Source organism: Sphingobium sp. UBA5915 (genome assembly GCF_002431195.1).
Lineage (GTDB): Bacteria > Pseudomonadota > Alphaproteobacteria > Sphingomonadales > Sphingomonadaceae > Sphingobium > Sphingobium soli.
Genome location: NZ_DJDV01000123.1, coordinates 1 through 42886, shown reverse-complemented (window position 1 = coordinate 42886; position 42886 = coordinate 1). Strand labels below are relative to the sequence as shown.

The 42886-nt window shown below is 61.1% G+C and carries 36 protein-coding genes and 1 tRNA gene; 14 read left to right on the top strand and 23 right to left on the bottom strand.

Annotated elements, in window-relative coordinates; translation table 11 throughout:
- Positions 1–160: 160 nt before the first annotated feature.
- Together B2V90_RS22385 and B2V90_RS22380 are read right to left on the bottom strand one after the other, a co-directional pair.
- A complete protein-coding gene (locus B2V90_RS22385; RefSeq protein WP_017499963.1) occupies positions 161–487 on the bottom strand; it encodes a helix-turn-helix domain-containing protein in 327 nt (108 codons plus the stop codon).
- Between the two features lie 487 nt (positions 488–974).
- Positions 975–2120, bottom strand: coding sequence for a CaiB/BaiF CoA transferase family protein (locus B2V90_RS22380; protein WP_026108913.1), 1146 nt, complete (start codon positions 2118–2120; stop codon positions 975–977).
- 80 nt (positions 2121–2200) lie between these two features.
- Here B2V90_RS22380 and B2V90_RS22375 point away from each other — a divergent pair, with 80 nt between their 5' ends.
- Positions 2201–3202: a LysR family transcriptional regulator gene (locus B2V90_RS22375; RefSeq protein ID WP_017499965.1), complete on the top strand. Its 1002-nt coding sequence runs from the start codon at positions 2201–2203 to the stop codon at positions 3200–3202.
- Positions 3203–3366: 164 nt separating this feature from the next.
- Here B2V90_RS22375 and B2V90_RS22370 read toward each other — a convergent pair whose 3' ends face one another.
- From B2V90_RS22370 to B2V90_RS22300, 15 genes are all read right to left on the bottom strand, one after another.
- Complete coding sequence (locus tag B2V90_RS22370) at positions 3367–4554, bottom strand: TonB-dependent receptor (RefSeq protein WP_231679523.1); 1188 nt, start codon at positions 4552–4554, stop codon at positions 3367–3369.
- Positions 4449–5513 carry a TonB-dependent receptor plug domain-containing protein gene (locus B2V90_RS22365; RefSeq protein WP_231679520.1) on the bottom strand — a complete coding sequence of 355 codons (1065 nt, stop codon included), beginning with the start codon at positions 5511–5513 and terminating at the stop codon, positions 4449–4451. Before B2V90_RS22365 ends, B2V90_RS22370 begins: the two co-directional genes overlap by 106 nt.
- 197 nt (positions 5514–5710) lie before the next feature.
- Positions 5711–6613 carry an SDR family oxidoreductase gene (locus B2V90_RS22360; RefSeq protein WP_011415065.1) on the bottom strand — a complete coding sequence of 301 codons (903 nt, stop codon included), beginning with the start codon at positions 6611–6613 and terminating at the stop codon, positions 5711–5713.
- Between the two features lie 105 nt (positions 6614–6718).
- Positions 6719–7864 carry an acyl-CoA dehydrogenase family protein gene (locus tag B2V90_RS22355; RefSeq protein ID WP_017499968.1) on the bottom strand — a complete coding sequence of 382 codons (1146 nt, stop codon included), beginning with the start codon at positions 7862–7864 and terminating at the stop codon, positions 6719–6721.
- Between the two features lie 37 nt (positions 7865–7901).
- Positions 7902–9140, bottom strand: a complete 1239-nt coding sequence (locus B2V90_RS22350) for a thiolase family protein (RefSeq protein ID WP_011415063.1) — start codon at positions 9138–9140, stop codon at positions 7902–7904.
- 43 nt (positions 9141–9183) lie between these two features.
- Positions 9184–9978 (bottom strand): enoyl-CoA hydratase/isomerase family protein, encoded by a 795-nt coding sequence (locus B2V90_RS22345; protein ID WP_054525391.1) that lies wholly within the window; start codon positions 9976–9978, stop codon positions 9184–9186.
- A 66-nt stretch (positions 9979–10044) separates the two neighbouring features.
- A complete protein-coding gene (locus tag B2V90_RS22340; RefSeq protein ID WP_026108915.1) occupies positions 10045–11589 on the bottom strand; it encodes a class I adenylate-forming enzyme family protein in 1545 nt (514 codons plus the stop codon).
- A 129-nt stretch (positions 11590–11718) separates the two neighbouring features.
- Entirely contained in the window at positions 11719–13353 is a 1635-nt protein-coding gene (locus B2V90_RS22335; protein ID WP_237830186.1) for a GMC family oxidoreductase, read from the bottom strand.
- Between the two features lie 76 nt (positions 13354–13429).
- On the bottom strand, positions 13430–14854 hold the full coding sequence (locus B2V90_RS22330; protein ID WP_067678632.1) for an aldehyde dehydrogenase family protein: 1425 nt from the start codon (positions 14852–14854) through the stop codon (positions 13430–13432).
- Position 14855: 1 nt separating this feature from the next.
- On the bottom strand, positions 14856–14999 hold the full coding sequence (locus tag B2V90_RS22325) for a hypothetical protein (protein WP_011415058.1): 144 nt from the start codon (positions 14997–14999) through the stop codon (positions 14856–14858).
- Between the two features lie 85 nt (positions 15000–15084).
- A complete protein-coding gene (locus tag B2V90_RS22320) occupies positions 15085–17628 on the bottom strand; it encodes a TonB-dependent receptor (RefSeq protein ID WP_293923150.1) in 2544 nt (847 codons plus the stop codon).
- Between the two features lie 609 nt (positions 17629–18237).
- Entirely contained in the window at positions 18238–19167 is a 930-nt protein-coding gene (locus B2V90_RS22315; RefSeq protein WP_011415056.1) for a 3-keto-5-aminohexanoate cleavage protein, read from the bottom strand.
- A gap of 13 nt (positions 19168–19180) precedes the next feature.
- The gene (locus B2V90_RS22310; protein WP_011415055.1) at positions 19181–19972 is read right to left on the bottom strand and encodes a cyclase family protein; all 792 of its coding nucleotides are present in this window, start codon (positions 19970–19972) and stop codon (positions 19181–19183) included.
- A 16-nt stretch (positions 19973–19988) separates the two neighbouring features.
- Positions 19989–22313: a TonB-dependent receptor gene (locus tag B2V90_RS22305; RefSeq protein ID WP_058454904.1), complete on the bottom strand. Its 2325-nt coding sequence runs from the start codon at positions 22311–22313 to the stop codon at positions 19989–19991.
- Positions 22314–22377: 64 nt separating this feature from the next.
- Positions 22378–23796, bottom strand: a complete 1419-nt coding sequence (locus B2V90_RS22300) for an amidohydrolase family protein (RefSeq protein ID WP_058454905.1) — start codon at positions 23794–23796, stop codon at positions 22378–22380.
- A gap of 122 nt (positions 23797–23918) precedes the next feature.
- Here B2V90_RS22300 and B2V90_RS22295 point away from each other — a divergent pair, with 122 nt between their 5' ends.
- Positions 23919–24626: a TetR/AcrR family transcriptional regulator gene (locus B2V90_RS22295; RefSeq protein ID WP_058454906.1), complete on the top strand. Its 708-nt coding sequence runs from the start codon at positions 23919–23921 to the stop codon at positions 24624–24626.
- Between the two features lie 219 nt (positions 24627–24845).
- Here the strand turns inward: B2V90_RS22295 and B2V90_RS22290 are convergent, their stop codons facing one another.
- Both B2V90_RS22290 and B2V90_RS22285 read right to left on the bottom strand, forming a co-directional pair.
- Positions 24846–26171 carry a tyrosine-type recombinase/integrase gene (locus tag B2V90_RS22290; protein ID WP_082657688.1) on the bottom strand — a complete coding sequence of 442 codons (1326 nt, stop codon included), beginning with the start codon at positions 26169–26171 and terminating at the stop codon, positions 24846–24848.
- A gap of 190 nt (positions 26172–26361) precedes the next feature.
- Positions 26362–26438: transfer RNA gene (locus B2V90_RS22285), tRNA-Met, on the bottom strand.
- 273 nt (positions 26439–26711) lie between these two features.
- On the opposite strand from B2V90_RS22285, the gene B2V90_RS22280 reads away from it, so the two are divergent.
- From B2V90_RS22280 to B2V90_RS22265, 4 genes are all read left to right on the top strand, one after another.
- Entirely contained in the window at positions 26712–28121 is a 1410-nt protein-coding gene (locus B2V90_RS22280; protein WP_009822814.1) for a circularly permuted type 2 ATP-grasp protein, read from the top strand.
- Positions 28122–28155: 34 nt separating this feature from the next.
- Positions 28156–29088 carry an alpha-E domain-containing protein gene (locus tag B2V90_RS22275; RefSeq protein ID WP_009822815.1) on the top strand — a complete coding sequence of 311 codons (933 nt, stop codon included), beginning with the start codon at positions 28156–28158 and terminating at the stop codon, positions 29086–29088.
- Positions 29089–29107: 19 nt separating this feature from the next.
- The gene (locus B2V90_RS22270; protein ID WP_228220975.1) at positions 29108–29980 is read left to right on the top strand and encodes a transglutaminase family protein; all 873 of its coding nucleotides are present in this window, start codon (positions 29108–29110) and stop codon (positions 29978–29980) included.
- A 76-nt stretch (positions 29981–30056) separates the two neighbouring features.
- On the top strand, positions 30057–30794 hold the full coding sequence (locus tag B2V90_RS22265; RefSeq protein ID WP_009822817.1) for a peptidase: 738 nt from the start codon (positions 30057–30059) through the stop codon (positions 30792–30794).
- 290 nt (positions 30795–31084) lie between these two features.
- On the opposite strand, the gene fixJ is transcribed toward B2V90_RS22265, so the two are convergent.
- The 3 genes from fixJ to B2V90_RS22250 are packed head-to-tail and all read right to left on the bottom strand — an operon-like array spanning position 31085 to position 33698.
- Positions 31085–31714, bottom strand: coding sequence for a response regulator FixJ (gene fixJ / locus B2V90_RS22260; RefSeq protein ID WP_009822818.1), 630 nt, complete (start codon positions 31712–31714; stop codon positions 31085–31087).
- The gene (locus B2V90_RS22255; protein WP_228220976.1) at positions 31711–32862 is read right to left on the bottom strand and encodes a sensor histidine kinase; all 1152 of its coding nucleotides are present in this window, start codon (positions 32860–32862) and stop codon (positions 31711–31713) included. The genes fixJ and B2V90_RS22255 overlap by 4 nt, the downstream gene beginning before the upstream one ends.
- Before the next feature lie 20 nt (positions 32863–32882).
- Positions 32883–33698: a universal stress protein gene (locus B2V90_RS22250; RefSeq protein ID WP_228220979.1), complete on the bottom strand. Its 816-nt coding sequence runs from the start codon at positions 33696–33698 to the stop codon at positions 32883–32885.
- Between the two features lie 107 nt (positions 33699–33805).
- On the opposite strand from B2V90_RS22250, the gene B2V90_RS22245 reads away from it, so the two are divergent.
- Together B2V90_RS22245 and B2V90_RS22240 are read left to right on the top strand one after the other, a co-directional pair.
- A complete protein-coding gene (locus B2V90_RS22245) occupies positions 33806–34177 on the top strand; it encodes a hypothetical protein (protein WP_009822821.1) in 372 nt (123 codons plus the stop codon).
- A 20-nt stretch (positions 34178–34197) separates the two neighbouring features.
- Positions 34198–34695 carry a GNAT family N-acetyltransferase gene (locus B2V90_RS22240; protein WP_228220980.1) on the top strand — a complete coding sequence of 166 codons (498 nt, stop codon included), beginning with the start codon at positions 34198–34200 and terminating at the stop codon, positions 34693–34695.
- Between the two features lie 69 nt (positions 34696–34764).
- Here B2V90_RS22240 and B2V90_RS22235 read toward each other — a convergent pair whose 3' ends face one another.
- Complete coding sequence (locus tag B2V90_RS22235) at positions 34765–35430, bottom strand: OmpW/AlkL family protein (RefSeq protein WP_228220981.1); 666 nt, start codon at positions 35428–35430, stop codon at positions 34765–34767.
- A 140-nt stretch (positions 35431–35570) separates the two neighbouring features.
- Between B2V90_RS22235 and B2V90_RS22230 the strand changes: the two genes are divergently transcribed.
- From B2V90_RS22230 to B2V90_RS22205, 6 genes are all read left to right on the top strand, one after another.
- Positions 35571–36875, top strand: a complete 1305-nt coding sequence (locus tag B2V90_RS22230; RefSeq protein WP_228220982.1) for a radical SAM protein — start codon at positions 35571–35573, stop codon at positions 36873–36875.
- Positions 36847–37110: a hypothetical protein gene (locus B2V90_RS22225; protein WP_293923161.1), complete on the top strand. Its 264-nt coding sequence runs from the start codon at positions 36847–36849 to the stop codon at positions 37108–37110. Before B2V90_RS22230 ends, B2V90_RS22225 begins: the two co-directional genes overlap by 29 nt.
- A 74-nt stretch (positions 37111–37184) precedes the next feature.
- Complete coding sequence (locus B2V90_RS22220; protein ID WP_414711637.1) at positions 37185–37814, top strand: TetR/AcrR family transcriptional regulator; 630 nt, start codon at positions 37185–37187, stop codon at positions 37812–37814.
- Between the two features lie 374 nt (positions 37815–38188).
- Complete coding sequence (locus B2V90_RS22215; protein WP_009822826.1) at positions 38189–38581, top strand: hypothetical protein; 393 nt, start codon at positions 38189–38191, stop codon at positions 38579–38581.
- Positions 38578–39840, top strand: a complete 1263-nt coding sequence (locus B2V90_RS22210; protein WP_293923140.1) for an efflux RND transporter periplasmic adaptor subunit — start codon at positions 38578–38580, stop codon at positions 39838–39840. Before B2V90_RS22215 ends, B2V90_RS22210 begins: the two co-directional genes overlap by 4 nt.
- 87 nt (positions 39841–39927) lie before the next feature.
- A partial coding sequence (locus B2V90_RS22205; RefSeq protein ID WP_293923139.1) for an efflux RND transporter permease subunit occupies positions 39928–42886 on the top strand: 2959 nt, incomplete at its 3' end.

Sequence of the window (42886 nt, the reverse complement as noted above, 5' to 3'; positions counted from 1 at the left end):
GGGGCTGGGACAGCGCTTACACTGTTCGCGCGCCTGGCCTGCTTAATATAGGCATCGAGGTCGCGAAACGGCACCGAGGGGCACTCCTTTCGACGCGCGCGTTGCGGGCGCGTCTATCGGGCGCGTGGTTCCAGCCCACGCGCGTGCAGCCCCCGATGATTTACTTGGTCTTGCTCGGCCGCCCCGTCGGCTTGTGCGGATGGCGCCGGAGCGTCACCGCCGGGCGCGCCAGTATCGCGCCGATTTCCAGTTCGTCGTCCGAAACGATCGAGATCGATATCCGGCCGGACAAGAGATAGACGGCATTAACGCCGAGTGCCTTCGCGAGCCGCTCCATTGCTTTCAGCGTCGGGCTCGACCGGCCATTTTCGATCGCACTCAGATAAGAGCTGCTCGTGCCCGCATCATGGGCGAGCGCTTCTTGCGTGATGCGCATCGCAAGCCGCAATTTCCTGAGATTCAAACTGAAGGACTTCGACGCATCCATAAGGGCGTAAGTTCACGCCCTGCGACCATTACTCCACACTGGATACAGGTTGGAGTTATTATCTATATTATTACGTTTTTACAAATATTTAAATGAGATTCCCGAACAACGCGCACTCAACTCTGATGCGGATTCTCAGGCGCGCCAAAAGACCGCATTCGGACGGTCGAATCGGTCGATGACCGAAGCCCTCACGCCAGGACATTGGCCGTGGACGCCGCAGTGGAAATCCCATCGGCGTCGTCACATCCGGGGCGAGCATTGATTTCAAGCGCCGAGCGAATCACGATGCGAACAACGTCCCGTGGACACGTCCGCAATCGCCGTTCCGGCGTGGCGTACAGGAATCATCGGATAGTTTGACGTGCCTGTGTGTCGTTGTCTCCTTTGATTTGAATGCAGCGCAGCGAAGCGGAGCGTCGCATTGGTTCATAGTTATGAAATCACCGTTCGTGTCGGGCCGCTGGCCGCCCACCATGCCAACCGACTACTCGCAACAGTCGGTTCTGGCGGTAATCCCGCAGCGGTCCGGTTTGCTCCAGCCCCGCCGAATTGTACTCGGATCTTCATGATGCAGCGGGATCGGTCCGGGGATCGGTAGTGACGAGCCCGAAAAACGTGGCGCCGGCATTGCCTGGAGGATATTGTCGATCTCCCGATAGACGCCTCGCGCTGCCATATGAGGATGGCGCGCCGCTTCGTCCGGATCAAGCACGGGGGCAAAGCAGGCATCGCTGCCTTCCAGCAGTGTGCGCCATTCTTCCCGTGTCCGCATGGCGAATATCTCGCTAAAACGCTGCTTGAGCTCGGGCCAGGCATCACGATCATAGCCGTCGTCAAAACTGCTATCGCCGGCCAACCCCAGCTTTTTGCAAAGCAGCGCATAGAACTTGGGCTCGAGTGATCCGACTGAGATGAAATTCCCGTCGGCGCACCGATAGGTCGAGTACCAGTGAGGGCCGTCAAGGATGCTGCAGCCGCGTATGCTGGCAACCTGGCCGGCGGCCTTCAGGCTCAGGAGCAAGTTCATCATGTGAGCGCTCCCATCGACGATCGCGGCGTCAACCACTTGCCCATTCCCGGTATCCCGCGCGTGCATTGCCGCTGCGAGGACGCCGATGGCCAAATAGAGCGCTCCACCCCCAATATCGCCTACCAGGCTTGGCGGCGCCATTGGCGGTTCACCGGGATGCCCAGCATACCAAAGGGCTCCTGACAGCGCGATATAGTTGATGTCATGGCCGGCCGCTTGGGCGAGAGGTCCCTGCTGCCCCCAACCCGTCATGCGACCGAATACAAGGCGGGGGTTACGCGCTAGGCAAACCTCGGGACCAAGGCCGAGCCTCTCCATCACCCCAGGCCGCATGCCTTCGATCAGTACATCGCCCCTTTGGACGAGATCCAGGACATGCGCGACGCCTTCGGGGGACTTCAGATCCAAGGCAATTACACGTTTCCCGCGGTTCACAATGGCGCCGCTGCCAAGATCGATATTTTCGGAGTTAGGGCTTACGCGTTCAATGACGACGACATCGGCGCCAAGGTCGGCCAACAGCATTCCGCAAAACGGCGCCGGGCCGATGCCCGCAATTTCGAGTATTTTGAGGCCTGCAAGCGGACCAGTTTTCGTCATTCAGGCATACCTGCGTCTGAGACCTTGGCGCTTTGATCCAGGCCGTTTCGCCGCTCCAGATTTCGAGACGGGTTGCAGTCGTGCTGGGCGGCAGTGTCGAAAGTAAGATTGGCAAAATGACCTTGATTCGCCTAATTCATTCTCTGGAGCAATTATTCCTGTGGGGCATGTCCATGCTCGATTCTCGCCTCAAGCATGCCGTCGCGGTTGGTCAGCTTCGTTCCTTCTCCAGGGCAGCGGATGCGGTTGGTGTCACGCAGTCGGCGGTGACCAAGAGTGTCGCTGAACTCGAACGGCATCTTGGCTATTCCCTTTTCCATCGGACCTCACGGGGCGCGATGCCGACAGAGGAGGGACGCGAATTTATTGATCGCGCAGCGCGCTTGCTTGCCGACGCAGCTGAACTACTCGGAGATACAGCCCGCCGCGCCGACGCCTATGCGGGCCCGCTTCGAATCGGACTGTTCCCAGGGTCAATCGACTGGTTGCTCACCCAACCTCTGGTTTCTTTGCTGCGGCGCCATCCGGCAGTGCGCGTCGAAGTCGTTTCGGGCAACAGCGAAAGGGGCGTGCGACTCCTGTCGCGCGGCGATATCGATGTCGCCTTTGGACTTGAAGCGGCCTTTGCACGCTGGCCGGAATTCAAGTGCGAGCGGGTCGCCTCGATCGAAATACTGCCTTTTGTGCGGAACAATCATCCCATTCTGGGGATAAACCCGACCAGCAAGGAGCCGCTGGTCCAGTTCGAATTCGTAGTGCCCTCATCTTCCGAACCCTACACATCGATCATTCAGCAGATGTACGAAAAAAGCGGTAAGCGTCCCGCTGACTGGATCCACATGACAGACTATTTTCAATTGGTTCGACGGATCGTTGCCACATCCGATGCTATCGGGATGGTTGCAAAACAGTTCACCGAGAACTCATGGTTTCGCGCCAATTTCGTGGCCTTGGAGGGAATCGGTTTATTCGATCCATTGACGCTTTGTTATGCTGTGCGTAGCCGCTGGCAGGTAAAACCGGCTGGCCGTGCGCTCGTCAGCCTTGTTCGTCAGGCATGGCGCACCGCATCATCGGATTAACGGCAAGGGGGCGGGGTGCGATCGGAAATCCGCTGCATCCGTCGCGATCAGCTAGAGCATTTCGCGCAGAAGTGGGAACCGGCTTTCCGGCAGGAAATGCTCTAGCAAATTGATCTTGGGCATTTTCCGAGTTGGCGGGTGATTCCACTCGCCTCGAAAATGGCCTAGAAGCTAATCGCCACTTCTCCGCCGATGACGCGCCCCCTGTTTAGCGGTGAAAGGCTTGCACCCGTGCCCCCGAAGGCCGCCGGCAAAGGTGTATCGCCGCCAATCGTCACCTCATTCAGGAGGTTTCGGCCATAGATGGAGAAGCGCCAGTGCTTGTTGTCGGTCGCCAATGTGAGGCTCGCATCGAGCATATCGGCGCCCTGAAGGAAGCCGACGTTGTTGTCGGTGAATGCCGCCTTGTCGCGATGCGTGAAGCTGACACGCGCCGTTGCTGTCCCCAATTCGCCAAGCTGCTGATCATAAGTCAGCCCCACGCCATAGGTCCATGGCGACAGCCTTGGCAATTTGAGCGCACGATCCACATCGTTGATGACGCCATCACCGCTGAGGTCGAACTGGACGTTGCGATACTGGCCATTCACGTAGCCGAGCTGACCCGAAATCACGAGGTTGGACAAAAGAAAAAACTGCCCCTCGGCCTCGACGCCTTTGATTGTGGCGTCGGCGGTGTTCCGTATGACCTGGCTGACGCCAAGCGGTCCGGGCAGGTTGATCTCGCGCTGCAGGTCCTTCATGCGATTGTAGAAGGCCGCCAGGTTGATCCGGTGGCGCCCGAATTGCTTCTTGGCGCCGAGTTCGAAACTGTCCTGGGTCTCTTGATTGAATGGCCCCGGCGGCACAGCGGGATCGGTGTTGCGCAAATTATATCCGCCGCTGCGGAACCCGCGCGTGTAAAGGCCATAAATCTGCGTGTCGTCATCCGGCTTCCACTGAAGGCCGATTTTCGGCGTAAACCCTCGCCATTTTGCCGCGTCGGCGAAATTGGTTGCACAGATCAGCGTGTCTAGATTGCAACCATTTGCGCGTAAGGCCGAGACCCGAACGGCTTTGCGTTCCCAACTATACCGCGCGCCGAGATTCAAGGTCAGCGTATCGGTGAAATGCCAGTCGGTCGAAGCAAAAATGCCCCATGTTGTCTGGTCTTGCGTACCCCCACCGGAAACGATCCGAGCACCGCCCAAAAGATTCCGCAGCTCGGCGTAACGAAGATCCTGGGAAAAATAGTATAGACCGGTTGTCAATTCGACGTCACCGAACCTTCCGGCATAACGAAGTTCGTCGCTGAGTTGATCCTGGTCGATTTCGAAAAAGGCATGAAAGAAGGACTGTGGTGTTCCATCGATATCAGCGCCCGCGGAGGATCGGAATTTCCGATAGCCAGCGATGTTGGTGAAGACGCCTTCGCCCAGACCGACATCGATGTTGGTTTCCACGATCGCCTGGTCCCATTTGGCATCATAGAAACCTGGGAAATTGATCGAAAACCTGAAGCTGTCGCGGGAAACAGCGCGTGACTCTGGACAGGGGCTCCATCGCTTTCGACATCGCCATGCTCATAGCGGAGATCCATTCGGAAGCGGTCGCCACCCTTGAGCGAAAGTGCCGGGCGAATGATAAGGTCATGTGATTTACCGAAGCTGCGATTGTCGAAGCGGTTGCGAAACCAGCCATTGTCGTCGCTGTAGTAGACGGCCAATTTGGCAGCCAAAACGTCATCGACGATAGGTCCGGTAACCGTGCCGCTTACGGTCTTTTTCAGTCCCGTTTCAATGGATAGCTTGGCTTTGGCTCCAAAATCGAAGCTGGGCCGCGTGGTCCGCACAACCACGGCACCGCCGGTAACGTTGCGACCGAAAAGCAAGCCTTGCGGTCCACGCAGAACTTCGATCCCCTCAAGGTCGAAGTTGTCCAGCACGACACCAGCGTTGATGCCGAGGTAAATACCGTCAGTGAAAACGCCTACGGTGGGGTCGATCGATGGGATCGTGCTGTTGATGCCGAGGCCCCGGATAGTGAAATTGGCATAGCCCGGTGCCGTACCCACATCCTCGAGCTGGACGTTGGGAACGTCGTAGCTCAGACTTTGAAGATTCTGGACGAACTTGGCATCCAGCTGCGCTTCACCAAAAGCCGTGACCGCCATCGGTACTTTCTGCACGCTTTCGCCATAGCCCTTTTTGGTGGCGGTAACGACAATGTCCTCAGCCAGCGCTTCCGTGGCGCTCCCGGTTTGGTCGTTCGCCTGGGGCGTTGCTTCCTGGGCAAATGCTGTTCCCGAGCACAACAACGCGGCAGAAGCCAATAGACATCCTCTCATGGCTGATCCTCTCTTCCCAGGAGATATTGTGTAGTTCATGCCGTTTGGCGGCATTTGAGGGCCGTCGTCCAATTCAATTCGCTGCAGAACTATTCCTGCTGCTCATCGATATCTGGCGGCAGCACGACGCCATCGGCAGCCCGACGGCCGCTCAAAAATATCATGGTAATTCATCGGGTTGATTACGCTCTCAGCGCCCGTTCTACCGCCTCAAGGCTGTCATTCAGCCCGAGCGGGTGCTCGGCATCCGTGAAGTCGACAATTCTACCCCAGTGCCGGGCGACATCATCGAGCGTGAACGCCCTGTCCGCTCCGAAGGCGTGCCCAAGCGCGCGCTCCCACCTAAGCTTGGCGATATAGCCGGCTCCAACTTCAAAAAGCCCTTTGGTTTCGCTGCAATTCTCGTGCGCAAGCCAACCGACCAATGGACTGATCGCTTCCGCTCTGAGATTGGCGAGAAACTCTTGTGGAAAGGCAGTCGCGGTCATACGCGATGCGGCGATTGGGGCGATCGTATTAACCTGGATGTTTCTGGACCGCCCCTCCTCCGCCAGCGCGTTCGCAAGCCCCAATATTCCGAGCTTGGCTGCGGCATAGTTGGCCTGACCGAAGTTGCCGTAGATTGCGGCTGCAGACGTGGTCATGACGATGCGGCCATAGCCCTTGTCGCGCAGTATCGGCCATGCTGCCTGCGTCACTGCCCGCGTCCCATTCAGATGGACCCGCTGAAGCAGTGTCCAGTCTTCGTCGGTCATTTTGTGGAAGCTCACATCGCGCAGGATGCCGGCATTGTTGATGACGACGTCAACGGTTCCGAAGTTGTCAACCGCGGCTTGGATGATCAGCGCGCCCTCCTCGACCGACGCATAATTTGCCACCGCCTGACCGCCCGTGGCTCGAATTTCGTCGACCACATTGTCAGCGGCTGTGGAGCAGCTGCCGCTCCCTTTCTCGTCGCCACCCAGATCATTCACCACCACCTTGGCTCCGCGCCCGCCAAACATCAGCGCGTACTGGCGCCCAAGTCCGCCTCCGGCTCCGGTCACAACCACTACCCTGCCATCGAAACGAAGCTCTTCGTCCATCGCTTGTCTGCCTCTTTTACCTGAGCGACGCATCTGCGCATTTGATCCTGTGCGAGTCAGGCACGCGGCTCCATTTCCGTCGACGCTGTCGTTTTCGTCTGAGCCTTACCGAAAGGCTTGAATGCCGGTCAGGGCGCGCGAAACAACAAGCTTTTGAATCTCCGTCGTGCCATCGGGGATGGGGCAAATGATCGCCTCACGCACCAGCCGCTCAACGATGAATTCGCGGGTGACGCCGTTGCCGCCATGGATCTGAAGCGCATCGCGCGTCGCTTCGATCGCCATTTCGGTGGCGTACCACTTGGCCATCGAGCATTCCGTCTCTGCGCGCGTGCCCGCCTGGACGAGGGATATTGCCCGGTGCGTCAACAGACGGGCTGCGTCGATCTTGGTCGCCATGATGGCGATCTTGTCGGCGATCAGCTGATGGCCGGCGATCTTCTTGCCATGCTGCGCGCGATCGCGAGCGTACGCGATCGCCTCATCCATTGCTCGCCGTGCGATGCCGATACTCCACATCGCCATATGGCAGCGGGCAATCTCGAACACTTGCAACGTATTGCGCAATCCATCGCCGACCCGGCCGATCGTGTTTGCCACCGGTACGCGGCAATCGGACAGGAATATCTGTGCAGTCGATTGGCCGTTGAGCGCCATCTTCTGGATATCGCGCACCTCATACTCACTCTCGTCACGATCGACCAGGATGTGAGTGACTTCATTTTCGCCAGTCTTGCACGTACAGATGAAGATGTCCGAGTAGGCTCCGTTGGTGATCCAGGTCTTTTCGCCATTGATGACCCAGAAATCGCCGTCTCGTACGGCGCGTGTCTTGATGGCGGCGACGTCCGAGCCGACATCGGGCTCCGAGATGCCGAGCGAAACGAACTTCTCGGCCGCGACGAGGTCGGCAAGATAGCGTTGCTTGATCGTCTCCGGGGCGAAGCGGCGGATGAGTTCTGCGCCAACCGCGTTGATGAAGCCGGGTATGGCCACATCGAGCGAGGAATAGGCGATCTCCTCGAAAATGAGCAGATGAGTGAGCCATCCCATATCAAGCCCGCCCCATTGCTCCTGATGCGGTGCGGTAATATGGCCATAGCCGGTCAGTGCTTGAGTCCATTCCTTCATGAGCGGTTTGGGGATGAATCGCTCCCCATGCCGGCGGATTTCCGGCTCAAGCTTGTTGTCGAGAAAGCGGCGGACGGTTTCCACCGCCATGCGTTGTTCATCGGACAGCTCAAAGTTCATATCGTGACCCCGTGTTTCCCTAGGCGCGCTCTGACAACTACCGGCCCAGGATCGTGACGGCGACCACCGCCTCTTCCACCCCGATGACACCTCCGCCGTTCTGCGCGATCGCGAACCGGGCATTCGGAACCTGTCGATCTTCCGCCTCGCCGCGCAATTGCAGCGCAAGCTCGTAGATTTGGCCGAGCCCGGTGGCGCCGATCGGATGTCCCTTGCATTCAAGCCCGCCCGACGTGTTTACCGGAATACGCCCACCCAGCGCCGTCTCACCGCGCTCTGCCGCGAGTCCGCCCTCGCCAGGCGGCGTCAGGCCGAGCGCCTCGATTTCAATGATCTCGCCAACCGCCGTGGCGTCATGCACCTCCGCGACGCCAATATCTTCTGGCCCCACGCCGGCCATCGCATAGGCCCGGTTCGCCGCAAGGCGGCTGACATGGTGGTCATAATCAAAGGGATCGCGCGCGGCGCCGGTTTGCAGCACAGACGCCAGGATTCTTAGCGCCCTGTCCGGGGCTGCCGACAGTTTGCGCCGACCGGCTTCGCTGCAGATGATCGCAGCGGCGGCGCCGTCGCTGATCGGGGAGCACATCGGCAGTGTGAACGGGTAAACGATCGGAGGCGCAGCGAGTACACTTTCGACGGTATATGGGAGGCGATACTGGGCAAGCAGATTGCGCGTCGAATGCATGTGATTTTTCGCCGAGACGGCCGCGATTTGCGCTTGCGTCGAGCCGTAGGTCTTCATGTGCGCGCGTGCCATCGCGGCGTATACATCCATGAAAACGCTGTAAGGCTGACTCGATGTCGTTCCTTCCGGAACATCGACGCCATTGCCCATGGCCAGCAGCTGCGCGCGGCCCGACTCGGTTTCATGCACGTCCCAAGCGCCATCGAATGCACTGAACATGAGCGCCTTGTCGGGCGAGTACATCTTCTCCGCGCCGAGCGCGAGTACGACATCCGCTGCCCCCGATCGAACATAGGCGGCGGCCATGTGCAAGGCCGTGGAAGCCGTCGCACATGCGTTTTCGACATTCACCACGGGAACGCTTGAGATGCCCATCGCTCGCGCCACGATTTCGCCGCGGATCATGTCCTGGCCCTCCATATGCCCCTGGACGCAATTGCCGAAGAAGATGGCTTCGACATCGCCGGCGGTGCATCCTGCGTCGGAAAAGGCCTGCGACGAAGCTTCGGCGCAGAGCATTTTCAGGCTCTTGTCGAACTGTTTTCCGAACGGGGTCATCCCAACCCCCATGACGAATATGTCGGTCATTCGTTGATCCATTCTTCCAATGTGTTCCGCATCCGATCAGGTCTCACCGGTCGGAAAAATCGGGCTTCCGCTTCTCCCGGAATGCCGCCAGTCCTTCGACAATGTCGTTGGACAAGGCGTAAGCAGCCATGGCTTCGAGTTCCTGACGCAGCCCGACTTCGAGCGAGCTATCCTGCGCAGCGCGGACTAGCTGCTTCATGTAGGCGAGCCCTGGCCGGCTCTTTTCTGCAAGAGATTCTACCAGCGCTTGCGCTGCCGCAATGAGATCCTCGGGAGCAACCAGTTGGGTCACGAGTCCGGCTTCCTTCATCTCGGCAGCCGAGATGGTCCCGCCGGTCATCATCAGATGTTTCGCACGCGCTTCGCCGATCTTCCTAGGGAGTCGAACCGACCCTCCACCGCCGGGCAACAGGCCGTAATTTGCATGGGCGTCGCCAAATCTGGCCGGGTGCGCGGCAATGACGAGATCACAGCACAACACCAGTTCCAAGCCGCCGGCGAGCGTAAGGCCGTTGACCGCCGCAATTATCGGAAGGCGCGACGTCTCGATCCTGTTAAAAGCCTGACCGAGCCGCGGCAGAAACAGATTTAAGCGTTCGGCGAGAGTTTGTCCGCCTGTTCCATCGCCAATTGCGAGCAGATCCGCGCCAGCGCAAAACGCCCGTCCGGCGCCGGTAAGAATGCAAGCGCGCACCGTCGCATCTGCTTCCGCTGCCTCGATCGCTGCGGCTAGTTCCTCGGCCAAAGCCAACGACAGACTGTTCAACGCTGCCGGCCGGTTGAGGGTCACCCAAAGCGCTGGGCCGCGTTGCTCAACCAGGATGTATTCATAATCCATTGCAGTCTCCCGCGCGCCGGCAGGCGGTCACCGGAATAGAGGATGTGGCTAGGATGGCTGCGTCGGTCATGCCCCCGAAATGCGCCGGTCCTGGCCCGCCCAATAGGGCTCTCGAAGCTTTGAACGAAGCACCTTTCCGACATTGCTCAACGGCAGTGGCTCGGCGGTAAAAACGACCTTGCTTGGCTTTTTTGCGGAGCCCAGACGCTGGCGCACCAAATCTATTATCTCGGTCTCCGTGATTTGTGCTCCGGGCTTGACACGCACCATTGCAAGCGGCGTTTCACCCCATTTTTCATGGGGCACGCCAAAGACCGCGACCTCGAGTACACCGGGATGGTCGGCAATTACGTTTTCGATTTCGGTGGGATAGATATTGAAGCCGCCTGACACGATCATGTCGTTGTTGCGATCGAGCAGATACAAAAATCCGTTTGTGTCGATCATGCCGACATCGCCGGTTTTGACCCAGCCATCTTCCATGCGCCGGGCGGTTTCCTCCGGATCGTTCCAGAATTCCTCCATCTGGCCATTTTCGAACCGTGCGACGATCTCGCCGGGCTCGTTTGGTCCCAGCACCTTTCCGTCCTCGTTACGGATTTCGATATCGGCGCCGCTCATGGGACGTCCGACCGCCCGAATTGGGGCAGAACCTTCAAATTCGCCGAACCACTCGTTGGGCCCCATAGACGCGATGGGCAGGATTTCGGTCTGTCCATAGCCCGAATGAAGAACATGATTCCCGAATATCTGGCACGACTTGCGAAGCGTCGGCTCGGAGATCGGCGCTGAAGCACTCAGCAGAAACTTCAAATTCGGAAAGTGGCGGCCATATGCCCCGTCGTGATGCACTATGGCATTGAGCATGGTGGGGGCTACAAAGGCATGGCTGATCCGTTCCTGCTCGAGAGTGTCAAGAAAGGACGCTGGATCGAAGCCGTCCATCATCACGTTGCGGGCGCCGCAATACCAGGCCGGCACGAACAGGAAGCCCGATGCATGGGACAACGGGCCGACATGCAGAATGGCATCCCCTGGAGCCACTTGGGGGCCGATGCTGAAAAATGCGGCGGAGATCGTCATCCATGAACGGTGCCGATAGGCAACGCCCTTGGGTTTGCCCGTCGTGCCGCCGGTGTGGCGGATGACACAATAGTCCTCCGGCGCGACGACGGGATCGGGATCCCGGTCCGAGGCTGTCGCCAACCAATTCTCATAGTTGTGATCGCGGATAATGATCCGCTCAAGCGTCGGAGCTTGGGCATCCAGCCCCGCCAACTCCGAAGCCAATGCCTCATCGACCAGCGCCAACCGAGATCCGGTACTCGCGATCATATGGGCGTGCGCTTCACATCGGTTGCGCGCATAGAGAGGAACACGCGTATAGTTTCCAATGGCAGCCGCCAGTATGATGTCGGCGGCCTCGATGGAGTTCTTCTCCAGCGTAGCAATCCGGTCACCCGGTTGAAGGCCGCACTCCGCAAGAGCATTTGCGAGCTTCACGCCGCGCAACCAGGCTTCCGAGAAAGTCAACCGCCTGTGGCCGTGAACGAGAGCCTCTTGCTGGGCGAAATAACGTGCGGCGCGACGTATTTGCGTACGGACGTCCATCAGCCGCGCTCCTCTAAGGCGCTCGCCCACAATGGCGCAGTCGACACATAATAAACTGACATGCGATAGGCCTCTCCGGACTTCTTTTCGTAAGCATCTGTGTCTGCAGCATTGATCCAATCGTCCAATTCAATATTCTGCGATGCTATTCTTGCTGCTCATATTATCGTGCCGGATCATGTCGGCGGCTTTCTCGCCGATCATGATGCAGGTTGCATTGGTGTTGCCGTTGACGACTGATGGCATGATCGAGGCATCGGCCACGCGGATATTTGCGAGGCCGTGAACGCGCAGGCGGTTGTCGACCACCGCCATCTCGTCGGTGCCCATCTTGCATGTTCCCACCGGATGATAAGCATGATTGGCTTCTGCCCGGATATAGGCGTCGATCTCTTCATCAGTTTCAAGGTAGCGGTCAGGATAGAGAGGCCGTTTCATCATCGCCTTCATGCGATCCGAATGCAGGATCTCCTGCACGACACGGAAGGCATTGCGCAACGTCTTGAGGTCGTCGGGATGACTCAAGAGATTGAGGTCCATCTTGGGATCGGATTCGGGGTTTGAGTCATGTAAGGCAACCCAGCCGCGGCTCTTTGGGCGCCCAATATTGAGAATGATCGTATAGCCCCATTTCGTCATCAGCTTGTAGTCGCGCGCATGGTCGCGATAGGCGACCGGCACGACATGGACCTGGCAATCCGCCCGGTTCTGCCCCGGCGCGGATCGCAAGAAACCGCCTGCAGCCGTGGGCGGCGATGCCAGCCAGCTTTTCCTTTGCGTGAGATACTGGAATAGGTCTCGCACGGTCTTGATCGCGCCAACGACATTGAGTGCGATCCCGAGCCGCTTCTTCGACTGGTAGATCAGCATCAGGTCAGGATGGTCGTGAAGATTCTGGCCGACACCGGGAATATCATGAATCACTTCGATTCCATGCTTCTCCAACTCATCACGCGGTCCGATACCGGAAAGCATCAACAGTTGGGGCGAATTATAGGCGCCGCCGCTGACAATGACTTCCTTTTCGCACGGGATCGTCTTCAACTGCCCGTCCTGGGAATACTCGACTGCCACCGCGCGGTTGCCCTCAAACCTGATACGATGGACGCGGGCATGTACTTCGACGCGGAGGTTGCCGCGCCTGCCCATCACCGGATCAAGGTAACACGCCTTCACGCTGGCGCGCTTCCCGTCCTTCACGGTAAACTGATAGATGCCGACACCTTCCTGGCTGGCCCCATTGAAGTCCGGATTGGCTTGATGGTCCAGTCCAGTCGCCGCCTCGATGAAAGCATCATAGACATCGAATTCGCGCTTGCCGTTGGATACGTGAAGCGGTCCCGACGAGCCGTGAAACTCATCCTCACCGCGCTCATTATTCTCAGCCTTGCGGAAATAGGACAGGACATCGTTGTAACCCCAGCCGTCGTTGCCGAGTTCGGCCCAGTGGTCGAAATCCGACCGGTCGCCGCGGATATAGACCATCCCGTTCATACCGCTCGATCCACCCAGCATCTTCCCGCGCGGATTGTAGAGGCGGCGGTCGTTGAGCGCCTTTGAAGGGTCGGTGTTGAACCGCCAGTTGAGCGTATTGATCCGATAGTCTTGGATCAGCGCCGCAAAAGCGCCGGGCGTGGACACAAGCGGCGAGGTGCCTGGGCCGCCTGCCTCGAGCAGGCAAACGGTGACATCGGGGTCCTCGGACAACCGGCTGGCGATAACGCCGCCCGACGACCCACCTCCAATAATTACATAGTCAGCCATTTGCTTCCCTTGTCATTCGACCCATGCTGGCGACCCGGCGTCATGCAACATGCCAGCATCAACCGCCGCAGCCACGTCAGAGGATCTTTTCGAAGATGTTGAGTAGTCCTTCGGTCTTGCTCGAATAGGGTGGCAGAAGTTGACCAAGCAGGCTGAGTTTCGGCTGAGAGAACACCGGCTTGTAATGAGTGAAGCGCTCGAAACTGGCGACGCCGGTATAGGCACCGATGCCGCTCTGTCCGATGCCACCGAAAGGCAGCCGGCGCTGGAAGACGTGCATGACCGTGCCGTTGAGAGTCACGCCGCCAGCGTGCGTTTCGGAAATGATCTTGCGCCGTTCCTCACTTTCGTCGCCAAAATAATAGAGCGCCAGCGGGCGCTCATGCCGGTTTACGTAGCGAATGAGATCGTCTTCGGAGCGATATGGCATGATCGGCAGGATCGGTCCGAAAATCTCCTCCTGCATCATCGCCATGTCATCGGTAACGTCGAGAACCGCCAACGGCACGATCCGATGCCGTTCAGGAAGCGTTCCATCGCCGTTGTCCGAGAGGTTGAGCACCGTCGCGCCCTTGGCTTCGGCATCATCGAGCAAACCTTGGAGCCGCGCGAACTGTCGGTCATTGATGATACTGGTGAAATCGGGGTTGCTTGCCGCGTTGGGGTAGCATTTGGCAACCTGAGCGCGGAGTGCGGCGACGAAGCTTTCCATCTGATCGACATGGACGAAGGCATAGTCAGCGGCGATGCAGGTCTGGCCGGCGTTGAGCAGCTTGCCGAACACTAAGCTTTCACAGACTTGTGCAAGCGATGCACCCTTGCCCACGATGGCAGGGCATTTGCCGCCAAGTTCCAGAGTAACAGGTGTAAGGTTGGCAGCCGCCGCTTCATAGACTTTGCGGCCAACCGCGGGTGAACCGGTGAAGAGAATATGGTCGAAAGGTAGGGCCGTCATCGCCTGTGCCATGTCGGGCCCGCCCTGGACAATCGCGAATTCCTCTTCGGCGAAATACCGGCGCACAAGCCGCTCGCTGGCTTCGGCGGCGTTGGCGGAAACTTCGCTCGGCTTTGCGATCACGCGGTTGCCGGCCGCCAATGCACCGGCCGCGCCAACGAATATGGTGCCGAGCGGATAGTTCCACGTGCCGAGAACGCCCACCACACCTAGGGGCTGGGGGACCAGGCGCGATGAACCGGGAAGGCCGAAGATGTCAGTCTTCACCCGCCGCGGCCTCAGCCACGTCTTCAGATTGCGGCGCGCAAATTTAATTTCCGATATGCCAAGCATCAGGTCGAGCAGGATAGTCTCGTAGCGGGATCGAATGCCGAAATCGGCGGCAACGGCATCGACCAATTCGTCTCTGTGCTGCTCAAATATCCGGCCAAGGCGCCCGAGCAGGTCCATGCGTTCTTCGTAGCTGCGCGAAACCTGCTCACGCGTCCCTTCGCGTTGGGTCGCGAAAATTCGTTCCAGCTCAGTTCTGTTCCAAGACGCATCCACGTTAAATCGTCCGGAGGCGCGCCGGCCGCTCGGCGCTGCTCGCCTGGGCGGTGCTTTCAGCTGCGCCGATCTCAGTGATCGCAGCGCGCTCGATTCTGTACGCCGTGCCGATGAATGAGGGACCGTTGCCGGTGGAACGCATCATGGATACTCCTCGGTCTGAAAGTCAGGTCGAAAAATCGGGGGCAGCGGGCGGGAGAGGATGCCCGCCGCCCCCGTCGCAGCAGCGATCAGAACTTGACTGTCGCTTCGACGCCATAAGTGCGCGGCATGCCGCGGTTCAGATAATCGTAGCCGAACACGTTCATGTTGAGGCCGTAGGTGTAGTAATATTTGTCGAACAGATTCTTCGCCCACAAGCTAACCGACATATTGTCGTGCGCATAGGTTAATCGCGCATTGGCGAGCCAGTAGCCCGGATTTGCGCATGTAATCGCCTTACCCGCGAGCGTTATGTTCGATCCCGCTGGGGGTGTATCGCACGGTGTCTGCCCATAATTCTTGAACGGATCAAAATAGTACTTGCCCATGTAGGACGCATCACCGCGCAAGGTCAGCTTGTTGGTGCCGTCATCGATCATATCCCAGTCGAATCCGGCCTGGAACGTAACCTCCGGCGCGTTCGGGAAGGGATTGCCGTTGACGTTCAATGTCGGGCTTGCCGGGTTTGCCGGATCGATCACATTGCCTTTGTACTTGCTGTTGAGATAGCCCAGCGAAGCATCGAAACGCAACGTATCGGCCACCTGCCAGGCGAGTTCGGCCTCGCCACCGAACAGGCGACCATTGGCGCTGCGCGTGAAGGTTGTAGCGCCAACCACCTGCGTTACTTGGTGATTCGAATACTCGTAGTAGAAGCCCGCGAGGTTAAGTTGGACGCGGCGATCGAACAGCCGGGTTTTGAGCCCCGCCTCATATGCATTCACCTTTTCAGGCTGGATATAATAGACTTGATTGATGCCCTGATAGGCAAGCCCGTTGAAGCTGCCGCTGCGGTAACCGCGACTGTACTGGAGATAGCCCATGATATCATCGGCGAACTCATAGCTGACATTGATACGGCCGGTTAGCCTGTTTGCCTTTTCGCGCTGCTCAAGCGGCGCGAGATTGGGGTTGTATGGATTGCTGTAGGGGATCAGGTTGACAACCGGCGTCGTACCGTCGAGCGCATAGAGGAAAGTGCTGCCGTTAAGGTAATTGACCTTATCCTGGGTGTAGCGTGCACCCACCGCCACGGTCAGCCGCTCGGTCGTTTTCCAGGTTACGTCGCCGTAGATCGCCTTCGAGGGGCGCGACACGTCAAAACGCTGTTCGCCGAGGATCGGGGTGAACGGAGGCGCGCCTGCCCCGGCGCAGCCCGCCGAAAAGCTACCCCCCATGCCGCCATTGCCCGTATTATTGATCGCGATGTCGGTCTGGAGTGCAATCAGCGAGCGTGCATCAAGGAAGCCGTTGGGATTGATCTCGATCGCGTCGCAGAATCCGGCATCGCCAGGCCCCAACGCCGGATTGGCGGCAAAGGCTGGGATATAGCGGATCGCGTCGGGCGTTCCGATTGCGGCGTTATTGTAGCTGCCCGGAAGACCGGCGCCAAGCAGCAGCGGCCTCAGCGCCCCGAAAAAGTCCGGGTAGTTGACCGTCTTGACCTTGTCCCTGCCATAATAAAGGCCGGCAATGATATCGAGGCGGTCGTTCGAATAGCTGAAACGCAGATCCTGGTTGAAATTCTTGCTCGTCGACGTGAGGCCGATCGAGCAGAGATCGGCTGGGCCGCCATCGCAATCATCAGGATTGTTGATATAGTCGCCGGTGTCGTAGCCGGTAATCGAGGTGACGGAGAATTGGTCGCTGACATCCCATTTGATGTTGAGGGCTATCCCTTTCGACTTGCTGATGTTCTTACCTACCCGATCAACTGCGACCTCATTGTCACGCAGCAACCGCCCGCCTAGGAAAGGTTGCGGATCGTAACGCGAATAGCCGAGCGCATCCTGCCCGCCCGCGAGTTGACCACCTGCATAGGGCGCGGTGCCCCATGGATCGTCCTTCGCGGCATAGAGCTTCAAATTGATGTCGAGATCGGGATCGGGCCGGAAGCGGATCGAGATGCGACCGCCGATCGTATCGGTGGTCCCTAGGTCGCGCTCATTCCCAGGCAGTACATTGCGCTGCCAACCATCCCCTTTTGCAAAAGTACCGGCGACGCGGACGCCCAAGATGTCGGGAACCAGCGTCGCTTCAGCGGCGCCCTGCACCGTGAAAGTGTCGTAATTGGCATAGCCGGCGGTCAGATAGCCATTGGCCTCTCCCAGATCCGGCTTGCGCGTGAAGAAGCTGATCGCGCCACCCGTGGTGTTGCGACCGTAGAGTGTTCCTTGCGGTCCGCGCAGTACCTCGACCCGGTCGATGTCATAGAGTTGCAGGCCATGGCTCGCCCGGAAGCTCTGATAGACTTCATCGACATAGACGCCAACCGGCGACGCAGTGGAGGCGGAAAATTCGTTCGCCACTGAAATCCCGCGCAGCGAGAAATTCGGTTGGGTGCGACCATAGGGAGTGGTGACTTGCAGGCTGGGGATCGCGCCCATCAAGTCTGAGGTCTCCGTGATGCCGCGCGTGCGCAGCGTCTCGCCGCCTATGGCGGAAACGGCGGCCGGAACATCCTGCAAATTCTGTTCGCGCTTCTGCGCCGTGACGACGATTGTCTCAAGGCCACCTTCCTGCGCCTCGGGCTTTTCGCCCTGCGATGCAGCGTCCTGGGCATGTGCCGGCACTGCAAGCGCACACGCGATCGATAGCGCGGTGGCACAAAGCAAATTTGTCCTAAAGGCTGTGACCATGACTGTCCTCCCCACGGCATTTTTTGATTTGGCGCCATTTGCCGCGCCTTGGGGCTCATCGTCCAATTCAATTTGTTGGCGAACTATTCCTTCCACTCATTGATTGAGGATTGTTGAGCCTGCACCGGCGACGTCTCGTGGCGGAGCAAATGACCCCATACACTTCATTGGAATAGTCACGCTGAGCGCGCCCAGCGGGACGGATGCGCGCGCGCGAGGCGTTCCAATCCAGCTTTTCCAAACGGTGTATCGGTGTAATCGGCGGTGCCAACGGTTTTCCCTTGCCGAGTAGCAAAGGAAATCAGCTATTCGGGTGACCGTGAATGCACCATCTCTGTCGCCGTGAGCGGCGACAGCGCGCCTTGAAAGCAGCCCCGTCGACATCCGCGTATACGGGCTGTGCATTGTGCCGTTGTTGGATCATGAAGATGAGGTACGAATTCATCTGGCGATACGGATTCTCAGGCACGCCAAAGGGCCGTGTCTGGACGGCCGAATCGGTCGATGACCGAAGCCCTCATTCGCTTGCTTCCTGTGCACGGCTCAGAAGGCGACGCGGTCACTGCCCTTGAGACCGAGGATTTCCCTCGCTTCGGCGGGGCTCGCGGGTTCGTGACCCATTTCGGCGAGGATGCGCTTGATCTTCTCGACCTGCTGGGCATTCGAAGCCGCAAGGACGCCGCGTTCGATGAAAAGGCTGTCCTCGAGCCCGACGCGGACATAGCCGCCGAGCAACGCCGCCTGCGTCAGAAAGGGCATCTGGTGCCTACCCGCGGCGAGCACCGACCAGCGGTAATTGCCGCGTCCGAAGAGGCGATCGGCGGTTTCCTTCATATAATGAAGATTTTCGAGATCGGCACCGATGCCGCCCAATATGCCGAAGATCATCTGGACGAAGAAGGGTGGCTTCACCAGGCCGCGATCGACGAAATGGGCGAGATTGTAGAGATGGCCGACGTCATAGCATTCATGCTCAAATTTGGTACCCGCCTCCGCCATCGTCGTGAGGATCGTCTCGATATCGCGGAAGGTGTTGCGGAAGATATAGTCGTCGGAGCCGGTGACATAGTCCTTCTCCCACGCGTATTTCCAGTCGGCGATGCGCTTCGCGGCGGGGAAGAAGGCGAAATTGAGCGAGCCCATGTTGAGCGAGCAAAGCTCGGGCTTGAAACGCGCAGAGGCGGCGAGGCGCTCGGCGACCGGCATGGTGGCCGCACCGCCCGTCGTGATGTTGATGACGGCGTCGGTGCGCTGCCGGATCACGGGCAGGAAGCGGGCATAGACCTCGGGATCGCCGGTCGGCCTACCGTCCTCGGGGATGCGGGCATGGAGATGCAGGATCGCCGCGCCCGCTTCGGCGGCGGCGATCGACTGCTCGGCGATCTCCTCGGGCGTGACCGGGAGCGCGTCCGACATCGTCGGCGTGTGCGCCGATCCCGTCACCGCGCAGCTGATGATGACCTTGTTGCTCATGGCCAGACTCCATTCAATCGTCGAGGACGGCGACCGCGCGGGTCCAGCCTGCCGAAGCGCCTTTGATCTTGGTCGGGAAACACATCACGGTGAATCCGGAGGATGGAAGCGCTTCGAGATTATGCAGCTTCTCCAGATGGCAATAGCCGATTTCCCGACCCGCTTTGTGCCCCTCCCAGATCAGGTCGGCATTCCCGGTTTCGGCATATTTCTGCGCCGTGTAAGTGAACGGCGCGTCCCATGACCATGCATCGGTCCCTGTCACCCGGACACCGCGCTCAAGCAGGTGAAGCGTGGCTTCGCGGCCCATTCCACACCCCGCGTTGACATAGTCATCCGTGCCGTAGGCCGAACCGGCCCGCGTGTTGATGACCACGATGGTCAGCGGGCTGAGCTTGACGCCGATCCGATCGAGTTCAGCCCGAACATCCTCGGCGGTCACCACATAGCCATCGGGGAAATGCCGGAAATCGAGCTTGACGCCTGGTTGGCAGCACCAGTGGAGCGGAACCTCGTCGATCGTGATCGCCCGCTTGCCCCCATCCATCGTCGAATGAAAATGGTAAGGTGCGTCGAGATGCGTGCCGTTGTGCGTGATCAGCTCGACATGCTCGATCGCCCAGGCCTCGCCATCGGGCAGGTCGCTGGCCGTCATTCCGGGGAAGAAGGCCAGCATCTGTTCTCGTGTATCATCGTGCCCGAAATATCGGACCCGTGGACGAAAGGCCGCCGGATCCGATACGATATCATTCTCGATGGGCATCGAAATGTCGATGATGGACTCGGCGGTGGGAATCGTGATCATGAGAATATATTCCCGGCTAGAACTTATACCCGATGGTCACGCCATAGGTTCGCGGCTCCTCGAGGAAGCCGTTGACGCCAAATCCCACGATGCTGGAGCTGACAAAGGCGTTTGAGATGTACGTCTTGTTGGCGAGATTCTTGCCGTAGACGGTCACGCTCCAGCGATCGCCCGGATCGGTGTAGATCAGCGAGGCATTGAGCTTGGTCTTTGCCGGCTGCGACACCTGCGGAACGTTGAAGGCACTGAAATAGACCTTATCGACCCACAAGACCTCTCCGCGAAGGGCAAAGGATCCATGGTCCGAGCGCACGGTATATTGTGCCATGGCGTCGACCGTCCATTTGGGGGCTTGCGGCAGGCGGTTGCCGGCGTTGTTGAAAGCCGGTGCGCCGGTCGCCGGGTCGACGGTGCGCCCGTCACCTCCGGGTCGCGCGGGATCGATACTGATGAAACTGTCGAACTTGGCGTTGAGATAGGAGCCGGTCAGACCCAGTTCTAAGTCGGGCGTGGGGCGCGCGCGCAACTCGAGCTCGGCACCGTAGATCGTCGCTGTCGCCGCATTCTCCAGCGCGAGTGACGCGTTGACCACCTTGCCGACCTGGAGATCCTTGTAATCATAATAAAAGCCGGCAAGATTTATGCGGAGCCGCCGATCGAGGAATTCCGATTTCAGGCCCCCTTCATAGGCCGTGACCTTCTCCGGCTTCACGGGCGGCTGCACGCCGCCGACATTGTAGGTGCCGCTTTTGAAGCCTCGCGAAACCGAGGCGTAGAGCAAAGCGTCGGGCGTGATTTGATACTCGAGCGCCACTTTCGGCGTGAAGGATCGGAAGGTCTTGTGCGGTTGGCAGGTCGGGACCGATGGGATATCGGCTCCGCACTGGGCGAGCGGCGCGACGGGATTGGCGGGCGAATAGGGTCGCGCGAGGTCGAACTGAAGCTGTTCGGAAATGCCTTTTCGCTCGATGCTGTAACGGCCACCGACGACGAGGTGAATCTCCGGGGTCAGATTGTAGGTCGCTTGCCCGAAGATGGCGCCGGCATCAGTCTCGAGACGCCCGCCGGCATAATAGCCCTGGCGGATGACGCCGGGACCGCCGAAGCCAATATCATTGTAGGGAATGATGATCGCGCCGGCGTCATTTTCGTGGAAATAAAATGCCCCCAGCAGCCATCGGAACCGGTCGGATTCGGACGAGAGCTGAAACTCCTGGCTGAACTGTTTGTCGTCTTCGTTCTGGAAGATCGGCGCGAGACGAAAACTGGTGGAATCGAGGTCCGATCCGGTAATGTATTTCGTGCTGCGATAGGCCGTGATCGACTTGGCTGTGACGCCGCCGAATCGATATGCAATCTCGCTGCTGACACCCCAGATCGTGCGCCGGTTGAACGGATCGGCTTCGTTTGCGATATCGCGCGGATTGCTTGCGGTGACGCCGCCGAACTGAATGCCGAAAGGTGTGATTGTCTGGCCGCTGGCAGTCTGGCCCGCGGGTCCGAAATAATGATAGCCGTTCGCGTTGTCATTTTCTCGATGATAGTCGGCGATCAGAGTGATGGTGAGATCGTCGGCGGGTAAAAGCTTCAGCGTACCACGGATCGAACGGGCATTGGTGTCGTCGATCCTAGTGCCGGTCGTGATGTTTCGGCCATAGCCGTTGCGGTCGTCCGTCGAGAAAGCGATCCGCGCGAGCACTTTATCAGAGACAATCGGGCCGCTGACGGCGCCGTCGAACGCCAAACGACCATAGTTGCCGACCGTGACATCGCCATAACCCGAAAACGTGTCGGTGGGCTGGCGCGTTATGAGGTTGATTGAGCCGCCGGTCGCGTTGCGGCCATAGAGCGTGCCCTGTGGCCCGCGCAGAACTTCCACGCGATCGACGTCGTAGAATGCGCTGAGCGCTGCGGCGCCGCGCGAAATGAACGCGCTGTTGAGGTGGAAAGCGATACTTCCCTCGGCGCCGGTGCTGAGGTTGTCGAGGCCGATGCCGCGCAGCGAGATTCTCGCGACGCCGAGCTGCTGGCCGAGGTTGAGATTGGGGACGGCGGCCTGCAGACCCTCGATGCTGTTGATGCCCGCCTTCGCGAGGTCATTGCCGGATAGGGCCGTCACCGCGAGAGGAATTTTCTGCACCGACTCGCTGCGCTTCTGCGCAGTCACGATGATGTCCTGAAGACCGGCGCCCTGATCCTGTGCGGCGGGCGTCGATACGGCCTCCGGCTGCGGAGTGCTCGCAGCCGATGAAGCCGGCTCAGTCTGTGCGTAAGCGCTTGTGCCAACGACCGCAGGCAAAAGAAGTCCGATCCGCGCGGCGCGCGGCCAAAGCTTATCCATTTCGTAATCCCCTCCTCGTTGGACGCCGACGCGGTTCATGCGGCGCCTTTGGTTTCCTACCCCGCTATGCGGCCAGGTTCTGGCGCGCGGTCTCCTCCATCTCTGCCATTGCCGTGGTGTTGGGCGGCGGAACGAGCGGACCGCGACGCAGGGCCTGCTCCATGATCCGCTCGCGCGAGCCCTCCGCCATGCGGAGCAACTGCTTGAAGTCGACGCCAGTCAAGCGACCGTGGCGCTTCACGACCTCGCCGCGCAGGACCACCGTATCGATGTTGGAAACGTTAGCCTGCAGCACGACCGCGCCCACCATGTCGTTCAGCGGCATGAGGTTGAAGTCGTTGGGCGCGATGAGAACGATATCGCCATCCTTGCCCGGCGTGAGCGATCCCGTGCGATGATCAAGACCCATCGCTTCCGCGCCGTTGATCGTCATCCACGCGATCGCGTCACGTACCTTGAATGGGATATCCTCAGGCATCCGACCTTGCGCATTGACCGGATCGTTGGCCAGGACGCGCGCGTCTTGAAGACCGAGGCGTGCCTGCGTGAGTAGGTCGCCACCGTTGCAGGAGATAACGTCGGCCCCAAGTGTAGGCTTGATGCCGACATCGTGGGCGCGGCCGATCAAGGGGTGGCCCATGCCCATCTGCAGTTCCGTATCGGGCGTGCATGAAACCTTGGCGCCATTATCGGCGAGCAGGCGAAGTTCGTTGTCTGTCACGGAATTGCAATGCACATGGACCTGGTCGGGTCCAAGGAGTCCGGCCGCCGCGAGTTCCTCTATACCGCTGCAAAAAGCGGAGCCCCAGAAACAGTTCGTGTGAATTGTTTGCTGCACGCCAAGTCGGCGGCCTGTCATGATCTCCTTACGCGTCGAATCGAACGGATACATCCCGACCTCGGTGATCGCGACCGCCATGCCCAGCCGCTGATCGTCCGACGAAAAATGCTGCGTCCTTATCCGTTCCGCATCGGCGATGCGTTGGTCGACGCTCGTAAAATAAGGCCGGTCGACCGGTGCTGGATAGAAGCCGTAGGCATAGAGGCCAGCAATCCGGGCGTCCCGCAGGCCGCGGATGGCCTCATCGGCATGTTCCGGACTGTGCGACGTATGTGAGAAGTCATAGAGCGTCGTGATCCCGGCGTTCAGAGCTTCTAGGGCGCCGATATAATTGCCCACATAGACATCTTCTGGCGTATAGACGGGCGAGATGTTGAAGCGGATGCAGCGCATATACTGCATGAGGCTCATGTCGGCGCAAATCGCGCGTAGCTGAGTCTGCCAAGTATGCCGATGCGTATCGACCATGCCTGGCATTACAATCGTGCCGGTCGCGTCGATCTCCTCTGCCTCATCATGGTGAAGGTTTTGACCGATCTCAGCGATGCGTCCGTTCACGATCAAAACATCCCCACTGGGCACGTCGCCGATCGCAGGATCGCCGGTGATGACATAGCCGTTACGGATCAGGATCGGTCTCACAGTTTCGTTCCCCTACCATCTATTTTTGTGACGGAAGCCAGCGTAGGCTGCGCGTCCTTGATCGAGTGATACGAACGTTCCACTCACATGTCAATTCGGGGCGCTTTTGGGGGAGAAGATGATTGAAATTACCAGATATTAAGCCAAAAAAGGCAATCTCCAAGCCGCAAACGGAACGACCGGATCTGCGCGAGCAGATCCTGGACGCCGCCGAGTCGCTGTTCGCGGACCGGGGCTATTTCGGCGTTTCGGTGCGAGAAATAACGGATGCAGCGTCCACACGGCTCGCCGCTGTGAATTATCATTTTGGAACCAAGGAAGCGCTGTTCACGGAAGTCATAGAACGCCGCAGCGCGTGGTTGAACGAAGAGCGGCTGCGAAGGCTTGCGGAGCTGGACCTCGATCCAGATCGCCCGGAAGCATCGGCTCGACTTCTCATCCGCGCATTTTACGGCCCCCTCTTGAGCCGTTTTGAATCCGGTGAGCCGGGGTGGATGAATTATTGTCGCCTCATCTCACAGATAGCAGGCGTGCAACTCTGGATGGACGAAATAGTTGCACCGCTATTTGATGAAATATCTCGCCGATATGTCGAGGCGATGATATCTATCAAACCAAAGTCATCGCGCGATGATGCCTTGCAGGCCTATCAGTTTATTCTGAGCTGTACGCTGTACACATTCGCCGACAATCGCCGGATCGATCACATGTCGGGTGGGCGACTTTCTTCACGGAACATCTCGGTGACCCTGAAGGCCATGGAGGACTTTTGCGTGGGGGGATTGTTATCGTGTCTTAGGGTACAGGGCATTGGCAAGCTCGATGGTTGATGCCGCTCACCGTGATTGCCTGCTTGATTGAACGAATGTCCGCCATGAGGGCGCTCTTCCGACGTAGGTGAATTTGTGACGTAGGGCATGGTAGGATATGATACGATACTGCTTCTTATTGTTCAGTCCCACTATTCACGGATGCATCTAAGTAACTGACGTTTATAATAATTATGGTGGAAAGCCGCGCTCTTAATCAGCGGTTCCGAGCCGTGACGCTTATCGCGAAGCCGCCCAACGAGGGCGCTGCCAATACGGCTGTCTCCGGTCGCTCGGCGGCAAGCGCTGGATGGGCGCAGAACAGCCCGTGAGCTGTGAGAACTCGATAGGATCCTTCTCGACATCCGACACTGCGGTTGCCGCGTCGATCACGTCGGCCCAATCTTGCAGCATCCGCCTTCGCGGGGTGAGATAGAGCGCGCTGTTATAGGCGCCGCGCACTTCGTCCTCATCCTCGTGGGCGAGCGCCATCTCGATCCAGTCGGGCTTGTAGCGTTCGGCTTCGTTCGCCCAGGTCGAGCCGAGCCCCCGAAACCCATGCACCGTCTGCCGGCCAAGATAGCCCATGCGGTAGCAGGCATAGATCATGGTGTTCTCGGAAATAGGCTTTCCAGGCTTGGCTCCGGGAAAGAGGAACGCATCGTTCGTCGCCTGCAAGCGGCGCTGAACGATCATTGCGGCCTGGCGGGACAGCGGAACAAGATGCTCACGTTCCATCTTCATGCGCTCCGGCGACAGACGCCATAGCGGGTTCGGTCCATAGAGATCCTCGAACTCGTCCCTGGCCGCGAAGCGGGTTTCGCTGGTTCGGACCCATGTGAGCAAGGTGAACAGCAGCGCGTCACGGGTGATCTCGCGGCGGCGCGGCGTGTCCTCGCCGTCATAGGCGAAGATCGCCCGCACCAGCTTCGGAAACTCCGCGAGCGGCACGCGCGCCATGTGCCTGACGGGCGGCTTGGGCTTGAGCGCATCGTTGAGGCCGAGCGTCGGATCGATGGTCGCCCAGCCGCTCGCGATCGCGAAGCGATAGATCTGGCTGACGTTCTGCTTGAGGCGACGGGCGATATCGAGGGCGCCGCGCGCTTCGACCGCGCGGATCATCTCGAGAATCTCGGGCGGGTCGATTTCCGTGATCGGACGCTTCCCGATGACCGGAAAGACGTCGCGCTCCATCCGGTTGATGACGCGCAGGGCATGGGCCGAGTCCAGCCCTTCAATACGATTGGCGTGCCAGGCCCGCGCAATCTCTTCGAACAGCTTGAGCGCGGCCCTCTGCTTCTTCGCCCGCTTCCTGGCCTCGGCGGGGTCCTCACCCTGATCGAGCAGCCGCTTGGCTTCGGTCCGCTTCTCGCGGGCGATCGCCAGCGTGACGGTCGGATATTTGCCGAAGCTCAGCAGTTTTTCCTTGCCGTCGAAGCGGTATTTCAGGCGCCAGAGCTTCGATCCGTTCGGCTGGACGAGCAGGTGCAGGCCTTCTCCATCGGACAGCTTGTAGGGGCGCTGCCGCTTGGTGGCGTATTTGACCTCAAGTTCTTTCAAAGCCATCTGGGGGTATCGCCTGTTTTGGGGACAGCCGAAAAATACCCCCAAAATACCCCCAATCCAAATCGCCGTGGGTGGCCGCAGCGGGTCGCACCGGGACGCCGGCGTACGCAACGGGACGCGAAAAATATTTGATTTTCCTCGAAAAATGTCTGCCAGTGGCCTCAGTGGGCCACCGGTGGACAATCCGGGATGGTAGCGGAGGAGGGACTTGAACCCCCGACACGCGGATTATGATTCCGCTGCTCTAACCAGCTGAGCTACTCCGCCCCATGGGCATCGCGCGGCACATGGCCGACGGTGAGGCGGCGCTATACGCAGCGGCGCTCGGGCGGTCAACGGGGCGCGCGAAAAATTTGGCGGGCGCATGATGCGCGCCTCAAAATCCCGCGTTAAAACGAAGAGAAACGACTTTTCCGCCATTTAGAGTCAACAGCCTGGCAACCTTTTTGCCACTCGCCACTTTTGCCTTGCATTCACCACGGCGCGGCGCACTAATATTGCAATGCACAACCGGCCGCCGGCCGAGGGAGGATCGTCCAATTGCCCTTCCATGAAATGTTCGAGCCCGACGGGTCAATCCGCCCCTGTTATGACGAAGTGCAAAAATGGGTGGACCGCACCGGCATTGCCGGGCTCAACCGACGCATGGACGAGGCGGAGGCGATTTTCCGGCGCATCGGCATCACTTTCGCCGTCTATGGCGAAGGCGGCGATCCCGAACGGCTCATTCCCTTCGACCTGTTGCCGCGCATCTTCACCGCCAATGAATGGCGTATATTGGACCGGGGCATCCGCCAGCGCGCCCGCGCCCTGAACGCCTTCCTGCACGATGTCTATCATCGCGGCGAAATCGTGAAGGCGGGCATCATGCCGGCCGACATCATCTACAAGAACAGCGCCTATCTGGCGGAAATGGCCGACTTCACCCCGCCGGGCAAGGTCTACAGCCATATCGTGGGCATCGACATCGTGCGCACCGGGCCGGGCAGTTTCGAAGTGCTGGAGGATAATTGCCGCACGCCGTCGGGCGTGTCCTACATGCTCGAAAATCGCGAGATCATGACGCGCATGTTCCCCGAACTGTTCGCGCAGGGCGTGGTCGCGCCCGTCGATGATTATCCCGCCGAGCTGCTCAAGAGCCTGAAGGAAGTCGCGCCGCCCGCGTGCAAGGGCGATCCTGTCGTCGTCGTGCTGACGCCGGGATCGCTCAACAGCGCCTATTATGAGCACAGCTTCCTGGCTGACCTGATGGGCGTCGAACTGGTCGAGCCGGCCGACCTGTTCGTCGATGATGATCGCGTCTGGATGAAGACGACGCTGGGGCCAAAGGCGGTCGATGTCATCTACCGGCGGATCGACGACGAATATATCGACCCCCTGGTCTTCCGTCCTGACAGCCTGCTGGGCGTGCCCGGCATCTTCAACGTCTATCGCAATGGCGGCGTGACGCTGGCGTCGGCGCCGGGGTCTGGCATCGCCGACGACAAGGCGGTCTATATCTATGTGCCGGAAATGATCCGCTTCTACCTGGGTGAAAAGCCGATCCTCGACAATATCCAGACCTGGCAGTGCGGCAAGCCAGACGAACGCGCCTATGTGCTGGAAAATCTGCACGATCTGGTCGCCAAGGAAGTCCATGGGTCGGGCGGATACGGCATGTTGATCGGCCCCAAGGCGAGCCATGCCGAGGTCGAAGCCTATGCCGAACGCATCAAGGCCAATCCGGGCGAATTCATCGCCCAGCCCACGCTCGACCTGTCGACCGTGCCGACGCTGGGACCGGCGTCGGTGGTGGGCCGCCACGCCGACTTTCGGCCCTATTGCCTGGTCGGCAAGCAAATCCGACTCGTGCCCGGCGGCCTTACGCGCGTTGCCCTGACCGAAGGATCGCTGGTGGTCAATTCCAGCCAGGGCGGCGGGGTCAAGGATACCTGGGTGCTGCAGGAATGATGATGAGACCCGTCCCGAGCCATGAGGCCCGCCCATGCTGAGCCGGACCGCCGAAAATCTTTACTGGATGGCGCGCTACATGGAACGTGCCGAGGCGACCGCGCGGCTCCTGACCATGGGGCAACGCATGGCGATCCTGCCGGGCGCGCATCATCGCGACGAATGGCGATCGGTCGTGCGCGCGACGGGGGCGGAATATCGCTTCCCCGAAGGATCGACCGTCACCGAAAGCGACGCCGTCGCCTATCTGATGCTGGACCTCGACAATGCCAGCTCGATCCGCTCCTGCCTGTTAAAGGCGCGCGCCAATGCCAAGTCCGCGCGCACCATGTTGACGCAGGACATGTGGGAAGCGCTCAATGAGGGCTGGCGCAAGCTCGACAGCTATGACGTGGCCGAAGCGCGCCAACAGCTCCCCAGCCTGATCGACTGGGTCAAAACCCGCGTCATGACCTTTCGCGGCGCTGCCCATTCGGGCCAGTTGCGCAACGAAGGTCATGATTTCCTGCGCTGCGGATCGGCGCTGGAGCGCGCGCAGATGACGCTGCGCCTGCTCGACGTCAAATATTATGTCCTGCTTCCCGAAACCGAGGTGATCGGCGGCAATCGCGACCATTATCAATGGACGTCGGTGCTCTATGCGCTGTCGGGCGCGCGCGCCTACCATCATGTCTATGGCGGCACCTACACCCCTTGGCAGATCACCGATTTCCTGATGCTCAACCGCCTGTTTCCGCGCAGCGTTGCCTATTGCTACGACCAGCTGGCCTACCGGCTCAACCGCCTGGCGGGCTGGCACGACGCCAAGGGGCCGTGCCACGACACGGTCAAGGATATGGTGGCCGGCCTTGAAAGCCAGGACAGCGGCGAAATCTTCCGACAGGGTCTGCACGAAACCGTGCAACATGGCCTGATGGTGACGAACAGGCTGGGCGCGGAGATCGCCCAGACCTATCACTTCGGCTGATGGCCTGGATGACCCGATAATGAAGCTGATCGTCCGCCATCAGACCATCTACAGCTATGCCGCCGCCACGGGCCGCGTCGCGATGCGGCTGAAACTGACGCCGGTCGATACGCCTGCGCAGCGCGTGCTGGACTGGCAGGTGTTGGTCAATGACGACAGGCTCACCGGCTTCCGCCCCAACAGCTATGGCGAAATGGAGGCGATCTGGGTTTGCCACAGCCCGCTGACCCATGCAGCGATCGTGGCCGAAGGACTGGTCGAAACGCAGGATCGGCATGGTGTGATGGGTCATCTCAATGGCCGGGTCGATCCCCGCTATTTCCTGCGCGAAACGCGGCTGACACGCCCTTCAGAAGCGATTGCCGCGATGGCGCGCACCCTGCCGACCGGTGGCGGTCCGCTCGCCATGCTGCACGCCCTGTCGGCGGCCGTCGTGGATGCGGTCCAGTATCGCGCAGGCGTCACCACGTCGGACACCAGCGCGGCCGATGCGTTCGCGCTTGGCGCTGGCGTGTGCCAGGACCACGCGCAAATCTTCATTGCCGCCGCGCGCACGCTTGGCGTGCCAGCCCGCTATGTCTCGGGCTATCTACTTTCAGGCGATGGCGACACGCTGCACGAAACCCATGGCTGGGCGGAGGCCTGGCTGCCGGACCTGGGCTGGATCGGCTTCGATCCATCCAACCGCGTCTGCGTCACCGAACGCTATCTGCGGATCGCGAGCGGCCTGGACGCCGATGACGCCGCTCCGATCCGGGGCTCCGTCACTGTCGCGGGGGACATCTGCATCGACGCCGATGTCCGCATCGCGCAGGCCGAAGAGGGGATGGAGCAGCGCCAATTGCAACGCCAGCAGCAACAAAGCACGCCCCCGATTCCAGGCGCAGGTTGAAAACTCGGTCCGCACGTCGGATGGAGGGTCCGACGATTCGTCGATCGGATCAATTGCATCGGGAGGCCGGGGGGCCATGACTTATTGTGTGGCCGTGCGCGTCGACCAGGGACTGGTGATGCTGTCCGACACCCGCACCAATGCGGGCATGGACAATATCGCGCGCTTTCGGAAGAGCTTTACCTATCATGTGCCCGGCGAACGGGCGATCACCCTGCTGTGTTCGGGCAATCTGTCGATCACCCAGGGGGTCAAGTCCCTGCTGAGCAAGGCGATCAAGGAATCCGCCTTCGACCCGGATGTCGAAACCATCCTCAATTGCGACACCATGTACCGGGTGGCGCAGATCATCGGCGCGGCGATGCAGGCGATGCAGCAACGCTATCGTGAAAATATCGAAATGGGCGGATCGGGCGCCAGCGCGTCGATCATGGTCGCCGGGCAGCGCCGGGGCGGAAAGCCGCGCCTTTACCTCGTCTATTCCGCCGGCAATTTCATCGAGGCGACCGAGGACACCCCCTTCTTCCAGATTGGCGAGCATAAATATGGCAAGCCGATCCTCGACCGGATCATCGCCCGCGAAACCAGCCTGGAGGACGCGACCAAGGCGGTGCTGGTGTCGATGGATTCGACGCTGCGCTCCAACCTGTCGGTCGGCATGCCGCTCGATCTGGTCGTGATCCCGACCGACATGTTCGATTTTCGCGTCCGCACCCGCATCGAAGCGGATAACGAGGAATTTGCCCGTATCTCGCAAAGCTGGAGCGCCGCCCTGCGCAAGGGGTTTGAGGATTTGCCCAACGTGCTGGGCTGACGCGAAAAAGCGCCCCCTGCCCGCTGCGGGCCATGTGCTTCCAATGTTGGATAATCTCTGATCTATCCTGGTGGATGACCGCCCCCATCCGCCATGTCGCCGACCCTGACAGCGCATCGCGCACGGCCCCGCGGCCGCTGCGTGGCGGCGGTTGACGCGGCGGGCTAGTGTCGCTTCGTGGTCGCTTCGTGGTCGCTTCGCAGGCGCGAAGGGGTCGCTTCGAGCCCAAAAAGCGCAAAGCGTGTGAACTTCGCTCCTGTCACGCCGGCGTCAAAGGCATGCGGCCCGACTCAGCCGGGTGGAGCGTCAGCACCCTGGCCGGCGTGAAAGGCGATTCGCAACGCTTCGGCCAGGCTGCGGACCTCCAGTTTCTGCATCAGGTTGGCGCGATGGATTTCGACCGTCCGAGGGCTGATGCCCAGGTCATAGGCGATGGTCTTGTTGGGCAACCCATCGACCAGCCCGTTCAGCACATCGCGCTCGCGATCGGTAAGGACGTTGAGCCGCGCCTGCGCCTCCATGGCCCGCGCCGACAGACCACGCTCGGCGACCGACTGGCGCTGGGCCGCCGCAATGCACGCCAGCAGCGCCGCCTTCTCGAACGGCTTTTCGATAAAGTCGCTCGCCCCTGCCTTCATCGCCTGCACGGCCATGTCGACATCGCCATGGCCGGTCATGATGATGACCGGCAGCATCACGCCCCGCCCGCGCAACGCGCGCTGCACCTCCAGACCGTCCATGTCGGGCATGCGCACGTCCAGCAGCACGCAGCCCGGCGCCAAATGCCCAGCCTCCTTCAGGAACGGCAGCCCGCCCTCGAACAGCTGCACGGCAAAGCCGCTTGTCTTGAGCAGGAAGGACAGCGACCGACGGATCGCCTCGTCATCGTCGACGACATAGATGGGGTAGGCTTGGCTCATATCTCGTCCGCGCGGTCCAGGGTGAAATGAAAGGCCGTACCGCCCCATTGCGACGGCGTCGCCCAGATGCGGCCGCCATGACCTTCGATGATGGTCTGGCTGATCGACAGGCCAACGCCCATGCCGCCCGGCTTGCTGGTGGTGAAGGGGGTGAAGAGCGTGCGCGACATGGCGGGGTCGAGCCCCGGGCCGGAATCGGCCACCACGACTTCGACCTTGCCGTCCGCATCGGGCGCGGCCGTCAACCGCAGGATGCGCACGGGCAATCCGTGCATCGCCTCCACCGCATTCTTGACCAGATTGATGATCACCTGCTGCAACTGCACGCGGTTGACCAGCACCTTGTCGATACGCGCGTCCACCTGCACATCCATATCGATCCCCCCGCTCTGCATGCCGATAAGCGCCAGCGCCGCCCCCTCGGCCAACAGCGTGCGCAGCTTTTCGGGGCCGCGCACCGTCTCGCCCCGCTTGATGAACTCGCGCAGCGACCGGATGATCTCGCCCGCGCGCAATGCCTGCCCCGCGCTTTCGCGCATCGCCTCGCCCAGCAATTCCCGGTCGATGTCGCCCGGCTTCGCCAGCAGGTCACGCCCCGCCTCCATATAGTTAGCGATGGCGGCAAGCGGCTGGTTTAACTCATGGGCCAGCGCCGATGCCAGCGTCCCCATGGCGGTGACTCGCCCGGCATGGGCCAGTTCGGCCTGCAAATCGGCGACCCGCCGCTCCGCCTGCTGCCGCTCGGTGAGGTCGCGGATGAAGCCGGTGAATAGCCGCCGGCCGCGATCCTGCACCTCGCCCACCGACAATTCTATCGGGAAGACCGATCCGTCGCGCCGCCGCGCGCTGGTCAGCCGGCCAATGCCGATGATCCGTTTCTCGCCGGTCCGCATATAATGGTCGATATAGCCATCATGCCGCTCGCGATCGGGCGAAGGCATCAGCATCGCGATATTTTCGCCCAGAACGTCGCTTTCGGCATATTGGAACATGGCCTGCGCGGCGGCGCTGAACGACACGATGTGACCCTGCCTGTCTATGACGATCAGCGCATCGGGCACGGTGCTCAGGATCGACGACAGCAGCGCCTGTTCAAGGCTATGCGCCTGCCGGTCCAGTCCGTCTGTCTCGTCATCCGCTACAGCCATCGCGGAACCATGCAATCCTTTCAGTGCGCCAGCAAGAGCGGGATGCGCGTATCGCGCAGCAGGGCGCGCGTCACGCCGCCAAAGATCATTTCGCGCATGCGGCCATGGCCATAGAAGCCCATGACCATCCAATCGGCGCCAAGGCGCACGGCGGTTTCCGCCAAAATCGTTTCGATCGCCGCGCCCTCGCGCGGCAGGGCATGCAATTCCACCGCAACCCCATAGCGGGCCAGATATTCGGCCGCCTCAGTCGATGGAAACCGGTCCTTGTCCGCTTCCTCGACCGTGACGATATGCACGGCCTGCGCGCGCTTCAGCAGCGGGGTCGCGCGTGTGAGGGCCGCGGCCGCCGGGGCCGATCCATCCCATGCGACGATCGCGCAGCCCGTCGGATCGACATGGCGCGCGGTGGCCGGCATGGCCAGCACCGGGGTCCGTCCGCCCAGCACCACGTCCTCCACCAGGTTGAGCGGATCGTCCACATCCTGCCGCATATGTTGCGCCAGCGACAGGATCACCAGATCGGTCAGGCGACTGGCGAACAGCAACCCCGGCACTGGGTCGCTGGACCAGTTTCTCCAGTCCCAGGACACATCCTCCCGGGCCAGCCGCGCTTCCAGCCGCAGCCGCACCGACGCATCATGCGCTTCCAGTTCCTCCATCACCGACGGTGCCAGCGCCGCGCCGCCAAAGGCATCGGCCATCATCATCGCGGGCATGGCCGTCAACTGGACGCAGCGAATATGCGCACCGGTCGCGCGGGCAATATCACAGGCCGCCTGCAACCGCGCTTCGGCCCCTCTGTCGTCATGCACATGCAGCAGGATCGTCTTCATGATCGGCTCCTCCAGATCATTGAGGCACGCCACGATGGCTATCGGACGCCCGTCCGGCCCGCCATCCGGGATAGTCCCTATTTCGGCGCTGCGTCGGATCGCGGAAAATGGTGGCCATGACCTGGTCGACCATCCGCCTGGAATTGGCGCGCACGCCCACCTTCCCCAAGGGATCAGCAGCGCGAAGCTATGTGCTTCGCCTGCCGCTCGATCCGGCCGGGATGATCGACGAACAGGAATATCGCACCCGGCCGGAACTGGCGACGGTGCGCCGCTTCTGGCCCAACGAACCCGACCAGCACGGCTATCTGCTGCGCACCGGTGATGGCTGGGCGCTGTCCTATGCGCCGGGCGACGCGGACGACGAGCGCATCTACCGGCTGGACGCCCACAGCATCGCGCCAGGCAGCTATCTGACCCTGACCGAACCCGACGGTACGCGCCTGCCCTTTCTCGTGCGCGGGCTCGCCGCCGCCTGATCCTCAAAAGGAGCATGCCCATGAATGACCTTGTCACCCGCACCGGCTTCCGTTTTTCGACCCGCCCCGCGACACCGGCCGATGCGGAGGCGGTGGCGGCCTTCTTCGACATCGTATCGGATGAAGACCGTCGCTTCCGCTTCCTGTCGTCGGTGCGGCATCTGACCGTGGCGCAGGCACAGGACATCGCGGCCTTCGACCATGGGCGACACGAAACCATCCTCGCCCTCCTGCCGGGCACGGACGAGATCATCGCCGCAGCCACGCTTGCCGCCGATCAGGCGATCGAAATCGCCGAAGTCGCGATCTCCATCAGCCCGCACTATAAGGGGCGTGGCATTGGCTGGACGCTGCTCGACTATGCCGCCGCGCAGGCACGGCAATGGGGCATCCGCGCAATCCAGTCGATCGAGAGCCGGGAAAATCACGCCGCCATCACGCTCGAACGGGAAAAAGGCTTCGTCGCCCGGCCAGTCGATGGGGACCCTGCACTGGTTCTGCTGGAGCGCCAATTCTGACCGCGTGGGCGACGACCGATATTGAGTGGGGCAGGAGAGGACGACGCCCTTCTCCCCTGCCCCCGCTAATTAGAAGCGCATGCCGACGCCCACACCAAATACCAGCGGATCAAGGTCGACATGCACTTTCTGCACGCCCGCCGCCGTGGTGGACAGCCGCGCCGTCGTATCGATATCAATATATTTGACGTCGATATTGAGGAACAGCCGGTCATTGAGGTCGATGTCCACCCCGGCCTGCGCCGCCCAGCCAAAGCTGTCGGACATATGCACCTTCGTCTGGCCGACTGCGCTCTCCAGCGCGCCCGACGCATCCTCACTATAGAACAGCGTATAATTGACACCCGCCCCCACATAGGGCCGCACGGGGGCATCAGGCAGGAAATGATATTGCGCGGTCAACGTCGGCGGCAAGACCCAGGTCGATGCCAGCTTGCCGATCGATCCCGTCGTGCCCTTGCGCCCGCTGGCGCTATGCTTGGTGGTAGCGGCGATCAGCTCAAATCCGATATGGTCGCTCGCCATCCAGGTGACGTCAATTTCCGGCGCGACCGCATTGTCGATGCTGACCTTTTCGCCCGGAAAGGCTGGCAGCACGCTCCCGCTCTTCTCATTGGGCGCGACGACGATGCCGCGCAGTCGGACAAGGATGTCGCCCTGTTTCGCCTGGGCGGGCACGCTCGCAAAAACGGCGGCGCCGGCAGCAGCGAGCAACAGCGTCTTGATGGGCTGCATAATGGATCTCCTTCCCTTCGATATGACCTATTCGGAGATGCCGCTCTGGCCCGCATCGGCGGGCGCTGCATTGATCAGGCGCAACGGGAATTTTGATCGAGCGCAATGCAGCCGCGTCCTCGCCATGCGAGGCAAACGGCATGTGGACCTATCATCCCGACCTGCTCGCCGGGCCCGTGCCCCGCTACACCAGCTATCCCACCGCCGCGCAGTTCAGCGACGCCGTGGACGCCGACGCGATGCTGGAGCGGATCGACCAGATTGCCCAGGGCACCCCCGTCTCGCTCTATCTGCACATTCCCTATTGCCATGACATATGCTGGTATTGCGGGTGCAACACCGGCGCTGCCAATCGCAGCCATCGTCTGGCCGCCTATGTCGATGCGCTGGAACAGGAGATTGCGGCGACGGCGCAGCGCCTTGGCGGTCGCGGGCATATCACCCGCATCGCCTTTGGCGGGGGCAGCCCAAACAGCCTGCCGCTGGTCGATTTCGTCCGCCTGCTTCAGCAGGTGATCCGCTGCTTCGACGCGCGCGATGCGCAAATCTCCGTCGAACTGGACCCCCGCAGACTGGACCGGGCGTGGATTGACGCGATGGGGGTCATGGGGGTCGGCCGGGTCAATCTGGGCGTGCAGACCTTCACACCGGCCGTGCAGGCGCGGATCGGTCGCATCCAGCCGCTGGACATGGTGGAGCGCGCAGTGGAGCGCTTCAGCCGGATCGGCATCGCGGTGGGATTTGACCTCATGTACGGATTGCCGGGCCAGTCTCTCGACGATCTGGCCGCGACACTGGAGGCGACCGTGCGCATGGTGCCGGGGCGCATTGCATTGTTTGGCTATGCGCATATGCCACGCCTGCTCCCGCGTCAGCGCCGGATCGATGCCAGCGCGCTGCCGGATATGGAGGCCCGCTTCGCCATGGCGGCGCTGGGGCATGTCCAGCTCGTGGCGGGCGGCTATCGGCCGATCGGTTTCGATCATTTCGCGCTGCCCGGCGACAGCATGGCGCAAGCGGCGCGAAGTGGCGGTCTTCGGCGCAATTTCCAGGGCTTCACCGATGACGATGCCGGCGTCCTGATCGGCATGGGGGCAAGCGCGATCAGTGCCTTCCCAGACCTGCTTGTGCAAAATGAGAAGGCCGCTGGCGCCTATCGCGACAGGATGGCGACAGGACAGGCCGGCGCCTGTCGCGGCGTGATCCGGACACCGGATGATCAGGCGCGCGGCCGCGTGATCGAGTCGCTATTATGCCGGGGCGAGGCCCATGTCGGCGCCCTGCCCTTGCCGGACCTTTCCCGCTTTGAGGAACTGGGTCTGCTGCGTCGACAGGGCAGCCATGTGACCTTGCATCCGACCGCGCTACCCTATGCCCGCGCCATCGCATCGACCTTCGATGCCTATCTGGAGCCGCGTGAGCAACGGTTCAGCCATGCGGTATAGCGTTTCGGTCCTGCCAGCGCTGGCGTGCCTGTCGCTGGCGACGGCCGCCATACCCCATGCCGCCGCGCCCGCTTCCGTGTCCTTTTGCGGAACGCCCCCACCTGGCTGGGTCCCGCCCGGAGGAAAGCCTGTAAAGCCCGAACAGCAGCCAGGCCCGTGCCATCTGATGCTCTGTTCCGGTAAGAAAGAACGCGCCGGGCGGGTGCCCCCTGGCGGCGGCGATGATCCGGCCTGAAAGGAATGCCGACACCGAAAGCGACGGGTCAGAGCCATGGGCCAAGATCTAGCGGCACTGGACATTCTGGCCCCATGGCCTATATACCGATCGGTATGGAAACGGTGACACAAAGCGGGAGAGGGAGGCCACGGGAGTTCGATCCCGAACAGGCGCTGTCGGCTGCGCTGCAGGTGTTCTGGCGTCGCGGCTATGAAGGCGCTTCGCTGGCGGAATTGACCGAAACCATGGGCATCACGAAGCCCAGCCTTTATGCCTGTTTCGGCAACAAGGAGTCGCTGTTTCGCAAGGCGCTCGACCTCTACGAACGCGACAAGCTGTGCTACATGAAATCCGCGCTGGACGCGCCGACGTCGCGGGAGGTGGCCGAACGGCTGTTGCGCGGTTCCCTGGCGATCCAGACCAACAGCACCGATCCCAAGGGGTGCATGGGCGTCATCAGCGCAGTGGGCGGCACCGCTCATTCCGAATGTATTCGTGACGAAATCCTGGCGCGTCGGGCATCATCGGATCGCGCTCTGGTCGCACGCCTTGAACGCGCGCGCGACGAAGGCGACCTGCCCGACCATGTCGATCCGGCCGCGCTGGCCTGCTATCTGTCGACGGTGTTGCAGGGCATGGCTGTGCAGGCTGGCGCAGGCGTTGCGGTCGAGCGCCTGAAAGCGCTGATCGACACGACCTTGTCGATGTGGCCGGGACGTTGAATTCAGCTTCCATGCCGCATCGCAAATAAAATACCTTCCGGTACAGAAAAGCCTCTTGACCAGACAGGTCCGGTTAATATATACCGCTTGGTATAGAAGGAACTGGGCATCTGCCCGGGGAGGTCAATCTTGAACGTTATTCCCATCATCTTCCGCTGTCGCTGACGGCGGGGTAACGGCGCACATCGGATCCGCCCGGTCGCATCGTTTCCATCATCACAGCCTTTCTCCCTGACGCGTAGCCGCGCGGCCAGACGGGATGGTCTGCGCAAATTTCGGGCGCAAGCCGCGGGACGCCTTTGATCGCGCTCCGGGCCTAAGGACGCGCATTCGCTTCAGACAGGATTTTCACAGGGACAGGAAGGAGCATCCTCATGGCTTTCCTTGATTTCAGCCAACCCATGGCCGGCCCCGCCCCGGTTGCATCAATCGCTCAAGGGGTTTCGACCCCCACGGACTTCACCCAGCAAGAATGGCAGATCGTTGCACTGGCGCGCACCGATGGCTTGCGATCCCTGCAAGGGCCGGGGCGCTTCGTCCGCCTGCGCCGCTGGATTTTCGGCGAAGACACGAACCTGACGCTCGCCAGCGAACGGCTGGAGGCGTTGCGGCGCTTGGCCGTCGAAGCCTGGCATCGCGGCTATGCCGTATCGCTTTCCGCTCTGGCCGCCTTTCGCGCTGCGGGCTTTTCCACCGCGCAGCTTGAACTGCTGCTCGCCACCATCAGTGCGGGCCGTCATGCCCGCCCACGCCGGAGTTTCGCATGAACCAGATGAGCAAAATCTCTACCGACGGCGCGCAGGACGCGGCCGCACGGAAGCCCCGTCGCCGTTGGTCGCGCCGTCAGGGTGGGATCGCCGCGATCGCGCTGGTGGTGGCACTGGGAGGCGTATGGAAGCTGGTCGATAAACCGCAAGCACAGGCGCAGGGCGCGCAGATCGCCTCGGTCGGCGTATCCGCCCCGTTGCAGCGGGCCGTCACCCAGTGGGACGAATATGTCGGCCGCTTCGCCCCCAGCCAGACCGTCGATATTCGCCCCCGCGTGTCGGGCGCCGTCACCGCCATTCATTTTCAGGACGGCGATTATGTGCGCAAGGGCCAGCTGCTCTTCACCATCGACCAGCGCCCGTTCCGCGCCGCGCTGGCCGAAGCCCGGGCAAGCGTCGCATCCGCGCGCAGCGCGTTGCTGCTGGCGAAGAATGACTATGCCCGCGTCCAGCGTCTGACCGGTGACGAAGCGGTTTCGGCCAGCGAGGTCGATTCCCTGCGTTCGCGTTTGCAGGCGGCCCAGGCGGAACTGGCGGGCGCGCAGGCGCGCGAACGCAGCCGCGCGCTCGACGTCGAGTTCACCCAGGTTCGCGCGCCCATTTCGGGCCGCGTGTCGGATCGCCGCGTCGATATCGGCAACTTGGTGTCCGGGGCGGAAGGCAATGGCGCGACCTTGCTGACCACGGTCAACAAGCTCGACCCCATCTATTTCAACTTCGACGCCTCCGAAGCGCTCTACCTCAAGTCGCAACGGGATCAGGCGGACGGCGGCCTGGTCGAGGTGCGATTGCAGGACGAGGCCGACTATCGCCACAAGGGCAGGCTCGACTTCACCGACAATGGCCTCGATCCGCGATCCGGCACGATCCGCATTCGCGCGGTCTTCGCTAATCCCGACAATTTTCTGACGCCGGGCATGTTCGGCAATATGCGCCTTGCCAATGGCGGCCAGGCGAGCGCCCTGCTGGTGCCGGACACAGCGATCCAGTCAGATCAGGCGCGCAAGACCGTACTGGTCGTGGGCAAGGATGACAGCGTTGCCGCCAAGCCTGTTGAACTGGGACCTGTTGTTGACGGGCTGCGCATCATCCGCAGCGGGCTCGACCCGCAAGACCGCGTCGTCATCACTAATGTTGAGGCGGCCATGCCCGGCGCCAAGGTCGCGACCCGGCCCGCAACGATCCGGCCTGCGCCACCGCCCGTGACCCCGGTCGACAGCGTGGCCCCAGCCGCAGCGCAGGCGACGTTCGCCCGATAAGCGTCCGGAACTGACCGATATTCCCAAGCCCGTGATTCGGCCCAGCCGGATCGCGCGGCATCCCTTTCGCTCGCAAAGGACGATCCGATGCGCTTTTCCCGTTTCTTCATCGACCGGCCGATCTTCGCCGCCGTGATCGCGGTGGTCATCACCGTGGTCGGTGCGCTGGCCTTCATCGGCCTGCCGGTCAGCCAATATCCCGACATCGTGCCGCCCACCGTGACGGTGTCCGCCCAATATCCTGGCGCATCGGCCGAAACCGTCGCATCGACCGTCGCCGCCCCGATTGAGCAGGAAATCAACGGCGTCGATGACATGCTCTACCAGAGCAGCCAATCGACCGGCGATGGCAAGGTGACGATCACCGTCACCTTCAAGATCGGCACCGACCTGGATGCCGCACAGGTGCTGGTGCAGAACCGCGTCGCGGTCGCCGTGCCGCGCCTGCCCGAAGAAGTGCAGCGCCTGGGCGTCGTTACCCGCAAGACCACGCCCGAATTCCTGATGGTCGTGAACTTGCAATCGCCCGACGGCACGTTCGACCGCAATTACCTGTCCAACTATGCGCTGACGCAGGTGCGCGATCGTCTGGCCCGGCTTGACGGCGTAGGCGACGTGCAACTGTTCGGATCGCGCGATTATGCGATGCGCATCTGGATCGACCCGGACCGCGCCGCCGCACTGGACCTCACCGCCGGCGAAATCGTGTCGGCATTGCGCGCCCAGAACGTGCAGGTCTCTGCCGGCTCGATCGGCCAGCCGCCCTATGACCGGGGCGAAGCCTTCCAGATCGGCGTCGAAATGCAGGGCCGTCTCAAGACGCCCGAGCAATTTTCCGACATCGTCATCCGCAGCGATGCCGACGGGCGGCAGGTGCGCGTGCGCGACGTTGCCCGCGTCGAGCTGGGCGCGCAGGATTATGGCATCAACACCTATCTGTCGAACAAGCCCACCGTCGTCATCGCGGTGATGCAGCGGCCCGGCTCCAACGCACTCGACGCGGCGGAAAAGGTGCAGGCGGAAATGGATCAGCTGTCCCAGCGCTTCCCCAAGGGGCTGGAATATAGCGTCATCTACAATCCCACCGAATTCATCAGCCAGTCGATCGACGCGGTCTATCACACGCTGGTCGAGGCAGTGCTGCTGGTGGTGCTGGTGATCCTCGTCTTCCTGCAAAACTGGCGTGCGGCGATCATCCCGATCATCGCCATTCCGGTCTCGCTGATCGGCACCGCGACGATATTGGCGGGGCTTGGCTACAGTCTCAACAATCTGTCGCTGTTCGGGCTGGTGCTCGCGATCGGCATCGTCGTCGATGACGCCATCGTCGTGGTCGAAAATGTCGAGCGCAACATCGAAAACGGTCTGTCGCCGCTGGAGGCCGCGCGCCTGTCCATGGACGAGGTATCGACCGCGTTGATCGCGATCGTGCTGGTGCTGTGCGCGGTGTTCGTGCCGACGCTGTTCATCACCGGCATTTCGGGCGCCTTCTATCAGCAGTTCGCCGTCACCATCTCGACCGCGACGGTCATTTCGCTGATCCTCTCGCTTACTTTGTCGCCGGCGGCCGCCGCGCTGCTGCTCAAGCCCAAACATGGTCCCCGCGACCGCAGCGGCGATCCGGTCTGGCGGCAGAAGCTCGGCCAGGGCGCTGACGCGTTCAATCGCGGGTTCGACCGGATGAGCGCTGGATATGGACGCCTCACCCGCTTCCTGGTCGCACGGCCCAAGAAGATGCTGCTGACCTATGCCGGCCTGATCGCCGCCACCATCGCCCTCTTCTGGGTGACGCCCGGCGGTTTCATTCCGGCCCAGGATCAGGGCTATTTCCTGGCCGTGGTCCAGCTACCTTCGGGCGCGTCGCTGGAGCGCACGGACAAGGTGACACGCGAGGTCGCGGAGAAGATCCTGCCGATCAAGGGGCTGCGCGGCGCGGTGATGTTCGCGGGCTTCCATGGCCCGTCGCAGACGCAGGCACCCAACAGCGCGGCGATCTATTTCCCGTTCAACAGCTTTGCCGAGCGGGAGAAGGAAGGCGTCACATACGCCGGCATCATGGAGCAGGCGAACAAGGCGGTCGCGGGCTATGACAAGGCGCGCATCCTGCTGGTGCCCCCGCCGCTCATCCAGGGCATCGGTTCCGCCGGCGGCTATCGCCTGATGCTGGAGGACCGGGAGGGACGCGGCTATGCGGATCTCAACAAACAGGCGAACGACCTGATCGCCAAGGCGAACCAGTCACCCAGCCTGTCGATGGTCTATACGCTGTTCGACGTTGGGACGCCACGCGTCTATGCCGATGTCGATCGCCGCAAGGCCGACCTGCTGGGCGTGCCGCCCGAACGCATCTTCGAAGCGATGCAGGTCTATCTGGGCTCCGCCTTCGTCAACGACTTCAACCTGCTCGGCCGCACCTATCGCGTCACCGCGCAGGCCGATGCGGAGCATCGCGGATCGGTGGCGGACATCGCCAATCTAAAAACGCGGTCGAACAGCGGGCAGATGGTGCCGATCGGATCGGTAGCCACGTTCGAGGACAAGACCGGCCCTTATCGCGTGGTGCGCTACAATCTGATGCCGGCGGTGGAAATCGACGGCGACACGCCGCCTGGCTATTCCTCGGGCCAGTCGCTCATGACGATGGAGAAGCTCGCGGCGGAAGCGCCGTCCGGTTATGGCGCTGAATGGACGGGCGTCGCCTTTCAGCAGAAGAGCGCGGGCAATACCGCGGGACTCGTCTTCGGCATGGCGGTGTTCTTCGTCTTTCTGGTGCTGGCGGCGCAATATGAAAGCCTGACGCTGCCGCTGTCGATCATCCTCATCGTACCGATGTGTCTGTTCGCGGCCATGCTGGGCGTGAACCTGCGCGGGATGGATAATAATATCCTGACACAAATCGGCCTCGTCGTGCTGATCGCGCTGGCGGCGAAGAACGCCATCCTGGTGGTCGAATTCGCCAAGCAGGCGGAGGAAGAACAGGGCCTTTCACCAATCGAGGCCGCGGTTCAGGCGGCGCAGACCCGGTTGCGGCCGATCCTGATGACCA

Coding starts and splice junctions, on each gene's coding strand:
- B2V90_RS22235 (WP_228220981.1), bottom strand. CDS start 35,430: ATGCAGCCCATCAAGACGCTGTTGCTCGCTGCTGCCGGCGCCGCCGTT.
- fixJ (WP_009822818.1), bottom strand. CDS start 31,714: ATGAGCCAAGCCTACCCCATCTATGTCGTCGACGATGACGAGGCGATC.
- B2V90_RS22240 (WP_228220980.1), top strand. CDS start 34,198: ATGAATGACCTTGTCACCCGCACCGGCTTCCGTTTTTCGACCCGCCCC.
- B2V90_RS22325 (WP_011415058.1), bottom strand. CDS start 14,999: ATGATGCGTTCCACCGGCAACGGTCCCTCATTCATCGGCACGGCGTAC.
- B2V90_RS22270 (WP_228220975.1), top strand. CDS start 29,108: ATGAAGCTGATCGTCCGCCATCAGACCATCTACAGCTATGCCGCCGCC.
- B2V90_RS22255 (WP_228220976.1), bottom strand. CDS start 32,862: ATGGCTGTAGCGGATGACGAGACAGACGGACTGGACCGGCAGGCGCAT.
- B2V90_RS22310 (WP_011415055.1), bottom strand. CDS start 19,972: ATGATCACGATTCCCACCGCCGAGTCCATCATCGACATTTCGATGCCC.
- B2V90_RS22275 (WP_009822815.1), top strand. CDS start 28,156: ATGCTGAGCCGGACCGCCGAAAATCTTTACTGGATGGCGCGCTACATG.
- B2V90_RS22265 (WP_009822817.1), top strand. CDS start 30,057: ATGACTTATTGTGTGGCCGTGCGCGTCGACCAGGGACTGGTGATGCTG.
- B2V90_RS22340 (WP_026108915.1), bottom strand. CDS start 11,589: ATGGACGTCCGTACGCAAATACGTCGCGCCGCACGTTATTTCGCCCAG.
- B2V90_RS22335 (WP_237830186.1), bottom strand. CDS start 13,353: ATGGCTGACTATGTAATTATTGGAGGTGGGTCGTCGGGCGGCGTTATC.
- B2V90_RS22380 (WP_026108913.1), bottom strand. CDS start 2,120: ATGACGAAAACTGGTCCGCTTGCAGGCCTCAAAATACTCGAAATTGCG.
- B2V90_RS22245 (WP_009822821.1), top strand. CDS start 33,806: ATGGTGGCCATGACCTGGTCGACCATCCGCCTGGAATTGGCGCGCACG.
- B2V90_RS22355 (WP_017499968.1), bottom strand. CDS start 7,864: ATGAACTTTGAGCTGTCCGATGAACAACGCATGGCGGTGGAAACCGTC.
- B2V90_RS22215 (WP_009822826.1), top strand. CDS start 38,189: ATGGCTTTCCTTGATTTCAGCCAACCCATGGCCGGCCCCGCCCCGGTT.
- B2V90_RS22290 (WP_082657688.1), bottom strand. CDS start 26,171: ATGGCTTTGAAAGAACTTGAGGTCAAATACGCCACCAAGCGGCAGCGC.
- B2V90_RS22230 (WP_228220982.1), top strand. CDS start 35,571: ATGTGGACCTATCATCCCGACCTGCTCGCCGGGCCCGTGCCCCGCTAC.
- B2V90_RS22345 (WP_054525391.1), bottom strand. CDS start 9,978: ATGGATTATGAATACATCCTGGTTGAGCAACGCGGCCCAGCGCTTTGG.
- B2V90_RS22315 (WP_011415056.1), bottom strand. CDS start 19,167: ATGAGCAACAAGGTCATCATCAGCTGCGCGGTGACGGGATCGGCGCAC.
- B2V90_RS22350 (WP_011415063.1), bottom strand. CDS start 9,140: ATGACCGACATATTCGTCATGGGGGTTGGGATGACCCCGTTCGGAAAA.
- B2V90_RS22220 (WP_414711637.1), top strand. CDS start 37,185: ATGGCCTATATACCGATCGGTATGGAAACGGTGACACAAAGCGGGAGA.
- B2V90_RS22305 (WP_058454904.1), bottom strand. CDS start 22,313: ATGGATAAGCTTTGGCCGCGCGCCGCGCGGATCGGACTTCTTTTGCCT.
- B2V90_RS22385 (WP_017499963.1), bottom strand. CDS start 487: ATGGATGCGTCGAAGTCCTTCAGTTTGAATCTCAGGAAATTGCGGCTT.
- B2V90_RS22210 (WP_293923140.1), top strand. CDS start 38,578: ATGAACCAGATGAGCAAAATCTCTACCGACGGCGCGCAGGACGCGGCC.
- B2V90_RS22250 (WP_228220979.1), bottom strand. CDS start 33,698: ATGAAGACGATCCTGCTGCATGTGCATGACGACAGAGGGGCCGAAGCG.
- B2V90_RS22360 (WP_011415065.1), bottom strand. CDS start 6,613: ATGGACGAAGAGCTTCGTTTCGATGGCAGGGTAGTGGTTGTGACCGGA.